The sequence below is a fragment of the Arthrobacter sp. NQ7 genome (assembly GCF_029581595.2).
Classification (GTDB): domain Bacteria; phylum Actinomycetota; class Actinomycetes; order Actinomycetales; family Micrococcaceae; genus Arthrobacter; species Arthrobacter phenanthrenivorans_B.
On sequence record NZ_JARFXU020000009.1, the window covers coordinates 111142 to 155270 of the forward strand.

Sequence of the window (44129 nt, forward strand, 5' to 3'; positions counted from 1 at the left end):
CAGGACCTCGGCGACGCACCGCACGGTGCCGTCACCGCCAGCAGCGATCACGATGTCCGCGCCCTGCGCGAGCGCCTCCTTCGCCTGGCCGACGCCGGGATCCTCCTTGGTGGTTTCCAGCCAGATGGCCTCGCCCCAGCCGTTTTCCACGCAGTGCTTGGCCACCAGGCCGCGCACGTCGATGTCCACCGGCTTGGCGGGGTTGACGATGATGGCGGCGCGCTTGGGTGAAGTGGAGCTGGTGTCAGTCATGGCGTCCTCTGATGGCGGATGGAAAGCAAGCTTCTGAAAGAAGGGTAACCCGGCGGCGGGCCCGTACCGCGCCTAAAGGGCCTTCACCGCGCCCAGCACCTGGGCCAGGGATTCCTTGGCATCGCCAAACAGCAACGAGGTCTGCGGTTCATACAGCAGGTCGTTTTCGATGCCGGCGAATCCCGGGCGCATGGACCGCTTCAGGAACACCACCTGCCGCGCCTCCGCCACCTCCAGGATGGGCATCCCGAAAATAGGGGAACCGGAGGACGTCTTCGCCGCCGGATTCACCACGTCGTTGGCACCCACCACCAGGGCCACGTCCGCGGTCTTGAACTCCGGGTTGATCTCGCCCATCTCCTTCAGTGATTCGTACGGCACGTTGGCCTCGGCCAGGAGGACGTTCATATGGCCCGGCATGCGCCCGGCGACGGGATGGATGGCGAAATCCACCTCGATCCCCCGGGCTTCCAGGGCCAGCGCCAGTTCCGCGGCCGTGTGCTGGCCCTGGGCCACCGCGAGTCCGTACCCCGGGACGATGATCACCCGCTGGGCGTAGCCCAGCAGGACCGCCACGTCCTCCGCCGACGACGAACGAACGGGACGTTCGCTCACCGCGGTGGATCCCGCCGTCGACCCTCCCCTGAAGGCCCCGAACAGGATGCCCGCCACGCTCCGGCCCATGGCCGCGGCCATGGCCCGGGTCAGGATGGTGCCAGAAGCCCCCACCAGGGTTCCTGCCACCACCAGCAGGACGTTGCCCAGCACCAGTCCGGACGCCGCAACGGCCAGGCCGGTGAAGGCATTCAGCAGCGAGATGACGATGGGCACGTCGGCGCCGCCCACCGGCAGCACCAGCAGGACACCGGCGGCAAGGCCCAGGGCAAGCAGCAGGACGGCCAGCGGCAGCGAACCGGTGATGACCACGGCCACGCCGGCGGCCACCGCGGCCAGCAGGACCACGGCCATCACCACGGGAAGCCCGGGGAACACGACCGGGCGGGTGGTCATGAGTTCCTGCAGCTTGGCGAAGGTGATGCCCGAGCCGGCAAAGGAAACGGCGCCCACCAGGAGCGTGAAGACGACGGCCACGCGCACCCAGGGGTTGTCCGCATGGCCCAGTTCCAGCAGGGCCACCAGGGCTGCCGCACCGCCGCCCACGCCGTTGAACAGGGCCACCAGCTGGGGCATCTGGGTCATTTTCACGCGGCGGGCCACGGGTGCCGCCACCACTGATCCCACGGCGATGGCGCCCAGGATCCAGGGGATGTTCTCCAGCCGGGCGGACAGAAACACGGTGGCGACGGCGATCAGGGCGCCAAGTGCGCCCACCAGGTTTCCGCGGCGGGCGGTCCGCGGGGAGCTGAGTCCGCGCAGCGCCAGGATGAAGCAGACGGCCGCGGCGAGGTAGAGCAGCGACGTCCAGACCGGGGCCAGGAGACTCATTTGTTGCCCGCCCCCTGCCCGGGCCCGGCCTTGGCGACGTCCCGCTTGGCATGGAACATGTGCAGCATCCGGTCCGTCACCACGAACCCGCCCACCAGGTTGGCGGTGGCAAGGACGACGGCGAGCAGCGCCACGGCCAGGACCCACGGGTCTGCTGCCTGGCCGGCCACGATGATGGCACCCACCAGGATGATCCCGTGAATGGCGTTGGCGCCGGACATGAGCGGCGTATGCAGGGTGCTGGAAACCTTGGACACCACTTCGAAGCCGACGAACACTGCCAGGACCGTGATGGTCAGCAGGGCTGTTCCATCCATCAGAGCCTTCCTTCCTGCCGGGCTGCCGCTGCCGCACCTGTACCGGCCGCGGCCCGTGCCGTGAGCAGTTCCGCCGTGGGCTGGTGCCGGACCCCACCGTCGTGCGTGAGGCAGGCGCCGGCCACCACTTCATCGTCGAAATCCAGGGTGAGCGCACCGTCGCGGACCAGCAGGGCCAGCAGGTTTGCCACGTTCTTGGCGTAGAGGCGGGAGGCGTCGGACGCCATCGCGGAAGCGGGATCCTTCAGGCCCACCAGGGTGATGTGCCCGGTACCGTCGGCGGTGGGGATTGGAATGTCCTGGCCCGGCGCGGAGCCCTCCACGTTGCCCCCGGACTCCGCGGCGAGGTCGACGACGACCGACCCCGGGCGCATCCCCTGCACCATCTCCCGGGTCACCAAAAGGGGAGCCGGCCGCCCGGGGACCGCCGCCGTCGTAATCAATACGTCCGATTGCGCCACGTGCGGTGCCAGCAGCTGCCGCTGCCGGGTGCCGGCGTCGGAACTCAACTGCCGCGCATAGCCACCGGCCGCCTCCGCCGTCTCAAGGTCCAGCCGGATGAAGGTGCCGCCCATGGACGCCACCTCGTCCGCGGAGGCGGGCCGGATGTCGTTGGCGAAGACGCGGGCACCCAGCCGCTTGGCGGTGCCGATGGCCTGCAGCCCGGCCACGCCGGCGCCCAGGACCAGGACGCGGGCCGGCGGGATGGTTCCTGCGGCCGTCATGTAGAGCGGGAAGAACCGCGGCAGCCGGATGGCGGCCTCGAGGACACACCGGTACCCGGCCACCAGCGCCTGGGAGGTGAGGGCGTCCATGGACTGCGCGCGGGAAATGCGCGGCACCAGCTCCAAGGCGAAGGAGGTGACCCCGGCGTCCGCGAGCGCCTGGACGGCGGGCAGCTCGGACGACGGCGACGCGAGCCCCACCGTCACGGCGCCCCTTCTGAGGGATGCAGCGGTGTGCGCATCCAGCGGGCGGACATGGGCCAGGAGGTCCAGCGCGGCGTTATCCAGGCCGGGGACGATGGTGGCGCCGGCGTGGTGGTAGGCGGAATCCGGGTGGCCGGCGCCGTCCCCCGCCCCGGTTTCCACCAGGACCTCCAGGCCCATCCCGGCCAACTGCTTCACAGTGTCGGGAGTGGCGGCCACACGCCGCTCGCCCTCCCGGCGTTCCCGCGGAATCCCCAGCTTCACCCGCTGACTCCTCTTCCTGACGAGCGCTGCAGCGGCTCTGCTGCACGCAGTTGGCTAGAGTCTAGGGCCACCGCTCCCGCTGCGGGAGTGGCCTTGCCGGCTTCGGTGGCAAAGCGTTATCTCGCATCTCCTGCCGGGCCCTGCGGCGGCCCGCCGTAGTCAAGCGCTATGCGGCGGGCGGTTTCCATCAGCTGCGGCAGGACCGACGCTTCGATGTCCTGGGCGGCGGCGCGGTGTGTCTGCAGCGAAACGTTGGCCGCGGCCACCACCTCGTGTCCCCGCCGGACCGGCACCGCCACGCCGCGCAGGCCTTCCTCCAATTCCTGCGAGACCATGGACCACCCCCTGGCCCTGGCCGCCTCCACTTCCGTCCGCAGGTCCTCGACGCTGCCGATGGAGTGGTCGGTGAAGCGGTGCAGCCGGACCGAGTGGAAGTACTCCTCAAGCTGCGGGGCGGGCAGGCCGGCCAGGAGGACCCGGCCCATGGAGGTGGCCCATGCCGGGAAGCGGGTACCGACGGTAATGGACACGCTCAACAGGCGTGGCGAGGGGACGCACGCAACGTAGACCACGTCACCGCCCTCGAGAATGCAGAGGGAGGTGGTCTCGTTAAGCTCTGCTGCGAGGTCCCTCAGGTGCGGCTCCGCCACCCTGGGCAGGGTCAACGCAGCAAGGTAGGACCTGCCGATGTCCAGGGACCGCGCCGTCAGCTCAAAGGCAGGCCCGGCCGGATGGAGGTAGCCAAGGTCGGCCAGGGTGAGCAGGAAACGCCGGGCGGAAGCGCGGGTCATGTCCGTCCGTGCGGCGACCTGCGAGACGGTGAGCCGGGGCTGGTCCGCGGTGAAGGCGAGCAGGACGTCAAAGGCCTTTTCCACCGACTTCACGAAGTAGCCTGCCTGCTCCTCCACTCCTGTTCCTCCCCGGACCGATGAACGCGCTCCGGCACTGGCTTGCCGGGCTTTTCGCACCTGTCCGATCATATCGGGCAGCGGTGCCGTCAAAGGGCCGCCGGGAGGCAGGGCCTAATGCCCGTCCCGTAGCCGGACCAGCGTTTCCTGCAGCAGCGTCCGTGCCCGGGCGTCCAGCCCGAGCAGCGGCACCATGGCCACCGCCTGTTCGCGGAGGTGGTCCCACCCGTCAATGGACCGGATACCCATCGCCTGGGCGCAGGCGACACTGGCGGTGCTGTGGCGGGCGTAGACGAAGTCGTAGAGCACGGCGTCGGGTGCCAGTGCCGAGCCGCCCCAGGCAGGCCCGTCGGAGGTGCTCTTCCCGATGGGGGTGGCGTTGACGATCAGGGATGCTTCCGCGGCGAGGTCCTGCGCCTGCTGCCACGTGACGTCCCGGGCGTTGATGCCCAATTCCCGGGCGAGCTCCAGCAGTTCGTGCGACGCCTGCGGGTCCCGGTCGGTGATGGACACGGAGCCCACGTTGTCCCTGATGGCGATGAGGGCCGCGCGCGCCGCCCCGCCGGCGCCGAGCAGCAGGGCATGGCGCTGGTAGGCACCGCCGAGGAGTACTTCGATAGCGGTGATGTCGGTGTTGTGCGCCAGCAGTGTGTGGTCCTGCCGCACCAGCAGGTTGCAGGCACCGCTCAGTCGTACCGGCTCCGCGGCAACGTCTGCGGTTTCGGCGGCCCAGTGCTTGTGCGGCATGGTGACATTGGCGGCCACCATGTCCGGTGCCAGGAGCCTGGCGCGGACGGCGGCCAGGTCACCGTCCGGCGCCACATCCCAGGCCTCGTAGGTCCAGCCGGTGCCAAGTCCGCGCAGGACGGGATTCCACAAGCCGGGCGACATGGCCTGGGACGCCGCCGATCCGATCAGGGCCAGGCGGGAAGGCTGCGTACTCGGTTCCATCTGTTTCCTCCACCTTTCGCGGGCAGCGGCGTTGTGATTGGCGTCACCAGCTAGTATTCTCGATCTAGGCGCATTTCGCACACTTGTTCGTTATGCGTACAAATTATCAGTCCCCCGCCTTCAGCGTGGAAGGAAACCCCGAAATGACCGACATCGCAGCAGGAGCCCAGGCCCAGTCCACGCCTGAGGAACAGCGCCGGCTCAAGCGCGCCAGGAAGGCAGCGCTGGCCGCATTCCTCGGCGGCGCCCTGGAGTATTACGACTTCTTCATCTATGCCACCGCCGCTTCCCTGGTCTTCTCCAAGATCTTCTTCCCGGCCGGCGACCCCACGGTTGCCCTCCTGGCATCCTTCGCCACCTTCGGCGTGGCCTACGTGGCGCGCCCCTTCGGCGCAGTGGTGTTCGGCCACCTGGGCGACAAGATCGGCCGGAAGAACACCCTGGTGCTCACCCTGGTGCTCATGGGCAGCGCCACGTTCCTCATCGGCGCCCTGCCGAACTTCGATACCGCAGGGTACTTTGCCCCGGCACTGCTGGTCCTGCTCCGCCTGCTGCAGGGCCTCTCCGCCGGAGCCGAGACCGCCGGAGCATCGGCCCTCTCCACGGAAGAGGCGCCTGAGGGGCGGCGCGGCTTCTTCGCCAGCTTTGCCATGAGCGGCATCTCCTTCGGCATCGTCCTGGCGTCCCTGGCGTTCCTTCCGGTGGCTGCCATGAGCGAGGCCGACCGGATTGCCTGGGGCTGGCGGATCCCGTTCTGGCTGTCCCTCATCGTGCTCATCGTCGCCTATATGGTCCGCCGGTCGCTGGCAGAGCCGGAGGTGTTCGAGGAAAAGCAGGAACACGGCGAACTGGTGAAGCTCCCCTTTGCCAAGATGTTCCAGACGCACCCGGCGCAGTTCTTCCAGGTAGCGCTGATGTCCTTCGAAACTGTCACCAATACGTTCATGCAGTCATTCGGCCTGGCCTACGCCGTATCCGTCGGCGTCCCGGCCTCCACCATGCTCTGGGTCAGCATCGTGGGCAACGTCCTGGCGGTCGTCACCCAGCCGCTGACCGCGCGGCTCTCCGACACGTTTGGCCGCCGCCCGGTCTTCATCATCGGGGTCCTGGGCTCCGGCATCATGATCTTCGTCTACTTCTCGGTGATCGCCACCGGAAACATCCCCATGATCTTCCTGACCAGCACGTTGATCACCGCCGGCACCTACGCCATGTCCAACGCCATCTACCCCGCCTGGTTCTCCGAACTCTTCAACGTCAAGGTCCGCTACTCCGGCATGGCGATCGGGCTTCAAATCGGGATCCTCTGCGCAGGCTTCACACCGCTGCTCGGCACCGCCCTGGTGGGTGCCGACAAGGCGAACTGGGGTCCGGCAGCCTGGATCGTTGCCGGCTCGTCGATCCTCGCCGTGGCCGGGGCGTGGTGGGCGCGTGAGACCGCCAAAACGCCCCTGCGGCAGCTCGGCAACCCGGTCCGGTAGGGCAGGAACCCCGGACAAAAGGGGGCGGACGACGGCGGGAAGCAATCCGCCGTCGTCCGCCCCGTGCGTTGTGCCGGCCCGCCCAGTGAAGCCGTGGTGCATCGCGTGGGAACAGTCCCTGCGCGCTGACGTGTGACAATAAGCGGGATTCGCACATCACACATATTGGGGGAACCATGCCAGAGCGCGCAGAATTCGACGCATCACAACCCGGGGAAGGCGGTACGCCCGCCGAACCCCAGTTCGGGCTGCGGGCTCCCGGGGCATGGACTCCCCCGGTGGCCAGCCAGTTCCAACCGGCAGCGCCGGTCCGCGCAGCCGGTGAGGATGTGGTCCGTGGAGCAATCTTCGCCCTCGCCGCCGTTCCCGTCGGTGTCGCCGCTTGGCTGGTGCTGTGGAACATGGGCTGGATGGCATCGATTGTTGCCTTCATCGCCGCTGCCGCGGCGGCACGGTTGTACGTCCTGGGGACCGGAGGGACGATCAGCCGCCGCGGGGCCTGGGTGGTGACGGCCGTAACGCTCGCAACGGTCCTGCTGTCCTTCTGGGGCGGCATGCTGGTTGATGCCGCCAAGTACCTGGGCGGCGGTTCTCCGCTGACCATGCTGGCCGACGCGGGAACGTGGGACCTGCTCCTTTACAACCTTGCAACGAACCGGGATGTGGTGGACGGGTACGCGGGCGACTTCCTGGTTGCCCTGCTGTTCAGCGCATTGGGCTGTTTCTTCACCCTCCGCCGGCTGTTTGCTGCAACCAGGATCAGCTAGCCGGGCTCCGCTCCTAGCCGCGGGCGGTCAGGTCCGCGGAGATATGCCGGGCGGTGGCCACGATTTCCTGCGCCACGGACGCCAGGTAGGCTTCCCGGTCCGGTTTGGCTTCCACCGTCTGGGCCTGCAGGGACACGTTCACGGCCGCCACCACCTTGGGGCCGTCATAGACGGGCGCGGCGATGGACATGAGCCCCAGCTCCAGCTCCTGGTCCAGCAGGCACCAGCCCTGTGAACGGACGGCGTCCAGCACCTTCAGCAGCTCCGGGACGGTGCCCAGGGCCCGGGGTGTGAGCGGCTTGATGTCCGCCGCCGCCAGGTAGGCCTTGAGGTCCGCAGGCGGAAGGTGCGCCAGCAGGACCCTGCCCATGGAGGTGGCGTAAGCCGGGAACCTGGTTCCCACGGTGATGCCGATGGTCATGATGCGGCGGGTGGTGACCCGGGCAATGTAGGCGATGTCGATGCCGTCCAGCACGGCCGCGGAGGTGGACTCGCCCAGCTTGAGGGACAACTCCTCAAGATGCGGCTGCGCCAGCTGCGGCAGGGACAGCCCCGAAAGGTAGGCGTACCCCAGCTGGAGGACCTTGGCCGTGAGGGCGAAGGTCTTGCCGTCGGTGCGTACGTAGCCCAGTTCGACGAGGGTGTGCAGGAACCGGCGGGCCGTGGCGCGGGTGAGCCCGGTCTGCCCTGCAACTTCGGACAGGGTCATGACGGGGCGCTCTGCGTCGAAGGCGCGGATCACGGCCAGGCCCCGGGCCAGCGACTGGACGTACTGGTCGCTGGCCTGCGGGGCGGACTGGGTATCGGTGCCTGCGGCGTTGGTCATGGTTACCAATCCTAGAGCCGTCCTCAGGCGGCTGCGGCGGCCTTGAGCGGGACAGGCACCAGGTCCTGGAGTTCCTGCAGGGTGCAGCCGAAGGTTTCGCGGACGGTGACGCCGTCCGGGCCGATGAGGAAGACGGCCTTGTCCGTGTAGACCCGGGTGACGCAGCCAACGCCGGTAATCGGGTAGGTGCAGGCATCCACGATCTTGGATGCCCCGTCGCGGGTCAGGAGCGTCATCATGACGAAGACGTCCTTGGCGCCGGTGGCGAGGTCCATGGCGCCGCCGACGGCGGGAATCGCCCCGGGCGCCCCGGTGTGCCAGTTGGCGAGGTCCCCGGTGGCGGAAACCTGGAAGGCGCCCAGGACGCAGATGTCCAGGTGGCCGCCGCGCATGATCGCGAACGAATCGGCCTGGTGGAAGTACGAGGCGCCGGGGAGCTCGGTGACCGGGATCTTGCCGGCATTGATGAGGTCCCCGTCGATCTCGTCACCCTTGGCTTCGGGGCCCATGCCGAGCATGCCGTTCTCCGTGTGGAGGGTGATGTTCTGGTCCTCGGTGAGGTAGTTGGACACCAGCGTTGGCTGGCCGATGCCCAGGTTCACGAAGGACCCGGGCGCGATGTCGCGGGCGACGAGCCGGGCGAGGTCATCCCGGCCCAGGGGCGTGGCGGAGGTCTGGAGGGACGTGTCGGTGAGGCTCATCTCAGGCCACCTTTCCTGCCATGCTGCCGCTGCCGGCAACCTTGACGATGCTGTTGACGTAGATGCCGGGGGTCACGATGTTTTCCGGGTCCAGCCCGCCGGTGGGAACGATCTCGGACACCTGCACGATGGTGTGCTTCGCGGCGGCGGCCATGATGGGGCCGAAGTTGCGGGCCGTCTTGCGGTAGACCAGGTTGCCCTTGCCGTCGGCCTTAAGGGCCTTGACGAGGGCGACGTCGGCATGGATGGGGGTCTCGAAGACCTGCCATTTACCGTCCAGGAACCGGGTTTCCTTTCCTTCGGCGAGCATGGTGCCGTAGCCGGTGGGGGTGAAGAACCCGCCGATGCCGGCGCCGGCGGCGCGGATCCGTTCGGCCAGGTTGCCCTGCGGGACCAGTTCGAGTTCGATCTCGCCGGCCTTGTACTTGGCGTCGAAATGCCAGGAATCGGACTGCCGCGGGAAGGAGCAGATCATCTTCTTCACCCGGCCCTCCTTGATCAGCAGCGCCAGGCCCTGGTCGCCCTGGCCGGCGTTGTTGTTCACCACGGTCAGGTCCGTGGCGCCGCACTCCAGCAGCGCATCGATCAGTTCGAACGGCTGCCCGGCGTTGCCGAACCCGCCGATCATCACGGTGGAGCCGTCCTTGATGCCGGCGACGGCGTCCTGGACCGAATCGACAAAGTTCAGCATGGCTTATGCCTTTCCGTTTGAAGCAGTCACGTTTTCCAGCACCACGGCCAGGCCCTGGCCCACGCCGATGCAGATCGCGGCCACACCCCAGCGTTCACCCGAGGCCTGCAGCGAGCGGGCCAGGGTGCCCAGGATCCGGGTGCCGGAAGCACCCAGCGGGTGGCCCATGGCGATGGCCCCGCCGTGGCGGTTCACGATGGAGTGGTCAATGCCCCAGGCGTTGATGCAGGCCAGGGACTGCGCGGCGAAGGCTTCGTTAAGTTCGACGGCGCCCACCTGGTCCCAGCCGATGCCCGCCTTGGCGAGGGCCTTGTTCGCCGCCTCCACCGGCGCGTAGCCGAAGTACTGCGGATCGTTGGCGTGCGCGCCGCGGCCTGCGATCCGGGCCAGCGGGTCCAGCCCCAGCAGCCCCGCGGCAGCCTCGCTGCCCACCCAGGCCGCGGAGGCGCCGTCGGACAACGGGGACGCGTTCCCTGCCGTGACCGTTCCGTCCTCGGCACGGAACACCGTCTTCAGGCCGGCCAGCTTCTCCGCCGACGAACCCGGCCGGATGCCCTCGTCCCGGACCAGGTCCGTGCCGGGCACCGGGGTGACCAGGGTGTCGTAGAACCCTTCGTCCCATGCAGCGGCGGACAGGTTGTGCGAGGCCGCGGCGAATTCGTCCTGCGCCTCGCGCGTCACGCCGTACTTTTCGCGGAGCCGCTCGGTGGCCTCGCCCAGGGAGATGGTCCACTCCTTCGGCATGGCCTTGTTCACCAGGCGCCAGCCCAGCGTGGTGGAGGCCAGCGTCATGTCCCCGGCCGGGTACGGCTTCTCGGTCTTGGGCAGCACCCAGGGGGCGCGGGACATCGACTCCGCGCCACCGACCAGCATCAGGTCGGCGTCGCCGGCGTTGATCTGCCGGGAGGCGATGATGGCCGCGTCCAGGGAGGACCCGCAGAGCCGGTTCACCGTGGTGCCCGGGATGGACACCGGGAGGCCGGCAAGCAGCGTGCCCATGCGGGCGATGTTGCGGTTCTCCTCACCCGCGCCGTTGGCGTTGCCGAACACCACCTCATCAATCCGTTCAACATCAAGCGAAGGCGCCCGCTGCACGGACTCCTTGATCACATGCGCGGCAAGGTCATCGGGACGGACAGCCGCGAGGCCGGAGCCGAACTTGCCGAACGGGGTGCGCACGGCGTCGTACACAAAAGCCTGGTTCATGCGGTTTCATCCATTTCTCGAAAGACCTGCTGGGCGGTCTTGAAGGCGGTGTTGGCGGAGGGAACCCCGCAGTAGATGGCGGTCTGCAGCAGGATTTCCTTGATCTCGTCCCGGCTGAGGCCGTTGGTGATGGCAGCGCGGATGTGCATGGCGAGTTCTTCCCAGTGCCCGTGCGCCACCATGGCCGTGATGGTCACGGCGGAGCGCATCTGGCGGGAGAGCCCGGGCCGGGTCCAGATCCCACCCCAGGCGATGCGGGTGATCATGTCCTGGAAGTCCTCGGTGAACCCATCCTTGTTGGCGTTGGCCCGGTCCACGTGCGCATCGCCCAGGACTTCGCGCCGGACCACCATGCCGCCGTCGTAGATTTCCTGGCTGGTGGCGTCGGGCTGGACCGCGCCGTGCCTTGCGTTCCCGCTCACTTGGCAGCCTCCCGCGATTCGGCCCAGGCCATCAGGCTGCGCATCAGGTCCGCGGTGTGGGCCGGTGCCTCCGCGGGGGCCAGGTGCGAGATCCCTTCGACGGTCACGGCGGTGGCGGTGCCACCCCCGGCGGTGATGCCGGTGGCCACTTCCGCGGCCATGTCCGGCGTCGCGACGCCGTCCAGTGCGCCTGCAATGACCTGGGTGGGGACGGTGATGGCGCCGAGCTGGCTCCGCACGTCGAAGCCTGCCAGCGCCTCGCAGCAGTAGGCGTAGCTGAAGCGGTCGGTATCGCGCAGGGAGTGCAGGAGGCGGCTGCTGAACTCGGGTTCGCGGTCCATGAAGCCCGGCGCGAACCAGCGCTGCGCGGAGCCCTGGATCATCACCGGGGTGCCCTGGGTGCGGACGGTTTCGGCACGCTCCAGCCAGGCTTCGGGGGTGCCGATCTTTGCACCGCTGTTCTGCACGGAGAGGCTCCTGAGCCGTTCGCCGAACGTGATGCCCAGCTGCAGGCCGACCGCCCCGCCCAGCGAAACCCCGGCGTAGTGGAAGGCTTCGCCGGGGGTGATGGAGTCGATGAGTTCGACGACGGCGGACGCCAGATCGGCGACGGCGAAGGGCGCAGTGGCGGCGGGCGAGACGCCGTGGCCGGGCAGGTCCCAGGCCACTACGTCAAAGTCGTCGCCGAGCAGGGTGGCCACGCGGTTCCACAGGATGGATGAGGTGCCCAGGGACGGGCCCGCCACCAGCAGGGGGTGGTCGCCCAGCGGCCGCTGGGGCGACAGCAGCGCTGCTTTCAGGGCTGGTTTAGCCACGGGAAGCTCCGTTCAGATGGGAAGGGTTCGGTTCGGAAGTGGGGGGAACGTGGTCGGGAAAGGCAGCCACGATGCGGTGCGCGATCTCCGCCGCCTGGCCGAGATAGCTGGCCGGGTCAAGGAGCTCTTCCAGCCGTGTGTCGGACACGACGGCGGCCGGGACAGCGTCGCGGAGCAGCTTCCGGTAGGTTCCGGCCTGGTCGGCAGGGGCTGTGTGGAGGGTCTGGTCCACCACGTCCTGCAGCTGCTGCTTTCCGGTGCGGCCGTCCTTCTCCGCCAGCAGGGGTGCCAAGGCGGCGCCAACACCCTCTGCCAGCAGCAGCGGGCCGGCCAGGTCCAGGTTGCGGCGCATGGCGTCAGGGAACACGCGCAGCCCTTCGGCCAGTTCGCGCATATGTCCTGCCGCGCCGAGCGTGAGTGCCAGCAGCTGGCGCAGGGCCGGCCACTCGCTGTGCCATGCCCCGTCAGGGCGTTCGTCGTTGAAGTTCGCGGCGGCCAGGTGCAGCTGGCCGGCCAGGTTGGGAGCCTGCAGTGCGGCGCTGCGGACAAGGACTGACAGGACCGGGTTTTGCTTCTGCGGCATGGCGGAGGACACGCCGCGGCCGGCGGCTTTTGGTTCAGCCAGTTCCGCGACCTCGGGGCGGCTGAGGAACAGCACGTCGGCGGCGATCTTGCCGAAGGCGTCCAGCACGGATGCCAGTGCATGCCCCAGGGATGTGACGGCCAGGCGGTTGGTGTGCCAGGGGGCCGGGGCTGGGGCCAGGCCCAGCTGGGCCGCCAGGGCATCGGCCAGGCTGAACGGCGTCGCCTGGGAGCCGTCCGTCAGCACGGTTCCGGCAGCGAGTGTTCCCGCCGCCCCACCGAACTGCACCGGGAACTCCAGGGCCGCCAGCTGTCGGCCCGCGGCGGCCACGCCGTGGAACCACTGCGCGGCCCGCAGCCCGAACGTGAACGGGAGGGAATGCTGCGTCAGGCTCCTGCCCACGCACAGCGTGTCTGCATGCCGTTCCGCCAGGGCCGCCAGCGCCGCCGTCGTGCCTTTCAGGTCGGCCAGCACGGCGTGGACGGTGTTCCGGGCCAACAGCATCAGGGCCGTGTCCAGCACATCCTGGCTGGTCAGCGACGTGTGCACGGCCTTCGCGGCGCCCACCCCGGCGGTGTCCAGTGCTGCCACATTCTTCCGGAGGCCGGCCAGCAGCGGGATGACCGGGTTGCCGCCACCCTGGGCGCGGAGCGCGATGCCGGCCAGGTCGTAGCGTCCCGGGTCGGCGGCGGAAGCCACGACGGCGGCGGAGCCGGCAGGTGCCAGGTCCGCCCGTTCCAGCACGGCAGCCCAGCCTGATTCGACGGCGAGGATGGCGGCCAGCACTGCCCGGTCCCCTGTCAGCGCCGCCACCAGGGGCGACGCTGAGACGGGACTGAGCAGGCCGGCGTCGGCCTCTTCCGCGAAGGCTCGCAGGTTTCCCAGGGCGGCGTCGGTCACTGGAAGTCCAGGAAGACCGTCTCGCCCTCACCCTGGAGGCGGATGTCGAAGGTGAGGCCGCCGTCGGCGTCGCGGCGGGCGATCAGCGTCTTGCGGCGCTCCGGGTCGAGCGAGCTGAGCAGGGGATCATTGGCCAGCGCCCCGGTGTCCTCCGGCAGGTAGATGCGGGTGAACAGGCGGTTGGTGAGGCCGCGCGCGAAGATTGCGACGGAGATGAACGGTGCGGCGCCCGGCTTGGTGGGGCCTGGGTTGACGGTGGTGAAGGTGTAGACGCCGGTGTTGCCCACGGCGCCGCGGCCCCAGCCGGTGAAGGTGTAGCCGTCGCGGACCAGGGAGCCGGTGCGCTGGACGACGTTGCCCTCGGCGTCGGGCTGCCAGATCTCCAGGATGGCGTCCGGGATGGTGTGGCCGGCGCCGTCATAGACCGTGCCCTGCAGGCGGATGGACCCGGGGAAGCCGGGCGGCAGCAGCTCGTTGTCCTTCTCGAACGGGAGCGCGTAGCCGTAGAACGGGCCAACGGTCTGGCCGGGGGTGGGAACAAGTTTGGTGGCCATTTTTCCTACTCCTCATCGCCTTCTGCGCCCAGCGCCTCGTTTTCGGTCCAGGTCCGCTTGGGCCCGGTCAGGACGATGTCCCAGTTGTAGCCCAGCGCCCATTCGGGCTCGGTCAGGCTGTGGTCGTAGGTGGCCACCAGCCGGTCGCGGGCGTCCTGGTCCACGATGGTCTGGTAGATGGGGTCCAGCGGGAAGAGCTGGTCGCCCGGGAAGTACATCTGGGTGATGATGCGCTGGGTGAACTCCGTGCCGAAGAGCGAGAAGTGGATGTGCGCGGGCCGCCACGCGTTCAAGTGGTTCTTCCAGGGGTACGCACCGGGCTTGATGGTGATGAAGCGGTAGGAGCCGTCCGGGCCGGTGATGCAGCGGCCAATACCCGTGAAGTTGGGGTCGATCGGGGCCGGGTGCTGGTCGCGCTTGTGGATGTAGCGGCCGGACGAGTTGGCCTGCCAGATCTCCACGAGCTGGCCGGCGACCGGGCGGCCATCGCCGTCCAGGACCTTGCCCGAGACGATGATCCGCTCGCCCAGCGGTTCTCCGTTGTGCTGGATGGTCAGGTCCGATTCCAGTGCGTGCACGTCCTGGTGGCCGAAGGCCGGCGAGTAGAGCTCGATGGTCTCGGGGTCGGCGTGGTGCAGGCTCTTGGTGGGGTGGCGCAGGATGCTGCTGCGGTACGGCGGGTAATCCAGGCGCGGCTGGGTCTCGGGCTGCGCGCCGTCCTTGAGCGCCCGCTGGTAGGCCTCGCCGATGGCGCTGATCTCTGCGCTGAGGTCCGCCTGCGACTCGATGGCCTTGTCCAGGGGCTGGTGGGCAGCCTTCGGTTCGGCCGGGGGCACGAGTTCCTCCGACTCCAGCTCTGCGGTGATGTCTTCCGGCACGGCTGGCTCCTTTCTGATCTGTTGGTTGTGCTGGGTCATGTCTTGCTGGTCTAGGGGGTCCTGTGCAGTGAGTCGTACTGCACGGCGTGGCGGACCGGCGCGTTGGGGGCGCCGTAGCCGTCGTAGTTTCCTCGGCGCTCCACCATCTCGAAGAACACGCTGCCCACGGTGGCCGTGTAGAAGTGCAGGAACTCCCCGTCGGCGTCCCGGTCGAAAAGCAGGTTGAGTTCCTGCAGGGTGGCCAGGAACCCGGGCTCAAGGTCGAACCGGGCGTCCAGGTCCTCGTAGTAGTTGGCCGGGATCTGCAGGAATTCCAGGCCCCGGTCGCGTGCCGCACGGGCGGTGGCCACGAGGTCGTCCACGGCGAAGGCGATGTGTTCCTGGTAGGTCTTGCGGACTTCACTGCGGGCCTGCTGGATGGGGGCAAGGTTGAGGACAAGCCGGACCGCCCCATCGGAGGTCTGCATTACCTGCGAGCGGACCAGCCCGCTGGGGCTGGGCACCTCCGCGAAGGGCTGCGGTTCCAGGGCCAGGGCGCTGGTGTAGAACAGGACGGCTTCGTCGAAGTGCTGCCAGGGCTGGGCGAGGTTGACGTGGTCGATCACGGCGGAGGCTTGCGTGGAGGGGTGTTCCAGCCCTTCCCCGAACTCATGCGTCCACGCGGCGGTGCCGTCGGGGCTGCCCTGGCACAGGAAGATTTCGGTGGAGTCCGGGGCTGAGATGCCCTGGAAGACTTCCTCGTCCGCCTGGACTTTGCGGGCCACCACGGGTGCCTTGAGCTGCTGGGCCCGCGCGGAGGCAATCACGGGGGAATCGACGTCGAACCCCAGCGCGGCGATGGCCGGCTCGGCGTGCCGGGCAGCCTGTTCGTTGATGATCACCCGGGCCTGGCCCATGGTCCACAGCTGGACGTCCTTGGTGCGGTGCCGGCCCTGGAACGCGAAGCCCAGCTGGCCCAGGAGCTTCTCCAGCTGCGCGGTGTCGTCCGCCTTCACCTCGGCGAAGTTAAAGCCGGCGGGCTCGTTCACCTTGGGCAGGGTGGCCAGTTCCATGGGATAACGACGGCGGAGGCCGGCTCCGGCGCCGGCGGCACCTTCGGCGTCAGCCAGCCACTTGGCGCTCTGCTCTTCCAGCCAGATCAGGGAGCGCATGGCGTCGACTGCCGTCCGCTCGACGTCGGACTGCCGGAAGACGTCGTTGAAGACCTCCAGCGAGACCGGCCCGGTGTAGCCGGCGCGGACCACGTGGCCCATGAATTTGGCGAGTTCGAACTGGCCCTCGCCGGGGAACACGCGGTAGTGGCGGCTCCAGGAGAGGACGTCCATGGAGAGCTTGGGGGCGTCCGCCACCTGGACGAAGAAGATCTTCTCCGGGCTGAAGGCCTCGATGTGGGAGGTCTCCCAGTCGCGGGAGAGGATGTGGAAGGAGTCCAGGCAGGTGCCCAGGTTGGGGTGGTCCACCATCTCCACCAGCCGGTACGCGTGTTCGTAGTCGTTGACGTACTTGCCCCAGGCCAGTGCCTCGTAGGCCACCTTGATACCGTGGTCACCGGCCAGGTTGGCCAGCTGCGCCAGCTGTTCGGCGCGCAGGCCGTCGTCATCGATGGTGGCGGTGGCAACGTTCGAGCAGACCAGGATGGTGTCCATGCCCAGGCGGGCCATGAGCTTGAATTTTGCCTCCGACCTGCGGAGGTTGGCCTTCAGCAGGTCCGGGGTGACGCCGTCGAAGTCGCGGAACGGCTGGTAGAGGTCCAGGCCCAGGCCAAGGTCGGCGGCCATGGTCCGCACCTGCTCCGGGCTCAGCGGCGAGGTGACCAGGTCCTGCTCGAAGATCTCGATGCCGTCGAAGCCCGCGATGGCGCAGGCCTGCATTTTCTCCTTCAGGGTGCCCGACAGGCAGACGGTGGCGATTCCGGTACGCATCAGGCAGCCACCTCCTCGGCGGCCACAAGTTCCAGGAAGTGGGCGCGCATCCGGTCCGGGTCGGCGTCCAGCCCGGTAAAGATCCGGAAAGCGTCGGCGGCCTGGCCCACCGCCATCCGGCCGCCGTCCAGGACTTCGCAGCCCTTGGCGCGGGCGCCGCGGACCAGTTCGGTCTCGATGGGCCGGTAGACAATATCGGCCACCCAGTGCCGGGATTCAATGAGGTCAAGGTCCAGCGGCACCCCGGGGTGGGCGGCCATGCCCACCGGCGTGCAGTGCACCAGGCCGTCCGCCTGGCCCATCAGCTGCGGCAGCTCCGCCGTCGCGCCTGCCGTCACTGTGCTGTCAGGGAAGAAGCCCTGCAGTTCGGCGGCGCGCTCCGCGGCGCGGGCCGCGTCCACGTCCACCAGGTGCAGCGTCCCGACGCCGGCCGTCAGCAGGGCGTAGGCGACTGCGGAGCCGGCACCCCCGGCGCCCAGCTGGACCACGCGGTCCAGCTTTGCCCCGGGCAGGCCTGAGGACAGCGCGGCGGCGAAGCCGGAAAAGTCGGTGTTGTGGCCGATGAAGCGGCCGTCGCGGATAACCACGGTGTTGACGGCGCCCAGGCGGCGCGCATCGGGGGAGATCTCGTCCAGGTGCTCAAGGACCAGCTGCTTGCACGGGTGGGTGATGTTCAACCCGTTGAAGCCAAGGGTCCGGGCGCTCTGCAGGATGCTGCCCACGGCGTCCCCCGCAAGGCCCAGTTCCAGGAGGTCGATGGGGCGGTAGAGGTAACGCAGGCCCTGCACGTCCCCTTCCCGTTCATGCATGGGCGGGGTGAGTGACGGCGTAACGCCGTCTCCAACCAGTCCCACGAGGTAGGACTCAGTTCGAATACTCATCCGTGCAGCTCCTTTGATAACGGCACCGGCGGCATCCGCAAAGGGGTAAACCGGTGATAGGGATTACAGTACAGCAAATGTTCACTTCTCGCACTACTGTTCGTTATGCGAACGACAAGCTCAGGCCCGTTGTGGCAGGCGGTCGGCGAGTTCGGCCGCGGCCTCCTGCAGGACCGGCACATGGGCCTCCAGTTCCTCCAGGCTGAGGCGGAAGACGGGGACGGCGGTGGCCAGCGAGGCGAAGGCGTGGCCCTGGCTGTTGAGCAGCGGCACGGCCACGGCGCGCATTCCGGCTTCATTCTCCTCATCCATCACGGCGTAGCCGCGGCGGCGCACGTCCTCGACCTCCGCACGGAATGCATCCCGGTCGGTGATGGAGCGCGGCGTGAGGGCTTCAAGGGGAAGTTCGGCGAGCAGGCGCTCCCGCTCACCGTCCTCAGCGAAAGCCACCAGGGCTTTCCCGACGGCGGTGGTGGACAGCGAGCCCAGGTGGCCGGGGTCGCTGGTGACTCGGAAGATCTGGGGCCCGTCCACTTTGCTCACCGTCAGATGGTGGAGGCCGTCACGGACACTGAGGATGGTGGCCTCGCCGGTCCGTTCCGTCACCCGGCGCAGGATGGGCATGGCCGTTCCGGCGAAGCCGTGGTGGTTGGAGACCCGCTGCCCCAGCTGGAAGATCCGCAGGCCAAGATGGTAGCGGCGGCCTTCCGGCTCGTAGTCCACAAAGCCGTCACGGGTCAGCGAGCCGAGCAGGCGGTAGGTGGTACTGAAGGGAAGACCGGCGCGGCGCGAAATTTCCGCGGCACTGGCTCCCCGGGGTTCATCCCCCAGGAGGACCAGCAGTCCGAGGGCCTTGCCCACCATGTCGGTCCGGTCTGCAGGCTTGGTGGCGGCCCTGGGCTCAGGCGGCATGGCATTGACGGGCCCGGCGCCGGCGGCAACAGCGGATTCTTCATCGGCCGCTGTGGTTTGGTTCACAGTCATACCTTGATGTTGCCACAATGTGAGAGCTATTTCTAGATAGTGATTATTTTCTTGACAGGTGACTGCCCTCACAGTCATAGTTTCTATATCGCACAAGTAGCTCCCACCATGTGGCTACTGACGCCGGGTCTTCTTCCGGACTCCAGCCGCACCGCGCCCCGCCCGCACCAAGGCAGCGGCGGCTGCGACGCCCCAGATCCATCCGCGACAATGTCGTCACACCAAAGGAACACCATGAGCCAGACACTTCCGTCCGCAGAGGCGGGTGCCCTCACCCCCACCGGGACGCCGAAAAAGGCGGCCCTCGCCAGCTTCCTGGGCAGCGCCGTCGAGTACTACGACTTCTTCATCTTTGGCTCCGCCGCGGCGCTGATCTTCCCGAAGGTCTTCTTCCCGGACGCCGACACCAACGCCGCCATCATGTCGTTCGCAACCTTCGGGTTCGCCTACGTGGCCCGCCCCATCGGCGCGATCATCCTGGGCCACTTCGGTGACCGCGTGGGCCGCCGCAAGGTCCTGATGTTCACCTTGCTGCTCATGGGAGCCTCCACGTTCGTCATCGGCTGCCTGCCCGACTTCCGCACCGTGGGCTGGTGGGCCCCCGCGCTGCTGGTGCTCGCCCGCCTGTGCCAGGGCCTCTCGGCCGCGGGTGAGCAGGCCGGCGCCTCCTCGATGACCCTGGAGCATGCACCGGACAACCGCCGCTCCTTCTTTACCTCCTGGACCCTCACCGGCACCCAGGGCGGCCAGATCCTGGCAGCCCTCGTCTTCATCCCCGTCCTGGCCCTTCCGGATGAGATCAAGTACGGCATCGGCTGGCGCATCCCGTTCTGGCTCAGCGCCGCCGTCGTGGTTGTTGCCTTCCTGATCCGCCGCACCCTGCACGAGCCGCCGGCGTTCGAGGAAGCCCAGAAGAACGCCCAGATCGCCAAACTGCCGGTCGCTGACCTGCTCAGGGGCCACTGGCGCGACGTCCTCCGCGTGATCTGCTGTGCCTTCATCGCCGCCGTCTCCACCGTGTTCGGCACGCTGGCCATCAGCTACGCCAAGACCGTGGCCGGCGTCGACGGCACCACCACCCTGTGGCTCGTCGTTGGCGCGAACCTGGTGGCCCTGGGCACGCAGCCGCTGTTCGGCAAGCTCGCTGACAGGATCGGCCGCAAGCCTGTCTTCGTCTACGGGGCCGTGGCCAGCGCAATCCTCACCCCGCTGTTCCTGCTCAGCCTCGAATCCCACAGCATCCCGCTGATGTTCGTTGCAGCCATCGGTTTCTTCTCCTTCGGCTACGCGGCGTCCAACGCGGTCTGGCCCTCCTTCTACGCCGAGATGTTCAGCACCAAGGTGCGCTTCTCCGGCCTGGCCATCGGCACCCAGCTCGGGTTCCTGATGGCAGGCTTCGCGCCGGCCATCGTGGCGGCCATGGGAGGCATCCAAGCCGGCGGCTGGGTCCAGATCAGCATCTTCACCGCCGCCATCTGCGCCGTGGCCGCCATTTCGGCCCTGACTGCCAAGGAGACCTTCCGCACCCCCACCAAGCTGCTGGGCGTGAAGTAGGCGCCTGGGCGTCCACACCAGCCCGGTTTTGAAGCCGGAAAGCCCGCCATTCCCCCAAATGGCGGGCTTTCCTTTGTGAACGTTGGGCTGTTCGGGTAGCGCCGAACGAGGCTAGGCCTGGCCGGTCTCCAGCACGGAGGCAAGGTCGAAGTTCACCGGCTCCTCCAGCTGCGCGTACGTGCAGGATTCCGGCTCCCGGTCAGGCCGCCAGCGGTTGAACTGCGCAGTGTGGCGGAACCGGTCGCCCTCCATGTGGTCGTAGCGGACCTCCACCACCAGTTCGGGGCGCAGAGGAACAAAGGAGAGGTCCTTGCCGGCGCTCCACCGGCTGCCTTCGGCGTTCCGCGGCGTCCGCTCCCCTTCTTCCTGCTTGGCCCACGCCCAGGGGTGGTTGTCGAAGTCGGTCACCAGCGGCTGGAGCTGTTCAAACAGTTCCTGCCGCCGCTTCATGGGGAAGGCGCCGATCACGCCCACGCTGGCCAGGCCGCCGTCGTCTTTGTAGAGGCCCAGCAGCAGCGAGCCGATGGCGTCCGGACCGCTCTTGTGCAGCCGGTAGCCGGCCACCACGCAGTCGGCGGTCCGCTCGTGCTTGACCTTGAACATCACCCGTTTGTCCGGCTCATACCGGCCGTCCAGCCGCTTGGCCACGATGCCGTCCAGCCCGGCCCCCTCGAACTGCTCGAACCACCGCCCCGCGGTGTCCTTGTCCGTGGTGGCGGCCGTGAGGTGCACCGGGGCCTTGCTGGCCGCGAGCGCCTTCTCCAGCGCCGCCCTGCGCTCCGAAAAGGGCCTGCCGGTGTAGTCGTCGTCGCCCAGGGCCAGCAGGTCGAACGCGACGAAGGACGCAGGGGTCTGCCCGGCGAGCAGCTTCACTCGGCTGGCCGCAGGATGGATGCGCTGCTGCAGGGCATCGAAGTCAAGCCGGTCCCCGGACGCTCCTATCAGGATGATCTCCCCGTCCACTACGCAGCGCGGCGGCAGGTTCTCCTTGAGCGCGGCCACGAGTTCCGGGAAGTAGCGGGTCATGGGTTTTTCGTTGCGGCTGCCGATCTCCAGGTCATCGCCGTCGCGGAAAATGATGGAGCGGAAGCCGTCCCACTTGGGCTCGTAGCTGAGGGCTGCGCTTCCCGGAACTCCGTCGATGCCGCTGACGGCCTTGGCGAGCATGGGCGGGACGGGCGGCATTACGGGAAGTTCCATGTGCCCATTCTTGCCCGGCGGACGCCCCGGAGGGTAGGGCGGCGCGGGGGACGGTCCTGTTTCAGGCGGCCAGGAGCCAGACAACCAGGACCAGGACCGGGGCAGCGGCCGCCGTTGAGAGCAGGATGGTTTCGCGCGCCACAGCCACTCCGCGACCGTACTTGCTGGCGAACAGGAACACGTTCTGGGCAGACGGAAGGGCCGCCATGAGCACCACGCCCAGGAGCATGCGGTGGTCCAGATTGAAGAGGTAGCGTCCGACGGCGAACGCCACCGCCGGCATCACGGCGGACTTCAGTGCCGTGGCAGTCAGGATTTCGGCCGTGTGGCCGCCGCTCCGGAGCATCCTGGTTCCGTGCAGCGACATCCCGAAGGCCAGCAGCACTACCGGCACGGCTGCGCCGCCCAGGAGCGTCAGCGGTGCCATGACGGGGGCCGGAAGCTGCACGTGCAGGGCGGCCAGGACCACGCCCAGCAGCGAGGCGATGATCATCGGGTTGCGGAACGGCTGGGTCAGCATCAGCCTGGGTGAGAACCGGCCCACCTCCGAAAGGTCCAGCAGCGTCAGGACCAGCGGGGCGAACAGGAGCAGCTGCACCAGCAGGACGGGTGCCACGGGGGTGGCGTCGCCCAGCGCATACAGCGTGATGGGGATGCCGATGTTGTTGGCGTTGACGTAGGAACCGGCCATTGCGCCGATCGCCGTTTCAGCCAGCGGCCGCCGGAACCAGATGCGGCTGGCAGCCACATACAGCAGGGCCGTCACCGCGGCGGTCATCATGGCCAGTGGAACGTAGGCGGAGAACACCACGGACAGGTCCGACTTCAGGACCACCGTGAAGAGGAGCACCGGGTTGGTGATGAAGAAAGCGGTCCGGGTCAGTGCCGAAATGGTGGGTTCGTCCCCCAGCCCGCAGCGCGCGGCAATGTATCCGACGGCAATGACGACGCCGATCACCGCCAGCCCGACCAGCACACCTCCCACGCGGGGTACGTCCTTTCCCTTCCGCTGCACCCTGCACCGCCGCAGAGCGAAGTACTACAAGCAACAAACTTATCGGACAAGCTGACGCTGGCTGGCCAGGCGGGCGTGTTGGACAAACTGGACGGCGCCCTGCGGTCCATGCGTCGGCGTCGTGCGTTTGTGAAAAGATCAACCATGCACGCCATGCAGCACTCCAGCAAACTCCGGGACGTCCGCTACGAACTCCGCGGACCCATCCTCCAGGCCGCCAAGAACATGGAAGCCGAAGGGCACCGCATCCTCAAGATGAACCTTGGGGACACGGCACCGTTCGGGCTGGAGGCGCCGGAGTCCGTGGTGGTGGACATGATCCACCACCTCCGCGGGGCCCAGGGCTACAGCGACTCCAAGGGGATCTTCACGGCCAGGACAGCCATCTCGCAGTACTACCAGACCCGCGGACTGATGAACATCGGGGTCGAGGACATCGTGATCGGGAACGGCGTCAGCGAGCTCATCTCCATGTGCCTGCAGGCGTTCATGGAAAACGGCGACCAGATCCTGGTCCCCGCGCCGGACTACCCCCTGTGGACCGCCGCGGTAACCCTGACCGGCGGCAAGCCCGTGCACTACCTCTGCGACGAGGAGGAGAACTGGTGGCCGGACATGGCGGACGTCGAGGCGAAGATCACCAGCCGCACCAAGGGCATCGTGATCATCAACCCGAACAACCCCACGGGCGCCGTCTACCCCCGGCACATCCTGGAGCAGTTCGCAGACCTGGCCCGCAAGCACAACCTGGTCCTGTTCTCTGACGAGATCTACGAAAAGGTGCTGTACGGGGAAGCCCGGCACATTCACACCGCTGCTGTGGCCGAGGACCTGTGCTGCCTGACCTTCAGCGGCCTGTCCAAGGCGTACCGGATGCCAGGCTACCGGGCAGGGTGGGTGGCCATCACCGGGCCGCGGGCAGCCACCGAAGGCTACCGGGAAGCCCTGGAACTGCTGGCCTCGCTGCGCCTCTGCGCCAACGTCCCCGCCCAGCACGCCATCCAGACCTGCCTGGGCGGCTACCAGAGCATCGAGGCACTGGTGAAACCGGGCGGCCGGCTCCGCGAGCAGCGGGACCTGGCCCACCGGCTCCTCACCGCCATTCCGGGCGTCAGCTGCGTCCCGGCCTCGGGCGCCATGTACCTCTTCCCGCGCCTGGACCCTGAGGTATACCCCATCACCAGCGACGAACAGTTCGTCCTGGACCTGCTCCGGGACCAGAAGATCCTCGTGTCGCACGGCTCCGCGTTCAACTGGCCCGCACCGGACCACTTCCGCTTCGTGATCCTGCCTTCGGTCCTGGAGATCGAGGAAGCGGTGGACAGGATCGCCACCTTCCTGGCCGCCTACCGCAGCAGCGCCGACGCCTGAAACGGCAGCGGCTTCAAGAACTAACCGCGACCTAACCGCGGGGAAACCGGTACGCAACAATTGCGGCCCACACTGGGTAGTGCAGGCAAGAGCCGGCACCAGCTCCAGCCAGGAGGCCCCCGATGTTGAAGAAAGCGACCCCGCATGTAACCAGAGTCCGCGCACTGGACCAGCTCCACCGCGGTGACGAAATCGAAGCCCGCCTCTCCGTGGGCCCGTCCTACGACGACGTGGTGATCCGCCGGGGCAGCGTGCAGGAAACAGCGCCCGGCATCGGTGTGGTGTGGATCCTGGACCGGATCACGGGAGTCCGGAAAGCGATCAATACGGACGAGTGCACTGTTTGGCGCGTTGCATAGCCGCTGGAACCCCATGCCGGACCGCGGGCGTAGTCACTAAGGACTGCCCGCCGCCCCGCGCCTGGACCCTCCGCTAGCCGCCGGCAACAGACTGGATCACCAGAATCTCCTGGCCCGGAGACACCCGGGTGTCCAGGCCCTGCAGCCGCCGCACCTCATCGCCGTCGACATATATGTTGACGAACCTCCGCAGCGCGCCCGTTTCATCCCGGAGCCGCCGGCCCAGCACTGCATACTCCGCGGCAACCGCATCGAGCAGGCTTGCCACCGTCACCGGCCCGTCGGCGGGCGCAGTCAGTACGGACTGCCCGCCGGCCAGGGGCTGCAGGACACTGGGCAGCACCAGCGAGATCTCAGGCACCGGCAACCACGGCCGCCCTGACGCACAGGACATCGGGCAGGTGGGTGGCCACTTCGGTGAACGTCTCGCCCTCGTCCGCACTCGCATAGACCGTCCCGCCCCGCGTGCCGAAGTAGACGCCGGCCGGTTCCGCCGTATCCACCGACGCCGCGTCCCGCAGCACGCTGTTGTATTCGCGCTCCGGAAGGCCGGTACTGAGCCGCTTCCAGCTGTTCCCGGCGTCGTCCGTGCGGTGGACGGCAAGCTTTCCGTCGGGCGGAATCCGTTCGCCGTCTGCCTTCAGCGGGACCACCCACGCCGTGCCCTCCCTGCGGGGGTGCGTCAGCATCACGAACCCGAAGTCGGCAGGCAGCCCCTCCGCAATGGAGTTCCAGTTGTCTGCGTTGTCGTCCGTCCGGTAGACGCCGTGGTGGTTCTGGGCGTACAGGCGCCCTGCCACTGCGGCATCAGCAGCTATCTTGTGCACGCACTGGCCGAACTCCGGGTTGGGGTCCGGCATGAAGTAGGCCGAGATGCCCTTGTTGCGCGCCTCCCAGGAGGTGCCGCCGTCGAGCGAACGGTAGACGCCACCGGTGCTCATGGCCACATGCACGGTCTCGCCGGCCGGGTCCACCACGATCGAATGCGCCGCCGCGCCGCCGTACCCGGCTCCCCATTCGCTGTGGTGCGGGTGGTCCCATAATCCCCGGTTCAGCTCGAAGTGTTCCCCGCCGTCGGTGGACTTCCATACGGATATCGGTTCAGCTCCCGCCCACACCACCCCGGGGCGGGACTCGGCATCCGGGTAGATCTGCCACACGCGTTCCAGCGCCGCACCCGTGTCCTCGGGGAACGTGATGGCGCCATGCTCCGGCTCCGTCCAGGTCTCCCCCAGGTCATCCGAGTGCGCCACCGTGGGACCCCAGTGCGGGCTGCGGACACCCACCAGGATCCGGATGCGGCCTTCCCTGGTGTCGATGCCGATGCTGGGAATCTCCGCCATGAAAAAATGCGGGCCCGTGAAGGACCATTCCTGCCGGTCCTGGCTTGTTGCCAGCCACAGGCCTTTTTTGGTGCCGATCGCCAGAAGATGTTTTGCCGCCGTTGCCATGCGCTCCATGCAACCACCGGAGGAGTCTGCCCGCAATGGGTTCCCCCCGGGCGGCTTCCCCTGCCGGCCCGCAGGGGCCTCAGTCGACGAACTCAGACTGCGTTTCGATGAAGTCCCAGTCGGCGGCGGTCAGGACGGCGGCCGGGTTGCCTGGATGCGGGCCGCCGGCTTCGGCGATGCCCTGGAGGACCGGGAGCGGCAGTTCCTCGGCGCGCAGGTTCCCGCGCAGCCATTCCTTGCTGTCAAGGTCCAGGTCCAGCCACCACATGAAGATTTCCATGACGCACGCTCCTTGGGTCAGTTAAAACGGTAGGCCCGCCCCTGACCGCGGACAAGGTGCCGGAAGGGAAGCAGGTGTGCCGGGGCGGGGTTAGGGTACTGGCAAGTAACCCCGGCCCGCAGCTGTGGAAAAAGACGAGTACCTCCTACTGGCGACTGCCGCAGGCGGCGCCCCTAGCCTGAAACCTCAAGCAAGCTGACCGTGCTGCTGGGGCATATGGCGTCATCGCTGGCCTTTCCTCGCCATGGTCCGTTTCACACACACATATGGGGAGAAGAAATGAAACGCACCTTAGCAACAATGGGGGTGGTAGGGCTCGGCCTTATCAGCCTTACAGCGCCTGCCATCGCGGCTTCCGACCAGGCGGTGCTCGCCCACTCGAATGGAGGCGCCCAGATACCGCTGGAACTCAATGTCAACGGCACAGGCGGCGGCAACGGTAACGGCGGAGGTACCGACAACGGCGGAGGCAACGGCGGCACCAACAACGGCGGAGGTACCGACAACGGCGGCACCAACGGCGGCGGCAACGGCGGAGGCAACGGCGGCGGCGGTACCGACAACGGCGGAGGCAACGGCAACGGCGGCGGTACCGACAACGGCGGCGGCAACGGCAACGGCGGCGGTACCAACAACGGCGGCGGCAACGGCAACGGCGGCGGTACCAACAACGGCGGCGGCAACGGCGGCGGCGGCGGTACCAACAACGGCGGCGGCAACGGCGGAGGCAACGGCAACGGCGGCGGTACCGACAACGGCGGTGGCGGCAACGGAGGCGGCAACGGAGGCGGTACCAACAACGGCGGAGGCAACGGCGGAGGCAACGGCAACGGCGGAGGCAACGGCAACGGCGGCGGCAACAACGGAGGCGGCAACGGAGGCGGCGGCACCGACACCGGCGGCGGAGGCACCGACAGCGGTGGCGGCGGCACCGATACCGGCGGCGGCGGCACCGATACCGGCGGAGGCGGCACCGACACCGGTGGCGGAGGCACTGACACCGGCGGAGGCGGCACCGACAGCGGTAGCGGCGGCACCGGCGGATCCGACATCACCGTGGACACGAGCAGTGGAACTTCTTCGGCCGCTGTGACTCCGACTGCTGAGCACGCACAGCCCGCCCCTGCCCAGCAGAAGGCCGTGGCACCGAAGGCCGCGCCTGCCCCGGTCAGCGTGGGAACCAATCAGGGCTACAACGCCCAGACTGCGGTGGGAGCGCCCGACGGCTTGCCGGACTGGTTCGCAGGCCTGGGAGCGCTGGCTGCCGCAGGAACCGTGGTGGCAGTCCGGCGACGGTCGCGTCCGCTGCACACCGCCGGCTAGCCGGAACACCGCCACCACAGGTGGCCCTCTGACAAGGAAGGCGTCCTGCCAGTGCCCGGCAGGACGCCTTCCTTCCACCCCCGCCGACCTTAAGGAATCCAATGCGCCAGGACCGAAGCCGACACGCAGCACCCGTGCGGCGCGGCATCCTGCGGTGGAACCGGAGCGATCTGGCCATCCTGCTGTGCGGGTTCCTGGCCTTCTTCTCTTCAACCGTGGCTGCCCCCTTGTTCCACGCTGCACCACTGCTGTCGGCCGGCCCGGTCAGGGCGACTGCCACCGGCGGCACTGCTGCCAATGGCACGGCCTTGAATGGCACGACGCCGATCGCGGTGACCGGACTGCCGGACACCGCGCCTGGGCATGACCTCACGTCGCGGGACCAGGCAGCACCGGCTCCACCAGCCGGCCCCACTGCGGCCGGACCCGCAGCAGGACCGGAGCTTCCGCCGGCTGCCCAGCCCGTGCGCATCCACTACCCCTCGGCTGCCGTCGACGTGGCCGTCCATCCACTTGACCTGGACGGCGAGGCCCAGTCCAGCCGGACTATCGAACCGCCTGCCACAAAGGATGCCTACTGGCTTTCGCTGTTTGGTGCTCCGGGCAAAGGCTCCGGAAACACCACCTACGTCATTGGCCACAGCTGGGAAGGTGCGGACGCCCCCTTCAACCACCTCAGCTCAGCGGCGGCCGTGGGCGACCGCCTTGAGGTGGAAACAGCAGCCGGAAGCATCACCTATCAGGTGGACAGCATCACCACCTACCTGAAGTCCAGCCTGAAAGACAGCCCCATCTGGGACATGGTGCCCAACCGGCTGGTCCTTATCAGCTGCTACACAGAAGATCCCTGGGGCAAGAACGTGGTAGTCACTGCGTACCCGGCGGTGCCCTGAGCACCCCGGCAAATCCATCCCCGGCTGCCGCCCCGGAAGTTTGCGGGCCCAAGGTACCTGTTCCTGCCGGCCTGGACCGGCGGACAATAAGCCCCATGACATGGGAACACTTCAACGGCAATCCCCTGCTGGTGGGAATCATGCCCCAGCAGCACCCGGAGGTCCTCCAAACCGCCTCCGCGCTGGCCGCCCGGCTGGGCGCACCCCTGGTCTGCGCCTACGTGGATGAGGCAAGCTACCTGGTGGAGTGGGACCCGGACCGCTCAGCCCACCGCCTTTCCCGCCATCCCGAGGCCGATGACGACATGCAGGCGCTGTCAGCGGACCTTACGGCCAAGGTGCAGTCCACCCTGGAGGCCTTGGCGGCCGGGGGCAAGATCCCGGAGTGGTCGTTCCGCACCCTCACGGGCGACCCGGCCCGCGCCCTCGGGCAACTGGCGGCCGAGGTGGACGCCCCCATCATTATCGTGGGCACCCCCGAACGCGGCTTCACGCACCGGCTTTCGGAGGCACTCAACGGCTCCGTGGGGACCTGGCTCAGCCATCACCAAAGCCGCCCGGTCCTGGTGGTTCCGTACCGGAAACCGGCCCATGAGGACCGCGGGTAAGCCGCGGGGACCGGATAAAACCGGCCGCTGAAGACCCGTTTAAAGTAAAGCGAAAGTAGTTATTCGCGGTGCTGGCGCAGTGGCCGTACCAGCCAGTAAGCTGATTCAAGCAAGCCCGATCCACCCAGGTGGAAGCCGGAATTGCCCAAAAGCTGCTCCGGAGTGCGTATCCCCCAATAACGCACTCCGGAGCTTTTTTGTGTTCCCGATCCTTGCCGCACCATTCCCGGCCGCGAGCTCCCAAGATACCCCTGGGGGGTAGTTGATCTGATACCCCCTAAGGGTATATCGTCAACCCATGAACGCTATCGAAGAAGCCGTCGACGCCGGAGCGGCTGAGCATTCCGCCGCGGCCGGTGCCGCTGCACCCCGTCACGGGTACACCGGAAACAAGGACGCGTACCTTCGGCGCCTGAAGCGCATTGAGGGCCAGGTGCGTGGCATCGCCCGGATGGTGGATGAGGACAAGTACTGCATCGACATCCTCACCCAGGTCGCCGCCGTCACCAAGGCCCTGCACGCGGTAAGCCTCGGCCTGGTCGAGGAACACATCGGCCACTGCGTGGTGGGTGCAGCCTCCGAGCCCGATCCCGATGCACGCGCCGAAGCCATCGACGCCAAAGTCAGGGAAGCCGCCGAAGCCATCGGCCGGCTCCTTCGCTGAACCCGCCACCCCACCACCCACCGGCCACCCCGGCCCACGAAAAGGAGCAAGCCATGAGCACCACCTCCCCCACCACCACAACCGTCAGCGTCTCGGGCATGACGTGCGGGCACTGCGTGTCGGCAGTCAGCGAAGAACTTGAAGCACTCGAGGGCGTCGAATCAGTGGACGTCGAACTGAACCCCGGCGGCATTTCCAGCGTGACCATCACGTCCACCAAGGATCTCCCGCACGCGGATATCGGGGAAGCCGTCGCGGAGGCCGGCTACCTGGTGGTTGCCAACGAAGCCTAGGAACGCCGCCCGCCCCGCAAAGCCACCAACGGAAAGCTGACAATGAGCCACCAGGAACTGCTCCACCCGCCCGGCACCCGCGTCGTGGAACTCGACATTGAGGGAATGACCTGCGCGTCCTGCGTCAACAGGGTGGAAAAGAAACTTGGCAAGCTGGACGGCGTGGCGGCAACCGTCAACCTGCCACTGGAATCGGCCTACGTCACGGTCCCTGACGGCATCACCGACGAACAACTGGTCGATACCGTCAATGCGGCGGGCTACAAGGCGAGGGTGCGGGAGCGGCGGAAGGCCGGGCCGGAGGGCAGGCCAGCCGACCAGAATGCTGCCATCCCCGCCGCGAAGCTCCGGCCGAGGCTCATGCTCGCCGCCATCCTTACCCTTCCCGTCTTCCTGGTGAGTATGGTGCCGGCATTGCAGTTCCCCAACTGGGGCTGGGCCGCGGCGGTGCTGGCACTGCCGGTGGTCACGTGGGCGGCCTGGCCGTTCCACCGCGCGGCAGCCATCAATGCCCGCCACCTCGCCTCCACCATGGACACCCTGGTATCGCTCGGGGTGGCTGCAGCCTACCTGTTTTCAGCCTGGCAGCTGCTGGCGGATCCGCGGATGACGGAGCTTCCGGGCATGGAGGCGATGTCCGGCGGCCTGTACTTCGAGGTGGCGTCCGTGGTGACCACCTTCCTGCTCCTGGGCCGGTACCTGGAGGCCAACGCCAAACAGAAGGCCGGCGACGCCCTGCAGGCCCTGTTGAACCTGGGCGCCAAGGACGCCACGGTCCTGCGCGGCGGACGCGAAGAGAACATCGCCGCCGACCTGCTGCAGGCAGGCGACGTCCTGGTGGTCCGTCCGGGCGCCAAGATCGCCACGGACGGCGTGGTGGTGGACGGCAACGCCGCCGTCGATGCCTCACTGGTCACCGGCGAATCGGCACCCGTGGAGGTAGGCCCTGGCAGCCGCGTCACCGGCGCCACCATCAACACCTCCGGCCGCCTGCTCGTCAAGGCAACCAGGGTGGGGTCCGAAACCACGCTGGCGCAGATGGCGCGGCTGGTGTCGCAGGCACAAACCGGCAAGGCCCCGATCGCGCGCCTGGCGGACCGGATCAGCGCAGTCTTCGTCCCCGTTGTCCTGGGCCTTGCGGTCCTCACATTCGTGCTCTGGCTCCTCCTGGCCGGCCCGGATCCCGATGGCGGCCACCTGCGCCAGGCGTTCACGGCCGCCGTCGCCGTCCTGGTGATCGCCTGCCCCTGCGCGCTGGGCCTGGCGACGCCGGTGGGTCTGCTCACCGGTACCGGGCGCGGGGCCCAGCTGGGCATCCTGATCAAGGGCCCGCAGGTCCTGGAAGACACCCGTACCGTGGACACCATCCTGCTGGACAAGACCGGCACAGTCACCACGGGCATCCTTGCGGTGGACGCCACGGCGGCATTTCCCGGGTTCCAGGAAGAGGATGTCCTGCGGCTTGCCGGAGCGGTTGAATCCGCTTCGGAGCATCCGGTGGCGCACGCCATCGCCGCGGCGGCAGCCGCCGCGCCCCGTCCCGCGCAGCCTGCGGACGACGCCGGGGCCTTGCCTGCGGTGCGGGAGTTCAGTTCCGCCCCCGGCGGCGGAGTTGCGGGAACCGTTGAGGGCCGCCGGGTGCTGGCCGGACGGAGCGGCTGGCTGACCGACAACGGCATCGCCCTCGACGCCGGCCAGCAGGCACAGCTGGCGGCTGCCGAGGAAGGGGGCGCCACCGCCATCTGCGTCGCCGTTGACGGGGAACCTGCCGGCATCATCAGCCTGCGGGACGCCCTGAAGGAAGGGTCTGCTGCCGCCGTCGCCCGCTTGAAGGGCCTGGGCCTGCGGCCCATCCTGCTGACCGGCGACAACGCCGCCGTCGCCGCCCGGGTGGCTGCCGCCGTCGGAATTGCACCGGACGATGTCCATGCCGGCGTCCTGCCGGAAGGGAAGGTCCAGGCGGTACGGACGCTCCAGGCCGCGGGTGCCACGGTGGCCATGGCCGGGGACGGCGTCAACGATGCCGCTGCACTGGCCCAGGCCGACCTGGGGATCGCCATGGGGTCGGGGACGGACGTGGCGATCGAGGCCGCGGACCTGACCGTGATGGGGAACGACCTCGCCCAGGTTGCCCTGGCCATTGAACTGTCCCGGAAGACCCTGCGCACCATCAAGACGAACCTTTTCTGGGCGTTCTTCTACAACGCGGTGGGCATTCCGGTGGCCGCACTGGGATTGCTCAACCCCATGATCGCCGGCGCCGCCATGGCCGCCAGCTCTGTCCTGGTGGTGGCCAACTCACTCCGGCTGCGCAGCTTCGGAAAGTAGCCGCAGTCCCTGGTACAGGGCTCAGGCGGCGCCGTACCGCACCGCTGCCCGCGCCCGCGCCTTGGGCGCCTCAGCCTCCCGGTCCTTGGGCGGGGCCTGCGAGACCAGGGACTCCAGGAGGTGCTGGGTGATGTGGGCGATCTCGTGGACGGCCTCGTCAAAGGCCTCCTGGTTGGCCTTGGACGGCTTGGTGCTGCCGCTGATCTTCCGGACATACTGCAGTGCTGCGGCGTGCACTTCCTCGGAGGTGGCATGCGGCTCGAAGTTGTGGAGGGTTCTGATATTCCGGCACATACCGCCATGCTAGGCTCATCCAACGCCTGGGATCGACCCCTTTTTTGGTCCTTTCACGGCGGTGCATGGGGAGTCCGGCATGGGCAGGGCTGCCCATCGACACTGTTTGGGGGCCGGGATAGGTTTTAGGCAATGGATCTTCCGGATGAGCCGGGGGGCCGCTGGGGATGCCGATCTGGTTCGGATCCACGATTCAACAAGGAGAAACTGATGGCTATTTGGGGTGCAGACGTTGAGCAGCTTCGCCAGCTCGGCAGCAAGCTTCAGGCAGGAGCGTCCGAGATCGAGACGCAGAAATCCACTCTCACCAAGGTTCTGAGCAGCACCAACTGGGAAGGCCCGGACGCAACCAAGTTCCGCAATGAGTGGTCCGGTACCCACACCGCCATGCTCACGAAGGTTGCCGAGGCGCTGAAGGAAGCCGGCGCCCAGGCCAAGCGCAACGCCGAAGAGCAGAGCCAGGCCTCGCACTAGGCCTGCCGCCAGCTTGACGCGGGGCAGGGACACCGGTTGGTGTCCCTGCCCTTTTTTGCGCCCGACGGCGGCGCCTGGCTAAGCAGGCCCTCCCGCCTAAGGGACGGGCTCGACGTCGTTCGCATGTTCCAGCGGCGAGGCCCCCGCCCGCGCCGGGCTCCCGCCGGCCGGGGCGGCAGGGGCGCGGAGCTCGTCGAGCCGGACCAGGATGACGCCGCCCACGATGAGGACGCCGCCCAGGAGCTGGATGGCTCCGGGCAGTTCGCCGAGCAGCAGCCACGCCCACACCACAGCGAAGAGGACCTCGGTCAGGGACACGAAGGATGCCACCGTGGAGCCAAGGGACCGGGCCGCCATCACGCCGGAGACGTACGCCAGCACGGTGGCCAGGACCACCAGCCCCGCGAGCGGGACCCACCAGGGCGTGGTCCACGGCCCCAGCGTGGTGTCCGCCGCGCTGAAGGACATGGGCAGCAGGCCGGTGGCGGCGGCGAGCCACATGACCGCCGCCCCCACCAGGAGTCCGCCCGAGGCCAGCACGATGGGCGGCAGGGTGTCGTTTTCCTTGGCGGTGATGAAGAAATAGATGGCCAGGCAGACGGCGGCGGCGATGCCCCACACAACACCCACAAGGTCCACCTTGACGGCACCGGTGAGGTCCAGCACCAGCACCAGTCCGGCCAGGGACAGCAGGGTTCCGCCGGCGGTCAGCACCCGGGGGCGGCGGCGGCTGGCCGCCCAGAGCCACAGGACGATGATCACCGGGGCCAGGTACTCCAGCAGGAGGGCCACGCCAACGGAGAGCCGGGCCACGGCGTTGAAATAGAACAGCTGGCAGGCTGCCACTCCAATAAGCCCAAACAGCACGATGGTCAGCCAGTTGTCCCGCAGCTGGTGCCAACGGCCCCGGAGCGCGGCCGCTGCAGGCAGGGCAAGGATCAGGGCGGCGCCGGTGAGGCGTGCAGTCACGGCGGCGCCAGGCGACCAGCCGGTTTCCAGCAGCGCTTTGGCAAAGGATCCGGACAGGCCGAAGACGGCGGAGGAGAAGAGCGCGATGCCGAGGCCGGAGGCCAGGAAGCTGCTCCGCCGGGCAGTCAGCTCCGGGTTGGGGACGTTGTTGGCGGCGGCAGGCACCGTTGCCTCCTGTCAGGAGTAAAGTGGGGTATTGGTCATGACACTACGCTTCGGCGCTGTAAGGAGTCAACATGGTTTTCGCCCCTGACACGGAAGTGGCACTGCGGACGGTGGTGAACCTGATCAACACAGCCGCGAACGGCAGGGAAGGGTTGGCATCCATCGGGGATCTGGACAGGTTCCTGGCGGCGGAGGATTTCTCGGGCGCCCGGACCAGGGACACCGCGGAACTGAAGAGTGTGCAGGAACTGCGCGGCCAACTGGCGGCGGTGTGGACGGCGAATGAGGATGCTGCCGTGGACACGGTCAACAGGCTGCTGCGGGATGCCAATGCGCTGCCGCAACTGACCAAGCATGATGGATGGGACTGGCATCTGCATGCCACGGCGCCGGACGCTCCCTTGGCGGACCGGATGAGTACTGAGGCCGCCATGGCCCTGGCCGACGTGATCCGGAGCAAGGAAATGGACCGGCTCCGCACCTGCGAATCGGATGATTGCGACGCCGCCGTACTGGACCTGAGCCGCAACCGGTCAAAGCGCTACTGCGATACAGGCAACTGTGCCAACCGGGCGCATGTGGCCGCCTACCGTGCCAGGCAGGCAGCTGCGGGATAGGCAGCTTGCCGGGCTCCCAGGTTAGCTCCGGGGCGTGCCGTCCGTGCCGTCGCCCGGTGTGGGCGGGTTCTGGCTACCGGGAGCACCAAAACCGTGGGTGGTGCCGCCGTGGGATGAGGCGTTAGGTGCCGAACTCAGGTTTACGCCGGACCCCTTGCCGAGGTGTTCGGCATTCTCCTTGTAGCTCATGGAGAGCATCGCGGCGATCACCAGGGTGACGATAAAGGCGATGCCGGCGGCGGTGAAGGCGAGGTCGAAGCGCGGCGCCCGGGCACTTCCACCGGACGCGAAGATCAGGACGGCAACGAAGGCTACGACGGCCCAGAAGCCCGAGAACATCAGCGGACCCTTCACCGAGGTCCGCAGCTTGCGCGGTTTTCCCTGATGCTGGTCAGCCACGATGGTTCCTCCCTGCAGGCGGCGGATGCCGGCCTGGTGTACGAGTTGCAGTATTTGCGCCGGATATTTCTACAGAAAGTAGAAGGCGCCCCCCTTAGTTTACGGCTTTCCGGCGCCGGCACGGGCATCGTGCCGGAGCGTCAGTCCCGAAAGCACCCAGAGCACGCCGGAAACAATGGCTCCCCCGCCGGCCACACCAAGCAGGGCGTGGGCGCCAAGATTGATAAAGAAGGGCAGCAGCAGTGCCGTCCCAATGCCGATGATCCCGGAGGCAATCCAGTCCCGGGCCAGGATATGCCGGCCCCTGTGCCGCAGGCCGCATACCAGCTCGACCACCCCGGCCACTCCAAGGCCCAGGGCCGCGATCACGCCGAACAGCAGGTCGCTGTGCAGGAGGAGCACCGCGAACCCGGCTCCAGCCAGCGTGGCGCCGGCGGCTGACAGCAGTTTGCCGGGCACCGATTTCTGGTCCAGACCGGCCGCCGGGATGGTGCGGAGGAACAGAACGCCGACAGCCAGGAGGTACAAGCCACCCGCCCAGCCCATGACCTCCACCGACGGAGAGGTCCAGAAGACCGTTACGGCACCAAAGACCAGGGCAGCCGCCGAACGCAGCAGGACCGGTTTCCAAAGGTCGGGGTGGGGGGTGGTTCCGGGAGCAGTACCCGCGGGGGTGGATGGTTGTGTCACCGGTCCAGTTTAGTGGGGGCTGCCGGCAGATCTAACCTGCCGGCCATTCCGTGCCGGCGGCGGGGGTCAGGCCGAACCAAGCACCATCCAGCGGTCGGACCGGGCCCGCAGGCCCAGCGTCACGGCCCGGGCCGCCATGTAGCCCAGCCCGAAAGCCACCCAGAGCCATCCCAGCCCCGGGGCACCGCCAATACCGGAAAGGGCAACCCAGGCCAGCAGCGGCGCGTAGGCGCCCAGGTTCACCAGTCCGGCCAGGGCAAGGTAGCGGGCGTCCCCTGCGCCGATCAGCACCCCGTCCAGCACAAAGACATAACCCGCAATCGGCTGCCCGGCAGCCAGCACCCAGAGGCCAACGGTAAGTACCGACTGGACCTGCGGGTCCGGCGTGAACAGTGCACCAACCCACGGGGCAACTGCGGCCAGGAGCAGGCCCGTCACTACGCCGAACCCCGAACCCCAGCGGATCATGGTGCCGGTCAGCAGCCTGGCCTTCGCAGCGTTGGATGCGCCAAGCTCCTTCCCAATCAGCGCCTGGGCGGCAATGGCCAGGGCGTCCAGGGCGAATGCCAGGAAGGAGAAGATGGTCATGGCCAATTGGTGGGCCGCCAGGTTGACCTCCCCCTGCGCCGTTGCAACCAACACCGTGGCCAGGATTGCGGCCCGCAGACTGAGCGTGCGCAGCATCAGCCAGGATCCCACCCGGGCCATGCTGCGGATGCCCCGCCAACTGGGCAACAGGCCCACGCCGTGGCGGACCGCGCTCCTGCGCACCATCACCACGTAGACGCCCGCCATGGCCCATTGGGCAATGCTGGTGCCCACGGCGGAACCCACTACGGACAGTCCCAGCCCGTATACAAGCCACAGGTTCAGCACGATATTCACGCCGAAGCCCGCCGTGGCGACGACCAGCGGGGTCCTGGTGTCCTGCAGGCCGCGGAGCACCCCCGTGCCGGCGAAGATCAGCAGCATGGCTACCAACCCGGGCATGGACCAGCGGAAGTAGTCGACGGCGAAAGCGCTGACGCTGCCCTCGGCGCCCAGCAGGCCAATGAGCGGCCCGCCGGCAGCAAACCCGGCCACCGCCAGGAGTACGCCAAGGATCAAAGCCAGCCACACGCCGTCGCGCCCGGCCGCAAGGGCTTTGCCCAACTGGCCGTCGCCCATGGCGCGGGCAACTGCCGGAGTGGTGGAGTAGGCAAGAAAGACCATGAGTCCGACGGCGGTCTGCAGCACGGCGGACGCAAGCCCTACCCCCGCGAGCTGGGCCACGCCGAGATGCCCCACGATGGCGGAGTCGGCCAGCAGGAACAGCGGCTCAGCCACCAGCGCGCCAAAGGCCGGGACGGCAAGCCGGAGGATGTCCCGGGCGGGGCCGCGGGTCGCGGCCATGGATGCGGGAGCAGGTTGTTGGGGCACGGAGCCAGCTTAACCTTGCCTCCGGTCAGCAGTTGCCGGTGATGACAAAGACCACATCCGGTCCCAATTTGTTGACACTTCAACTAATTATCCGGAAGAGTGAATGGCATGAACCATTCACGACTGACCACAACCGCCCTTACCGCCCTGCGCATCGTCCTCGGGTTCCTGTTCGCAGCCCACGGATGGCAGAAGTTCAATGAATGGACCATTGCCGGCACGCAGGCCTCCTTCGCCAAGATGGGTGTTCCGGCGGCCGATGTCATGGCGCCCGCCGTCGCCGTCCTGGAACTCGCCGGCGGTATTGCCCTGATTGTGGGGATCCTTACCCGCGTCGTCGCTGCACTGCTGGCCCTCGACATGCTGGGCGCACTCTTCCTGGTGCATGCCGCCGCGGGCGTCTTCGCCGCGAACGGAGGCTATGAACTCGTCCTGCTCCTGGCCGCCTCAGCGTTCGCCCTGGCACTTACCGGCGCGGGCCGGCTGTCCCTGGACCGCGCCCTCTTCGGGCACGGCAACTCCCGCCTCTCCGCCCTGGCATAGGAACCCGCACGCGTATCGCCGGCGGCGGCCGGCCACCCAGTCTTTCCCGCACTGGCGTGACCGGCCGCCGTCGGCCTTTTGTGTCGTTGGCCCGCCCGCCAACCGGCCGGTAACCGGGCCGCTCAGTAAGATCGCAGCATGACTGAGACCGGCCGCCGCAACTCCGTGACCCTCCGCTTCCTCGCCGCACCTACCGATGTGGGACACAGCGGATCCGTTGACGCCGGAACGGTGCTGGAGTGGGTGGACAAGGCGGCATATGCCGCAGCGGTGGGATGGGCCAAGTCCTACTGCGTCACCGCCTACGTGGGGAACATCCACTTCGCCGATCCGGTCAACAGCGGTGACATGGTGGAAGTGGAAGCGACCATTGTCTACACCGGCAGGTCCTCCATGCACATCCGCACCGTGGTCTCCTCCGGCGACCCGAAAGGCGGGCCTGCCACCATGCGCAGCCAGTGCATGGTGATCTTCGTGGCCGTGGGAGAAGACGGCAAGCCCATCCCCGTACAGCAGTTCGAGCCCGCCACCGCCGCGGAAATTGAGCAGCGCGACCACGCCCTGGCCCGGATCAAGGTCAGGGAACAAATTGTCGAAGCCATGAACGGACAGGAATATACCGACGCCGGCACGGCCGAACGGGTGACACTGCGGTTCATGGCCGCGCCCACGGATGTGAACTGGGGCGGGAAGGTGCACGGCGGCATCGTGATGAAGTGGATCGACGAGGCAGCCTACGTCTGCGCGTCACGCTATTGCGGCAGGGACACCGTAGCGGTGTTTTCGGGCGGCGTGCGCTTCTACCGGCCGCTCCTGATCGGCCACGTCGTGGAGGTGGAGGCACGGCTGGTGTACACAGGAACCAAGGGCATGCACATCGCCGTCCATGTCCGCTCCGGGGACCCCAAGAGCCGTGAAATGAACCTCACCACCTACTGCCTGACGGTGATGGTGGCGCGCGACGGCGAGGGCAATTCCGTTCCAGTTCCCGCCTGGGTGCCGGTCAGCGGGGAGGACAAGCGGCTGCACGCCCATGCCCGCGAACTTTTGGAAATCAGGGGAACCGCGCCCGGGAACCGGCTGCCGAACCATCTGCTGGCTGCGGCAGGACAGGCCGGCGGGGCGACGGCTGCCGGGCCGCGCTCCTAGAAGCCTCCGCCGCCGGCGTCGCCCGCCATGTTGGCAAAACGGGAGTAGTGGCCCTGGAATGCCACCACGATGTCCTTGGTGGGGCCGTTACGGTGCTTGGCCACCAGGATGTCCGCTTCGCCGGCGCGCGGCGACTCCTTGTCATACACATCTTCACGGTGCAGCAGGATCACCATGTCGGCGTCCTGCTCGATGGATCCCGATTCACGCAGGTCTGACACCATGGGCCGCTTGTCCTGCCGCTGTTCGGAGCCACGGTTCAGCTGGGACAGTGCGATCACGGGGACCTGGAGCTCCTTGGCCAGGAGCTTCAGCGCACGCGAGAACTCGGAGACTTCCTGCTGGCGGGACTCCACCTTCTTGCCGGAGCTCATGAGCTGAAGGTAGTCGAGGATGACCAGCTTCAGGTCATGCTGCTGCTTCAGGCGCCGGCACTTGGCACGGATTTCCATCAGCGACATATTGGGGCTGTCATCGATGAACAGCGGGGCATCATTCATCCGGCCCATGGTGGTGGCGATCTTGGACCACTGCTCATCCTTGATGGTGCCCTTGCGCAGGTCCTGCAGGCCAATGGTGGCTTCGGCGGAGAGCAGGCGCATGGCGATCTCGTTCCGGCCCATTTCGAGCGAGAACATAACGGTGGAAAGGTTGTTCTTGATGGCCGCGGAGCGGGCGAAGTCCAGGGCGAAGGTCGATTTGCCCACTGCGGGACGCGCGGCGATGACGATCATCTGGCCAGGGTGCAGCCCGTGGGTGAGTTCGTCGAGTTCGTAGAAGCCGGTGGGCACGCCCGTCATTCCTTCGCCGCGGTGGCCGGACGCCTCGATCTCGTCCACCGTGGACTCCATGACGTCCTTCAGCACCACGTAGTCTTCGGCCGTTCGGCGTTCCGCTACCGCGTACACCTCTGCCTGCGCCTGGTTGACCAGGTCCTCCACCTCGCCGTCCGAGCCGTAACCCAGTTGGACGATCTTGGTTCCGGCGTTGACCAGCCGGCGAAGGACTGCCCGTTCGGCCACGATCTCGGCATAGTAGCCCGCGTTGGCTGCGGTGGGAACGGTCTGGATCAGCTCGTGCAGGTAGGCAGGACCACCGATCCTGTTGATCTCGGCACGCTTGGTCAGCTCATCGGAGACAGTAACGGCGTCCGCAGGCTCGCCGCGGCCGTAGAGGTCGATAATCGCCTCGTAGATGGTCTCGTGCGCAGGGCGGTAGAAATCCTGGCCGCGGAGGATTTCGACCACATCCGCAATGGCATCCTTGGACAGCATCATTCCGCCAAGAACCGATTGTTCGGCGGCTATGTCCTGGGGCGGCTTTCGGCTGGAATCCGATCCACGGGTGGCCTCGACAGGGTCCAGATGCGCGATTGACAAAGCTGCCGTCCTCCATTTGTACCGGGCCTGGGCCCGGTGGTTTATCCTGCTCGCGGTCTTCCGGAAGCCGGACCCGCCACGTGTCCAGTTCTACCTTCAGGCCCTGACAATCCGGGTGCTGAAGGCGCCCGGTCCGCGGCCGGCCGGAGTTATCCCCACTATCCACAGCTTTTCCACAAAGGCAGGTGTGCGGTATAGCTGCGGGTCCAAAACCGGGCCTGCAGGCGCCCTCAGGGGCACTGAGGAACAGGTACCCCGCTACGCTAGCGGCAGCTGCCCCAGCGGCAAAGCCAGCATGCTCCGGCGGTTGTGGATAACCTGTGCAGTACCGCGCATAGCTTGTGCACAGCCTGTGGGGAAGTCTGTGGATACAGAATTTTTTTGTTCTTCCATATGGCTCTGACCTGCGGAAACACTCAATCCGACATGTGGAGTAAATATTTCTTTTGGGGAATTTCATCCACAGGCCGTGAGGAAGAGCCATCAGGGGAATGCGGACAGCGGAGCGCTTGCCGGGCCCGATTCGTCAAAGGTGGCGCTCCTCATATTCCCGCCGGGGAGTTTGATCGGCCGGGGGCACTGCTGTATGCAGGAGATTGAATATTGCTGTGGATAACCGCGACCTGGATTAAGCTCTAGGTATGGGTGATCCTCCGGCACTGCCGGTATCCGCAACGCTGCGGGACGGCGCCTGCCATGGTGTGCGGCGGGTGGATGGACAGCACAACAACCGCAGCTGGCAAGGGCCAGGAAGTACAAAGAACGGCTCGTGAAATGGAATCCCTTGTGGTCCCCGTCCTGATCCTGCTCGCCGTGGTGGTGGCGGTCATCCTGGCCTACCGCGCCGTCCGGAACCGCAACGCGGCACATCCGGCCACTGCCCCCCAGAGGCGCCCAGGCCACACGCCGCAGGAGGTGGCCCGGGCTGCGGCAGACAGGCTGTCCGAAGATGAACACCGCCGGCTCTATGCGCTGATCGCGCAGGGGCAGGCCATGGCTGCCATCAAGCTCTACTACGAGATCACCGGGGAAGGGCTGCGTGCCTCACGGGACGCCGTAGGAGCCCTCGCAGCGCATCCCCAGCCGTACCGGAGTCCTGAGCCGGCGCAGCCGCTGCCGGAGGCGGAGGATGAGCCGCAGCGCTTCCCCTACAGGTACAGGGCCATTGCCAGCAAGGGCGATGTCACCCGGGAAGTGAGCAGCAATATGCTCAACGATGAGATTTACGGCAGGATCCGCACGTTGGCGCGCAATGGCGACACCGAGGCGGCGGTGACTGCCCTGACCCGCCACTCGGATATCTCCCCCATGCAGGCCCGCGAGTTCATCGAGCTGCTCGGCGACTGACGTGGACCAGGGAACGTGAGCGCCGGAGCCGGCAGTTCCACCAGGGCGGCAACCGTGCAGGGGTTGGGCCGCCATGAGCTGGGCGACCGCGCCTATCCCGCCCCGCCAGTGGAATCGTAGTAGTGCCAGTACCGGCTTGTGGCATTCACATCAGCGAGCACCAGAAGTCCGCTGTTGGCCGTCCCCCTCGCCAGGCTGTTGACGTTCTGCTTCGTGGACGTCACGTTATGGACATACTGGTCGGCGTCCACGATGCGGGCCGTCTTGGAGGTCGTAAAGCTGATGTTGTCCAGCGGCGTGGACTTCTCGTAGATCGCACCACCCGAACTCGTGCAGACCCCGGCGTTCGTCGTGCCACTCGGTTTCGGATAGGTAGCAAAGGTACGTAGCTTGCGCGCCGCTTCGTCGATCATGACGATCACCCTGTTCGGGCACTCAGACACTGTGGCGATCGTGTGGGCAGACCATGTCGACGTCGACGTGTTCAGGTCAAGCAACTGGATCAGCGGCTGCGACGCCGAGGTGTACGAGGTTTTGATGGCAGCGAAAACCTTGTCCGATGAGGCATCCAGCCACTTCAGGTTCATGTGGTCGTCACCGCTCCGCTGCCCCTTCACGGCCGCCACGGGAGTGGTCCAGGACGAGTTTGAAGCTCCATCAACGTGGTAGCTCCAATACATGCCATCGGTGCTGTCCCCCACCTGGCGGCTCCACATCAGGCCGATCTTGTTCCCGCTGAAGGCAATCACCGCCGAGTTATCGTCCACAGAGACGTTGCTGAGGGAGGCGGGATGGGCAAATGGTGTTCCCCACGTGGCACCATCGGTGCCTGTGACGTTCAAATAGATCCTGTTCCCCTGTTGCCAGGTAGCCCAGACGCGCCCGGTCGAATCCTTATCAATGGATATGGTCTCGACCTTTTGATTGTTGATTTGGGACGATCCCAGGCTCGTGTATGACTTGGTGCTCGAGTTGTAGCTGTAACGGCGCACGGTGGTGGGGAAGCCTGGCTCGGCCGGCAGGCCGTCATTGACGAACCGGAAGCTGGCGACATACAGCGTTTTCCCGTCCCACAGCACGTCATGGTGCGTGTTCGCCCGCGATTCCGTCACCACGCCTGTATTCGTCCACGAATTCGTGGAGGCGTTGAACCGGAAGATACGGAACGTGGAGCTGCCGGCGTCCCAAAGGTTCCCCCACCAGGTCCCGTCGTTGAACCACAGCGAGTTGGTCTGCCGCTTGGTGCCCGTGGGCGTACCCGTCCCACTGTGCGACGGGCCCTGGACCCCGACATCACCGGTAGCGGCAGACGCGGCCAAGGGCGCCACCAGGCCGGCAAGCACAAGCAGCAGCACCGTCAGCAGCGCCGGAAGCCCCCGCCGCGACCGACGCAAGGGGCGGCCCGAAGGACCGGCAAGTCCGCCTCTGGAAAAAGGCCAGGAGGCCCTGGCACCTGGATCATGCCCGTCCACACTGGACAGTGGATCGTCTCTCAATTTTGCTCCCCGGCGTTGATCTGTCAGTCAACCCCCAGATTGCCCAGTCTTGGCGGTGGGAGGATCAAAGACAAGCCCCGGGCGGCCCCCTAAACCGGGGTAAGCCGGCCCCCTAACCCCGGTGCGTCAGGAGTTGCCGGAAATGCCGGCCAGCAGTTGCTCAAACGGAAGGGATTCCAGCGGGCCGGCCTTCCGGCCGGGCTGCGGACCCTCCAGCAGTCCGGTGAGCTCGCCCGCTGCCCGTTCAATCCGGTTGGCCAATGATGGGCCACCCTCGTCCGCGGTCCCCCAGTCCTGGGGTCCGGCGAACACGCCGGTTGGTGTGATGCGCGTGCGAAGGTAGCTGAAGAGCGGCCGCATCGCGTAGTCCAGGACCATCTGGTGCCGGTCGGTTCCGCCGGTGGCGCCCAGCATGACAGCCTTGCCGTCCAGGGACTTTGGGTCCAGCACATCGATGAAGGACTTGAACAGGCCGCTGTAGGAAGCGCTGAAGACCGGGGTTACCGCGATGATGCCGTCGGATGCCTCAACGCCGGCAATAACCTCTGCCAGCCGCGGTGCGGCATATCCGGTGACGAAGTTATTGGCGATGTCCACGGCCAGGTCGCGGAGTTCGACGACGTCCAGGGCCACGTCGTAGCCTGCCGTGCGGAGCCGCCGCTCCGCAGCTGCGGCGAGCTGGTCGGCCAACAGGCGGCTGGATGACGGTACACCCAGCCCGGCGGAGAGGACGGTGAGACGGCGGGTTTCCATGGCATTCTCCTGATGCTCGTTCACTTCACTTACATGCATTTGCATTCATATCAGTGAACAGCCCAGGTCTGTGGAGTATTCCCGGGGCGCACCCGGCGCATATCAGAGCTGCACGGCGCCCTGGATGCAGGTCGTGGAGTGTCCGCCCACCCAGATGTCCCCGCCTTCGGCGCTGACGTGGATGCGCCCGGCACGGCCCAGGGCTGTTCCCTGGGAAGCGACATACTGCCGCGGCGCCCGGCCGCTGCCGATGAGCCACTGGGCGGCACCTGCGTTGAAGCTGCCGGTGACGGGATCTTCCACCATGGCGTCCCCGGGCAGGAAGGTGCGGACCTCAAAGTCGGTGTCGGCCCCGGGCTGGCGGGGTCCGATGACTCCTACCTTCAAGTCCCCCATCGCCGCCGTGTCCGGTTCGAGC

General features: G+C 67.4%; 48 protein-coding genes (1 of these 48 running past the window's edge). 16 read left to right on the forward strand and 32 right to left on the reverse strand.

What is annotated here, in order from left to right; genetic code table 11:
• From PUN71_RS11740 to PUN71_RS11765, 6 genes are all read right to left on the reverse strand, one after another.
• A protein-coding gene (locus tag PUN71_RS11740; RefSeq protein ID WP_043450805.1) for a diacylglycerol/lipid kinase family protein crosses the window boundary here: on the reverse strand, nucleotides 1-252 show its start. It extends 669 nt beyond the left edge of the window; the window shows 252 of its 921 coding nt (coding positions 1-252); its start codon is at nucleotides 250-252; the stop codon falls past the left edge of the window.
• 72 nt (nucleotides 253-324) lie between these two features.
• Nucleotides 325-1698, reverse strand: coding sequence for an NAD(P)(+) transhydrogenase (Re/Si-specific) subunit beta (locus PUN71_RS11745; RefSeq protein ID WP_043450804.1), 1374 nt, complete (start codon nucleotides 1696-1698; stop codon nucleotides 325-327).
• A complete protein-coding gene (locus PUN71_RS11750) occupies nucleotides 1695-2015 on the reverse strand; it encodes an NAD(P) transhydrogenase subunit alpha part 2 (protein ID WP_043450803.1) in 321 nt (106 codons plus the stop codon). The genes PUN71_RS11745 and PUN71_RS11750 overlap by 4 nt, the downstream gene beginning before the upstream one ends.
• Nucleotides 2015-3208 (reverse strand): Re/Si-specific NAD(P)(+) transhydrogenase subunit alpha, encoded by a 1194-nt coding sequence (locus PUN71_RS11755; protein WP_277798546.1) that lies wholly within the window; start codon nucleotides 3206-3208, stop codon nucleotides 2015-2017. The genes PUN71_RS11750 and PUN71_RS11755 overlap by 1 nt, the downstream gene beginning before the upstream one ends.
• Nucleotides 3209-3324: 116 nt before the next feature.
• Complete coding sequence (locus PUN71_RS11760; RefSeq protein ID WP_277798547.1) at nucleotides 3325-4116, reverse strand: IclR family transcriptional regulator domain-containing protein; 792 nt, start codon at nucleotides 4114-4116, stop codon at nucleotides 3325-3327.
• Nucleotides 4117-4230: 114 nt separating this feature from the next.
• The gene (locus tag PUN71_RS11765) at nucleotides 4231-5067 is read right to left on the reverse strand and encodes a shikimate dehydrogenase family protein (protein ID WP_277798548.1); all 837 of its coding nucleotides are present in this window, start codon (nucleotides 5065-5067) and stop codon (nucleotides 4231-4233) included.
• Between the two features lie 92 nt (nucleotides 5068-5159).
• Between PUN71_RS11765 and PUN71_RS11770 the strand changes: the two genes are divergently transcribed.
• Both PUN71_RS11770 and PUN71_RS11775 read left to right on the forward strand, forming a co-directional pair.
• Nucleotides 5160-6548 carry an MFS transporter gene (locus PUN71_RS11770; protein ID WP_277798549.1) on the forward strand — a complete coding sequence of 463 codons (1389 nt, stop codon included), beginning with the start codon at nucleotides 5160-5162 and terminating at the stop codon, nucleotides 6546-6548.
• A 176-nt stretch (nucleotides 6549-6724) separates the two neighbouring features.
• Nucleotides 6725-7315 (forward strand): hypothetical protein, encoded by a 591-nt coding sequence (locus PUN71_RS11775; RefSeq protein WP_277798550.1) that lies wholly within the window; start codon nucleotides 6725-6727, stop codon nucleotides 7313-7315.
• A 13-nt stretch (nucleotides 7316-7328) separates the two neighbouring features.
• Here the strand turns inward: PUN71_RS11775 and PUN71_RS11780 are convergent, their stop codons facing one another.
• The 12 genes from PUN71_RS11780 to PUN71_RS11835 form a co-directional block, all read right to left on the reverse strand.
• Nucleotides 7329-8141: an IclR family transcriptional regulator domain-containing protein gene (locus tag PUN71_RS11780; RefSeq protein ID WP_277798551.1), complete on the reverse strand. Its 813-nt coding sequence runs from the start codon at nucleotides 8139-8141 to the stop codon at nucleotides 7329-7331.
• 23 nt (nucleotides 8142-8164) lie between these two features.
• Nucleotides 8165-8842 carry a 3-oxoacid CoA-transferase subunit B gene (locus PUN71_RS11785; protein ID WP_277798552.1) on the reverse strand — a complete coding sequence of 226 codons (678 nt, stop codon included), beginning with the start codon at nucleotides 8840-8842 and terminating at the stop codon, nucleotides 8165-8167.
• A 1-nt stretch (nucleotide 8843) separates the two neighbouring features.
• Complete coding sequence (locus PUN71_RS11790; protein ID WP_277798553.1) at nucleotides 8844-9533, reverse strand: 3-oxoacid CoA-transferase subunit A; 690 nt, start codon at nucleotides 9531-9533, stop codon at nucleotides 8844-8846.
• 3 nt (nucleotides 9534-9536) lie between these two features.
• The gene (locus PUN71_RS11795) at nucleotides 9537-10739 is read right to left on the reverse strand and encodes a thiolase family protein (RefSeq protein ID WP_277798554.1); all 1203 of its coding nucleotides are present in this window, start codon (nucleotides 10737-10739) and stop codon (nucleotides 9537-9539) included.
• On the reverse strand, nucleotides 10736-11161 hold the full coding sequence (pcaC, locus tag PUN71_RS11800) for a 4-carboxymuconolactone decarboxylase (RefSeq protein WP_043450790.1): 426 nt from the start codon (nucleotides 11159-11161) through the stop codon (nucleotides 10736-10738). The genes PUN71_RS11795 and pcaC overlap by 4 nt, the downstream gene beginning before the upstream one ends.
• Entirely contained in the window at nucleotides 11158-11976 is an 819-nt protein-coding gene (locus tag PUN71_RS11805; protein ID WP_277798555.1) for an alpha/beta fold hydrolase, read from the reverse strand. Before PUN71_RS11805 ends, pcaC begins: the two co-directional genes overlap by 4 nt.
• Nucleotides 11969-13459 carry a lyase family protein gene (locus PUN71_RS11810; protein WP_277798556.1) on the reverse strand — a complete coding sequence of 497 codons (1491 nt, stop codon included), beginning with the start codon at nucleotides 13457-13459 and terminating at the stop codon, nucleotides 11969-11971. Before PUN71_RS11810 ends, PUN71_RS11805 begins: the two co-directional genes overlap by 8 nt.
• Nucleotides 13456-14013, reverse strand: a complete 558-nt coding sequence (gene pcaG, locus PUN71_RS11815) for a protocatechuate 3,4-dioxygenase subunit alpha (RefSeq protein WP_277798557.1) — start codon at nucleotides 14011-14013, stop codon at nucleotides 13456-13458. The genes PUN71_RS11810 and pcaG overlap by 4 nt, the downstream gene beginning before the upstream one ends.
• Nucleotides 14014-14018: 5 nt before the next feature.
• On the reverse strand, nucleotides 14019-14891 hold the full coding sequence (gene pcaH, locus PUN71_RS11820) for a protocatechuate 3,4-dioxygenase subunit beta (protein WP_043450908.1): 873 nt from the start codon (nucleotides 14889-14891) through the stop codon (nucleotides 14019-14021).
• Nucleotides 14892-14941: 50 nt separating this feature from the next.
• Nucleotides 14942-16813, reverse strand: coding sequence for a bifunctional sugar phosphate isomerase/epimerase/4-hydroxyphenylpyruvate dioxygenase family protein (locus PUN71_RS11825; protein ID WP_277798558.1), 1872 nt, complete (start codon nucleotides 16811-16813; stop codon nucleotides 14942-14944).
• Nucleotides 16813-17694 carry a shikimate dehydrogenase gene (locus tag PUN71_RS11830; protein ID WP_277798559.1) on the reverse strand — a complete coding sequence of 294 codons (882 nt, stop codon included), beginning with the start codon at nucleotides 17692-17694 and terminating at the stop codon, nucleotides 16813-16815. Before PUN71_RS11830 ends, PUN71_RS11825 begins: the two co-directional genes overlap by 1 nt.
• Nucleotides 17695-17814: 120 nt before the next feature.
• The gene (locus tag PUN71_RS11835; protein ID WP_205622231.1) at nucleotides 17815-18678 is read right to left on the reverse strand and encodes an IclR family transcriptional regulator; all 864 of its coding nucleotides are present in this window, start codon (nucleotides 18676-18678) and stop codon (nucleotides 17815-17817) included.
• A gap of 234 nt (nucleotides 18679-18912) precedes the next feature.
• On the opposite strand from PUN71_RS11835, the gene PUN71_RS11840 reads away from it, so the two are divergent.
• A complete protein-coding gene (locus tag PUN71_RS11840) occupies nucleotides 18913-20232 on the forward strand; it encodes an MFS transporter (RefSeq protein WP_043450780.1) in 1320 nt (439 codons plus the stop codon).
• A 111-nt stretch (nucleotides 20233-20343) separates the two neighbouring features.
• Here PUN71_RS11840 and PUN71_RS11845 read toward each other — a convergent pair whose 3' ends face one another.
• Complete coding sequence (locus PUN71_RS11845; protein ID WP_277798560.1) at nucleotides 20344-21432, reverse strand: ATP-dependent DNA ligase; 1089 nt, start codon at nucleotides 21430-21432, stop codon at nucleotides 20344-20346.
• 61 nt (nucleotides 21433-21493) lie between these two features.
• Nucleotides 21494-22417, reverse strand: a complete 924-nt coding sequence (locus PUN71_RS11850; protein WP_277798561.1) for an AEC family transporter — start codon at nucleotides 22415-22417, stop codon at nucleotides 21494-21496.
• Between the two features lie 174 nt (nucleotides 22418-22591).
• On the opposite strand from PUN71_RS11850, the gene PUN71_RS11855 reads away from it, so the two are divergent.
• Both PUN71_RS11855 and PUN71_RS11860 read left to right on the forward strand, forming a co-directional pair.
• On the forward strand, nucleotides 22592-23818 hold the full coding sequence (locus tag PUN71_RS11855; RefSeq protein WP_043450773.1) for a pyridoxal phosphate-dependent aminotransferase: 1227 nt from the start codon (nucleotides 22592-22594) through the stop codon (nucleotides 23816-23818).
• Between the two features lie 122 nt (nucleotides 23819-23940).
• Nucleotides 23941-24177, forward strand: coding sequence for a hypothetical protein (locus PUN71_RS11860; RefSeq protein WP_043450772.1), 237 nt, complete (start codon nucleotides 23941-23943; stop codon nucleotides 24175-24177).
• Nucleotides 24178-24250: 73 nt separating this feature from the next.
• On the opposite strand, the gene PUN71_RS11865 is transcribed toward PUN71_RS11860, so the two are convergent.
• The 3 genes from PUN71_RS11865 to PUN71_RS11875 form a co-directional block, all read right to left on the reverse strand.
• Complete coding sequence (locus PUN71_RS11865) at nucleotides 24251-24571, reverse strand: MoaD/ThiS family protein (RefSeq protein ID WP_430929388.1); 321 nt, start codon at nucleotides 24569-24571, stop codon at nucleotides 24251-24253.
• A complete protein-coding gene (locus PUN71_RS11870; RefSeq protein ID WP_277798562.1) occupies nucleotides 24531-25637 on the reverse strand; it encodes a WD40/YVTN/BNR-like repeat-containing protein in 1107 nt (368 codons plus the stop codon). The genes PUN71_RS11865 and PUN71_RS11870 overlap by 41 nt, the downstream gene beginning before the upstream one ends.
• Nucleotides 25638-25707: 70 nt before the next feature.
• The gene (locus tag PUN71_RS11875; RefSeq protein WP_043450767.1) at nucleotides 25708-25908 is read right to left on the reverse strand and encodes a hypothetical protein; all 201 of its coding nucleotides are present in this window, start codon (nucleotides 25906-25908) and stop codon (nucleotides 25708-25710) included.
• Nucleotides 25909-26187: 279 nt separating this feature from the next.
• Between PUN71_RS11875 and PUN71_RS11880 the strand changes: the two genes are divergently transcribed.
• The 6 genes from PUN71_RS11880 to PUN71_RS11905 all read left to right on the forward strand — a co-directional run bounded on the left by PUN71_RS11880 (nucleotide 26188) and on the right by PUN71_RS11905 (nucleotide 32017).
• Nucleotides 26188-27231 carry a hypothetical protein gene (locus tag PUN71_RS11880; RefSeq protein ID WP_277798563.1) on the forward strand — a complete coding sequence of 348 codons (1044 nt, stop codon included), beginning with the start codon at nucleotides 26188-26190 and terminating at the stop codon, nucleotides 27229-27231.
• Between the two features lie 101 nt (nucleotides 27232-27332).
• Nucleotides 27333-28124, forward strand: coding sequence for a class F sortase (locus PUN71_RS11885; protein ID WP_277798564.1), 792 nt, complete (start codon nucleotides 27333-27335; stop codon nucleotides 28122-28124).
• A gap of 95 nt (nucleotides 28125-28219) precedes the next feature.
• Nucleotides 28220-28732, forward strand: a complete 513-nt coding sequence (locus tag PUN71_RS11890; RefSeq protein WP_277798565.1) for a universal stress protein — start codon at nucleotides 28220-28222, stop codon at nucleotides 28730-28732.
• Between the two features lie 298 nt (nucleotides 28733-29030).
• The gene (locus PUN71_RS11895; RefSeq protein ID WP_043448468.1) at nucleotides 29031-29396 is read left to right on the forward strand and encodes a metal-sensitive transcriptional regulator; all 366 of its coding nucleotides are present in this window, start codon (nucleotides 29031-29033) and stop codon (nucleotides 29394-29396) included.
• Nucleotides 29397-29449: 53 nt separating this feature from the next.
• Nucleotides 29450-29689 (forward strand): heavy-metal-associated domain-containing protein, encoded by a 240-nt coding sequence (locus PUN71_RS11900; RefSeq protein ID WP_043448470.1) that lies wholly within the window; start codon nucleotides 29450-29452, stop codon nucleotides 29687-29689.
• 42 nt (nucleotides 29690-29731) lie between these two features.
• Nucleotides 29732-32017, forward strand: coding sequence for a heavy metal translocating P-type ATPase (locus PUN71_RS11905; RefSeq protein WP_277798566.1), 2286 nt, complete (start codon nucleotides 29732-29734; stop codon nucleotides 32015-32017).
• Nucleotides 32018-32038: 21 nt separating this feature from the next.
• Here PUN71_RS11905 and PUN71_RS11910 read toward each other — a convergent pair whose 3' ends face one another.
• Complete coding sequence (locus PUN71_RS11910; RefSeq protein ID WP_277798567.1) at nucleotides 32039-32311, reverse strand: DUF2277 domain-containing protein; 273 nt, start codon at nucleotides 32309-32311, stop codon at nucleotides 32039-32041.
• 210 nt (nucleotides 32312-32521) lie between these two features.
• On the opposite strand from PUN71_RS11910, the gene PUN71_RS11915 reads away from it, so the two are divergent.
• A complete protein-coding gene (locus PUN71_RS11915; protein WP_043448478.1) occupies nucleotides 32522-32785 on the forward strand; it encodes a WXG100 family type VII secretion target in 264 nt (87 codons plus the stop codon).
• Between the two features lie 96 nt (nucleotides 32786-32881).
• Here PUN71_RS11915 and PUN71_RS11920 read toward each other — a convergent pair whose 3' ends face one another.
• Nucleotides 32882-33919 (reverse strand): EamA family transporter, encoded by a 1038-nt coding sequence (locus tag PUN71_RS11920; protein ID WP_277798568.1) that lies wholly within the window; start codon nucleotides 33917-33919, stop codon nucleotides 32882-32884.
• 71 nt (nucleotides 33920-33990) lie between these two features.
• Between PUN71_RS11920 and PUN71_RS11925 the strand changes: the two genes are divergently transcribed.
• On the forward strand, nucleotides 33991-34536 hold the full coding sequence (locus tag PUN71_RS11925; protein ID WP_277798569.1) for a CGNR zinc finger domain-containing protein: 546 nt from the start codon (nucleotides 33991-33993) through the stop codon (nucleotides 34534-34536).
• Nucleotides 34537-34557: 21 nt separating this feature from the next.
• Here PUN71_RS11925 and PUN71_RS11930 read toward each other — a convergent pair whose 3' ends face one another.
• The 3 genes from PUN71_RS11930 to PUN71_RS11940 form a co-directional block, all read right to left on the reverse strand.
• Entirely contained in the window at nucleotides 34558-34935 is a 378-nt protein-coding gene (locus tag PUN71_RS11930) for a hypothetical protein (RefSeq protein WP_043448481.1), read from the reverse strand.
• Nucleotides 34936-35034: 99 nt separating this feature from the next.
• On the reverse strand, nucleotides 35035-35625 hold the full coding sequence (locus PUN71_RS11935) for a hypothetical protein (RefSeq protein ID WP_277798570.1): 591 nt from the start codon (nucleotides 35623-35625) through the stop codon (nucleotides 35035-35037).
• Nucleotides 35626-35691: 66 nt separating this feature from the next.
• Nucleotides 35692-37017, reverse strand: a complete 1326-nt coding sequence (locus PUN71_RS11940) for an MATE family efflux transporter (RefSeq protein ID WP_277798578.1) — start codon at nucleotides 37015-37017, stop codon at nucleotides 35692-35694.
• 135 nt (nucleotides 37018-37152) lie between these two features.
• Here PUN71_RS11940 and PUN71_RS11945 point away from each other — a divergent pair, with 135 nt between their 5' ends.
• Both PUN71_RS11945 and PUN71_RS11950 read left to right on the forward strand, forming a co-directional pair.
• Entirely contained in the window at nucleotides 37153-37587 is a 435-nt protein-coding gene (locus PUN71_RS11945; RefSeq protein ID WP_277798571.1) for a DoxX family protein, read from the forward strand.
• Between the two features lie 138 nt (nucleotides 37588-37725).
• Entirely contained in the window at nucleotides 37726-38736 is a 1011-nt protein-coding gene (locus PUN71_RS11950) for an acyl-CoA thioesterase (RefSeq protein WP_043448490.1), read from the forward strand.
• Here the strand turns inward: PUN71_RS11950 and dnaB are convergent.
• Nucleotides 38733-40115, reverse strand: a complete 1383-nt coding sequence (gene dnaB / locus PUN71_RS11955) for a replicative DNA helicase (protein WP_043448491.1) — start codon at nucleotides 40113-40115, stop codon at nucleotides 38733-38735. The two genes, PUN71_RS11950 and dnaB, sit on opposite strands and share 4 nt — an antisense overlap.
• Nucleotides 40116-40889: 774 nt before the next feature.
• Here dnaB and PUN71_RS11960 point away from each other — a divergent pair.
• Nucleotides 40890-41462, forward strand: a complete 573-nt coding sequence (locus PUN71_RS11960; protein ID WP_277798572.1) for a hypothetical protein — start codon at nucleotides 40890-40892, stop codon at nucleotides 41460-41462.
• Between the two features lie 92 nt (nucleotides 41463-41554).
• On the opposite strand, the gene PUN71_RS11965 is transcribed toward PUN71_RS11960, so the two are convergent.
• The 3 genes from PUN71_RS11965 to PUN71_RS11975 all read right to left on the reverse strand — a co-directional run.
• Nucleotides 41555-42934 (reverse strand): hypothetical protein, encoded by a 1380-nt coding sequence (locus PUN71_RS11965; RefSeq protein WP_277798573.1) that lies wholly within the window; start codon nucleotides 42932-42934, stop codon nucleotides 41555-41557.
• A gap of 150 nt (nucleotides 42935-43084) precedes the next feature.
• Nucleotides 43085-43711 (reverse strand): FMN reductase, encoded by a 627-nt coding sequence (locus PUN71_RS11970; RefSeq protein ID WP_277798574.1) that lies wholly within the window; start codon nucleotides 43709-43711, stop codon nucleotides 43085-43087.
• A gap of 102 nt (nucleotides 43712-43813) precedes the next feature.
• On the reverse strand, nucleotides 43814-44129 hold a 316-nt coding region (locus tag PUN71_RS11975; protein ID WP_277798575.1), incomplete at its 5' end, for a PhzF family phenazine biosynthesis protein.

Coding starts and splice junctions, on each gene's coding strand:
- PUN71_RS11745 (WP_043450804.1), bottom strand. CDS start 1,698: ATGAGTCTCCTGGCCCCGGTCTGGACGTCGCTGCTCTACCTCGCCGCG.
- PUN71_RS11750 (WP_043450803.1), bottom strand. CDS start 2,015: ATGGATGGAACAGCCCTGCTGACCATCACGGTCCTGGCAGTGTTCGTC.
- PUN71_RS11765 (WP_277798548.1), bottom strand. CDS start 5,067: ATGGAACCGAGTACGCAGCCTTCCCGCCTGGCCCTGATCGGATCGGCG.
- PUN71_RS11770 (WP_277798549.1), top strand. CDS start 5,160: ATGCGTACAAATTATCAGTCCCCCGCCTTCAGCGTGGAAGGAAACCCC.
- PUN71_RS11775 (WP_277798550.1), top strand. CDS start 6,725: ATGCCAGAGCGCGCAGAATTCGACGCATCACAACCCGGGGAAGGCGGT.
- PUN71_RS11780 (WP_277798551.1), bottom strand. CDS start 8,141: ATGACCAACGCCGCAGGCACCGATACCCAGTCCGCCCCGCAGGCCAGC.
- PUN71_RS11785 (WP_277798552.1), bottom strand. CDS start 8,842: ATGAGCCTCACCGACACGTCCCTCCAGACCTCCGCCACGCCCCTGGGC.
- PUN71_RS11790 (WP_277798553.1), bottom strand. CDS start 9,533: ATGCTGAACTTTGTCGATTCGGTCCAGGACGCCGTCGCCGGCATCAAG.
- PUN71_RS11795 (WP_277798554.1), bottom strand. CDS start 10,739: ATGAACCAGGCTTTTGTGTACGACGCCGTGCGCACCCCGTTCGGCAAG.
- pcaG (WP_277798557.1), bottom strand. CDS start 14,013: ATGGCCACCAAACTTGTTCCCACCCCCGGCCAGACCGTTGGCCCGTTC.
- PUN71_RS11825 (WP_277798558.1), bottom strand. CDS start 16,813: ATGCGTACCGGAATCGCCACCGTCTGCCTGTCGGGCACCCTGAAGGAG.
- PUN71_RS11830 (WP_277798559.1), bottom strand. CDS start 17,694: ATGAGTATTCGAACTGAGTCCTACCTCGTGGGACTGGTTGGAGACGGC.
- PUN71_RS11835 (WP_205622231.1), bottom strand. CDS start 18,678: ATGACTGTGAACCAAACCACAGCGGCCGATGAAGAATCCGCTGTTGCC.
- PUN71_RS11840 (WP_043450780.1), top strand. CDS start 18,913: ATGAGCCAGACACTTCCGTCCGCAGAGGCGGGTGCCCTCACCCCCACC.
- PUN71_RS11845 (WP_277798560.1), bottom strand. CDS start 21,432: ATGGAACTTCCCGTAATGCCGCCCGTCCCGCCCATGCTCGCCAAGGCC.
- PUN71_RS11855 (WP_043450773.1), top strand. CDS start 22,592: ATGCACGCCATGCAGCACTCCAGCAAACTCCGGGACGTCCGCTACGAA.
- PUN71_RS11860 (WP_043450772.1), top strand. CDS start 23,941: ATGTTGAAGAAAGCGACCCCGCATGTAACCAGAGTCCGCGCACTGGAC.
- PUN71_RS11865 (WP_430929388.1), bottom strand. CDS start 24,571: ATGTCCTGTGCGTCAGGGCGGCCGTGGTTGCCGGTGCCTGAGATCTCG.
- PUN71_RS11870 (WP_277798562.1), bottom strand. CDS start 25,637: ATGGAGCGCATGGCAACGGCGGCAAAACATCTTCTGGCGATCGGCACC.
- PUN71_RS11875 (WP_043450767.1), bottom strand. CDS start 25,908: ATGGAAATCTTCATGTGGTGGCTGGACCTGGACCTTGACAGCAAGGAA.
- PUN71_RS11880 (WP_277798563.1), top strand. CDS start 26,188: ATGAAACGCACCTTAGCAACAATGGGGGTGGTAGGGCTCGGCCTTATC.
- PUN71_RS11885 (WP_277798564.1), top strand. CDS start 27,333: ATGCGCCAGGACCGAAGCCGACACGCAGCACCCGTGCGGCGCGGCATC.
- PUN71_RS11890 (WP_277798565.1), top strand. CDS start 28,220: ATGACATGGGAACACTTCAACGGCAATCCCCTGCTGGTGGGAATCATG.
- PUN71_RS11895 (WP_043448468.1), top strand. CDS start 29,031: ATGAACGCTATCGAAGAAGCCGTCGACGCCGGAGCGGCTGAGCATTCC.
- PUN71_RS11900 (WP_043448470.1), top strand. CDS start 29,450: ATGAGCACCACCTCCCCCACCACCACAACCGTCAGCGTCTCGGGCATG.
- PUN71_RS11905 (WP_277798566.1), top strand. CDS start 29,732: ATGAGCCACCAGGAACTGCTCCACCCGCCCGGCACCCGCGTCGTGGAA.
- PUN71_RS11910 (WP_277798567.1), bottom strand. CDS start 32,311: ATGTGCCGGAATATCAGAACCCTCCACAACTTCGAGCCGCATGCCACC.
- PUN71_RS11915 (WP_043448478.1), top strand. CDS start 32,522: ATGGCTATTTGGGGTGCAGACGTTGAGCAGCTTCGCCAGCTCGGCAGC.
- PUN71_RS11925 (WP_277798569.1), top strand. CDS start 33,991: ATGGTTTTCGCCCCTGACACGGAAGTGGCACTGCGGACGGTGGTGAAC.
- PUN71_RS11940 (WP_277798578.1), bottom strand. CDS start 37,017: ATGGCCGCGACCCGCGGCCCCGCCCGGGACATCCTCCGGCTTGCCGTC.
- PUN71_RS11945 (WP_277798571.1), top strand. CDS start 37,153: ATGAACCATTCACGACTGACCACAACCGCCCTTACCGCCCTGCGCATC.
- PUN71_RS11950 (WP_043448490.1), top strand. CDS start 37,726: ATGACTGAGACCGGCCGCCGCAACTCCGTGACCCTCCGCTTCCTCGCC.
- PUN71_RS11960 (WP_277798572.1), top strand. CDS start 40,890: ATGGAATCCCTTGTGGTCCCCGTCCTGATCCTGCTCGCCGTGGTGGTG.
- PUN71_RS11970 (WP_277798574.1), bottom strand. CDS start 43,711: ATGGAAACCCGCCGTCTCACCGTCCTCTCCGCCGGGCTGGGTGTACCG.